General features: G+C 68.4%; 46 protein-coding genes (1 of these 46 running past the window's edge). 24 read left to right on the forward strand and 22 right to left on the reverse strand.

The genetic code is table 11. The features are described from left to right. Positions 1–519: 519 nt before the first annotated feature. The 4 genes from AC1DCJ_RS17735 to mgtE all read left to right on the forward strand — a co-directional run bounded on the left by AC1DCJ_RS17735 (position 520) and on the right by mgtE (position 4,640). Complete coding sequence (locus tag AC1DCJ_RS17735; protein WP_448136456.1) at positions 520–1,044, forward strand: hypothetical protein; 525 nt, start codon at positions 520–522, stop codon at positions 1,042–1,044. Between the two features lie 52 nt (positions 1,045–1,096). Continuing rightward, on the forward strand, positions 1,097–1,993 hold the full coding sequence (locus AC1DCJ_RS17740) for a hypothetical protein (RefSeq protein ID WP_478071555.1): 897 nt from the start codon (positions 1,097–1,099) through the stop codon (positions 1,991–1,993). Positions 1,994–2,467: 474 nt separating this feature from the next. Beyond that, positions 2,468–3,136 carry a hypothetical protein gene (locus AC1DCJ_RS17745; protein ID WP_478071556.1) on the forward strand — a complete coding sequence of 223 codons (669 nt, stop codon included), beginning with the start codon at positions 2,468–2,470 and terminating at the stop codon, positions 3,134–3,136. Positions 3,137–3,257: 121 nt separating this feature from the next. Then, positions 3,258–4,640 (forward strand): magnesium transporter, encoded by a 1,383-nt coding sequence (gene mgtE, locus AC1DCJ_RS17750; RefSeq protein ID WP_478071557.1) that lies wholly within the window; start codon positions 3,258–3,260, stop codon positions 4,638–4,640. 12 nt (positions 4,641–4,652) lie between these two features. On the opposite strand, the gene AC1DCJ_RS17755 is transcribed toward mgtE, so the two are convergent. Further along, a complete protein-coding gene (locus AC1DCJ_RS17755; protein WP_314405340.1) occupies positions 4,653–5,120 on the reverse strand; it encodes a hypothetical protein in 468 nt (155 codons plus the stop codon). Positions 5,121–5,168: 48 nt separating this feature from the next. Continuing rightward, positions 5,169–6,467, reverse strand: coding sequence for a lipid IV(A) 3-deoxy-D-manno-octulosonic acid transferase (waaA, locus tag AC1DCJ_RS17760; RefSeq protein WP_428711781.1), 1,299 nt, complete (start codon positions 6,465–6,467; stop codon positions 5,169–5,171). 86 nt (positions 6,468–6,553) lie between these two features. On the opposite strand from waaA, the gene AC1DCJ_RS17765 reads away from it, so the two are divergent. Continuing rightward, positions 6,554–7,474: an LpxL/LpxP family Kdo(2)-lipid IV(A) lauroyl/palmitoleoyl acyltransferase gene (locus tag AC1DCJ_RS17765; protein ID WP_038686370.1), complete on the forward strand. Its 921-nt coding sequence runs from the start codon at positions 6,554–6,556 to the stop codon at positions 7,472–7,474. Positions 7,475–7,634: 160 nt separating this feature from the next. Here AC1DCJ_RS17765 and AC1DCJ_RS17770 read toward each other — a convergent pair whose 3' ends face one another. The 3 genes from AC1DCJ_RS17770 to AC1DCJ_RS17780 are packed head-to-tail and all read right to left on the reverse strand — an operon-like array spanning position 7,635 to position 10,275. Continuing rightward, complete coding sequence (locus AC1DCJ_RS17770; protein ID WP_313246591.1) at positions 7,635–8,939, reverse strand: O-antigen ligase family protein; 1,305 nt, start codon at positions 8,937–8,939, stop codon at positions 7,635–7,637. A gap of 10 nt (positions 8,940–8,949) precedes the next feature. After that, complete coding sequence (locus tag AC1DCJ_RS17775; RefSeq protein WP_137190298.1) at positions 8,950–10,062, reverse strand: glycosyltransferase; 1,113 nt, start codon at positions 10,060–10,062, stop codon at positions 8,950–8,952. A gap of 15 nt (positions 10,063–10,077) precedes the next feature. Continuing rightward, positions 10,078–10,275, reverse strand: coding sequence for a zinc-finger domain-containing protein (locus AC1DCJ_RS17780; protein ID WP_137190299.1), 198 nt, complete (start codon positions 10,273–10,275; stop codon positions 10,078–10,080). A 386-nt stretch (positions 10,276–10,661) separates the two neighbouring features. On the opposite strand from AC1DCJ_RS17780, the gene AC1DCJ_RS17785 reads away from it, so the two are divergent. Then, positions 10,662–14,012, forward strand: coding sequence for a GH92 family glycosyl hydrolase (locus AC1DCJ_RS17785; RefSeq protein WP_478071558.1), 3,351 nt, complete (start codon positions 10,662–10,664; stop codon positions 14,010–14,012). 146 nt (positions 14,013–14,158) lie between these two features. Continuing rightward, entirely contained in the window at positions 14,159–14,797 is a 639-nt protein-coding gene (locus tag AC1DCJ_RS17790; protein ID WP_478071559.1) for a basic secretory protein-like protein, read from the forward strand. 1,041 nt (positions 14,798–15,838) lie between these two features. Here the strand turns inward: AC1DCJ_RS17790 and AC1DCJ_RS17795 are convergent. Both AC1DCJ_RS17795 and AC1DCJ_RS17800 read right to left on the reverse strand, forming a co-directional pair. Further along, positions 15,839–18,130 (reverse strand): NADP-dependent malic enzyme, encoded by a 2,292-nt coding sequence (locus tag AC1DCJ_RS17795; protein ID WP_038686361.1) that lies wholly within the window; start codon positions 18,128–18,130, stop codon positions 15,839–15,841. A 247-nt stretch (positions 18,131–18,377) separates the two neighbouring features. Beyond that, the gene (locus AC1DCJ_RS17800) at positions 18,378–19,727 is read right to left on the reverse strand and encodes a dicarboxylate/amino acid:cation symporter (protein ID WP_038686359.1); all 1,350 of its coding nucleotides are present in this window, start codon (positions 19,725–19,727) and stop codon (positions 18,378–18,380) included. Positions 19,728–20,041: 314 nt separating this feature from the next. On the opposite strand from AC1DCJ_RS17800, the gene AC1DCJ_RS17805 reads away from it, so the two are divergent. Further along, entirely contained in the window at positions 20,042–21,208 is a 1,167-nt protein-coding gene (locus AC1DCJ_RS17805) for an OprO/OprP family phosphate-selective porin (protein ID WP_137190304.1), read from the forward strand. A gap of 56 nt (positions 21,209–21,264) precedes the next feature. Further along, positions 21,265–23,910: a hybrid sensor histidine kinase/response regulator gene (locus AC1DCJ_RS17810; protein ID WP_478071560.1), complete on the forward strand. Its 2,646-nt coding sequence runs from the start codon at positions 21,265–21,267 to the stop codon at positions 23,908–23,910. A gap of 401 nt (positions 23,911–24,311) precedes the next feature. On the opposite strand, the gene AC1DCJ_RS17815 is transcribed toward AC1DCJ_RS17810, so the two are convergent. The 5 genes from AC1DCJ_RS17815 to AC1DCJ_RS17835 form a co-directional block, all read right to left on the reverse strand. Beyond that, a complete protein-coding gene (locus AC1DCJ_RS17815) occupies positions 24,312–24,839 on the reverse strand; it encodes a hypothetical protein (protein WP_478071561.1) in 528 nt (175 codons plus the stop codon). A gap of 125 nt (positions 24,840–24,964) precedes the next feature. Then, positions 24,965–25,621 carry a LuxR C-terminal-related transcriptional regulator gene (locus AC1DCJ_RS17820; RefSeq protein ID WP_478071562.1) on the reverse strand — a complete coding sequence of 219 codons (657 nt, stop codon included), beginning with the start codon at positions 25,619–25,621 and terminating at the stop codon, positions 24,965–24,967. Positions 25,622–25,688: 67 nt separating this feature from the next. Then, entirely contained in the window at positions 25,689–26,747 is a 1,059-nt protein-coding gene (locus tag AC1DCJ_RS17825; protein WP_478071563.1) for an ABC transporter substrate-binding protein, read from the reverse strand. After that, entirely contained in the window at positions 26,744–28,126 is a 1,383-nt protein-coding gene (locus tag AC1DCJ_RS17830) for a sensor histidine kinase N-terminal domain-containing protein (protein WP_478071564.1), read from the reverse strand. The genes AC1DCJ_RS17825 and AC1DCJ_RS17830 overlap by 4 nt, the downstream gene beginning before the upstream one ends. Beyond that, a complete protein-coding gene (locus AC1DCJ_RS17835) occupies positions 28,116–28,817 on the reverse strand; it encodes a response regulator transcription factor (RefSeq protein WP_038686349.1) in 702 nt (233 codons plus the stop codon). The genes AC1DCJ_RS17830 and AC1DCJ_RS17835 overlap by 11 nt, the downstream gene beginning before the upstream one ends. Before the next feature lie 182 nt (positions 28,818–28,999). Here AC1DCJ_RS17835 and AC1DCJ_RS17840 point away from each other — a divergent pair, with 182 nt between their 5' ends. Genes AC1DCJ_RS17840 through phbB form a run of 3 tightly spaced genes read left to right on the forward strand, consistent with a single transcriptional unit; the run spans position 29,000 to position 32,319 of the window. After that, a complete protein-coding gene (locus tag AC1DCJ_RS17840) occupies positions 29,000–30,184 on the forward strand; it encodes an OprO/OprP family phosphate-selective porin (protein ID WP_478071565.1) in 1,185 nt (394 codons plus the stop codon). Between the two features lie 40 nt (positions 30,185–30,224). After that, a complete protein-coding gene (locus AC1DCJ_RS17845; RefSeq protein ID WP_478071611.1) occupies positions 30,225–31,553 on the forward strand; it encodes a CitMHS family transporter in 1,329 nt (442 codons plus the stop codon). Between the two features lie 25 nt (positions 31,554–31,578). Then, complete coding sequence (gene phbB / locus AC1DCJ_RS17850; protein ID WP_128097684.1) at positions 31,579–32,319, forward strand: acetoacetyl-CoA reductase; 741 nt, start codon at positions 31,579–31,581, stop codon at positions 32,317–32,319. Positions 32,320–32,651: 332 nt separating this feature from the next. On the opposite strand, the gene AC1DCJ_RS17855 is transcribed toward phbB, so the two are convergent. Next, positions 32,652–34,949, reverse strand: a complete 2,298-nt coding sequence (locus tag AC1DCJ_RS17855; RefSeq protein ID WP_478071566.1) for a TonB-dependent receptor — start codon at positions 34,947–34,949, stop codon at positions 32,652–32,654. A gap of 198 nt (positions 34,950–35,147) precedes the next feature. Between AC1DCJ_RS17855 and AC1DCJ_RS17860 the strand changes: the two genes are divergently transcribed. Continuing rightward, entirely contained in the window at positions 35,148–35,693 is a 546-nt protein-coding gene (locus tag AC1DCJ_RS17860; RefSeq protein WP_478071567.1) for a DUF4274 domain-containing protein, read from the forward strand. Positions 35,694–35,810: 117 nt separating this feature from the next. Here AC1DCJ_RS17860 and AC1DCJ_RS17865 read toward each other — a convergent pair whose 3' ends face one another. Further along, positions 35,811–37,052: a flavohemoglobin expression-modulating QEGLA motif protein gene (locus AC1DCJ_RS17865; RefSeq protein WP_038686344.1), complete on the reverse strand. Its 1,242-nt coding sequence runs from the start codon at positions 37,050–37,052 to the stop codon at positions 35,811–35,813. Between the two features lie 59 nt (positions 37,053–37,111). Then, positions 37,112–38,209: a ribosome small subunit-dependent GTPase A gene (rsgA, locus tag AC1DCJ_RS17870; RefSeq protein ID WP_478071568.1), complete on the reverse strand. Its 1,098-nt coding sequence runs from the start codon at positions 38,207–38,209 to the stop codon at positions 37,112–37,114. A 142-nt stretch (positions 38,210–38,351) separates the two neighbouring features. Between rsgA and AC1DCJ_RS17875 the strand changes: the two genes are divergently transcribed. From AC1DCJ_RS17875 to AC1DCJ_RS17890, 4 genes are read left to right on the forward strand one after another with little or no spacing between them, the layout of a single operon-like run. Further along, positions 38,352–39,626 carry a pyridoxal phosphate-dependent aminotransferase gene (locus AC1DCJ_RS17875; RefSeq protein WP_038686340.1) on the forward strand — a complete coding sequence of 425 codons (1,275 nt, stop codon included), beginning with the start codon at positions 38,352–38,354 and terminating at the stop codon, positions 39,624–39,626. Further along, the gene (locus tag AC1DCJ_RS17880) at positions 39,627–40,250 is read left to right on the forward strand and encodes an SGNH/GDSL hydrolase family protein (RefSeq protein ID WP_478071569.1); all 624 of its coding nucleotides are present in this window, start codon (positions 39,627–39,629) and stop codon (positions 40,248–40,250) included. 56 nt (positions 40,251–40,306) lie between these two features. After that, positions 40,307–40,948, forward strand: coding sequence for a class I SAM-dependent methyltransferase (locus AC1DCJ_RS17885; protein ID WP_081797132.1), 642 nt, complete (start codon positions 40,307–40,309; stop codon positions 40,946–40,948). Between the two features lie 60 nt (positions 40,949–41,008). Beyond that, entirely contained in the window at positions 41,009–41,362 is a 354-nt protein-coding gene (locus AC1DCJ_RS17890) for a hypothetical protein (protein WP_478071570.1), read from the forward strand. Positions 41,363–41,380: 18 nt separating this feature from the next. Here AC1DCJ_RS17890 and AC1DCJ_RS17895 read toward each other — a convergent pair whose 3' ends face one another. Next, positions 41,381–42,163, reverse strand: coding sequence for a polysaccharide deacetylase family protein (locus AC1DCJ_RS17895; RefSeq protein WP_478071571.1), 783 nt, complete (start codon positions 42,161–42,163; stop codon positions 41,381–41,383). Positions 42,164–42,220: 57 nt separating this feature from the next. Here AC1DCJ_RS17895 and grxD point away from each other — a divergent pair, with 57 nt between their 5' ends. Further along, a complete protein-coding gene (gene grxD, locus AC1DCJ_RS17900) occupies positions 42,221–43,147 on the forward strand; it encodes a Grx4 family monothiol glutaredoxin (protein WP_478071572.1) in 927 nt (308 codons plus the stop codon). A 556-nt stretch (positions 43,148–43,703) separates the two neighbouring features. On the opposite strand, the gene AC1DCJ_RS17905 is transcribed toward grxD, so the two are convergent. The 3 genes from AC1DCJ_RS17905 to AC1DCJ_RS17915 form a co-directional block, all read right to left on the reverse strand. Beyond that, positions 43,704–44,243, reverse strand: a complete 540-nt coding sequence (locus tag AC1DCJ_RS17905) for a DUF924 family protein (protein WP_038686332.1) — start codon at positions 44,241–44,243, stop codon at positions 43,704–43,706. 53 nt (positions 44,244–44,296) lie between these two features. Then, complete coding sequence (locus AC1DCJ_RS17910) at positions 44,297–45,073, reverse strand: AMP nucleosidase (RefSeq protein WP_038686330.1); 777 nt, start codon at positions 45,071–45,073, stop codon at positions 44,297–44,299. Positions 45,074–45,189: 116 nt separating this feature from the next. Continuing rightward, on the reverse strand, positions 45,190–48,573 hold the full coding sequence (locus tag AC1DCJ_RS17915) for an autotransporter domain-containing protein (RefSeq protein ID WP_478071573.1): 3,384 nt from the start codon (positions 48,571–48,573) through the stop codon (positions 45,190–45,192). A 228-nt stretch (positions 48,574–48,801) separates the two neighbouring features. Here AC1DCJ_RS17915 and AC1DCJ_RS17920 point away from each other — a divergent pair, with 228 nt between their 5' ends. From AC1DCJ_RS17920 to AC1DCJ_RS17945, 6 genes are all read left to right on the forward strand, one after another. Beyond that, positions 48,802–50,211 (forward strand): amidohydrolase, encoded by a 1,410-nt coding sequence (locus tag AC1DCJ_RS17920; RefSeq protein ID WP_478071574.1) that lies wholly within the window; start codon positions 48,802–48,804, stop codon positions 50,209–50,211. Next, entirely contained in the window at positions 50,208–51,494 is a 1,287-nt protein-coding gene (locus AC1DCJ_RS17925; protein WP_478071575.1) for an amidohydrolase family protein, read from the forward strand. The genes AC1DCJ_RS17920 and AC1DCJ_RS17925 overlap by 4 nt, the downstream gene beginning before the upstream one ends. Positions 51,495–51,547: 53 nt before the next feature. Next, positions 51,548–52,177 carry a 2-hydroxychromene-2-carboxylate isomerase gene (locus tag AC1DCJ_RS17930; RefSeq protein WP_448136473.1) on the forward strand — a complete coding sequence of 210 codons (630 nt, stop codon included), beginning with the start codon at positions 51,548–51,550 and terminating at the stop codon, positions 52,175–52,177. A 92-nt stretch (positions 52,178–52,269) separates the two neighbouring features. Then, a complete protein-coding gene (locus tag AC1DCJ_RS17935) occupies positions 52,270–53,214 on the forward strand; it encodes a DegV family protein (RefSeq protein WP_137190322.1) in 945 nt (314 codons plus the stop codon). Between the two features lie 108 nt (positions 53,215–53,322). Then, entirely contained in the window at positions 53,323–53,664 is a 342-nt protein-coding gene (locus tag AC1DCJ_RS17940; protein WP_038686317.1) for a hypothetical protein, read from the forward strand. Between the two features lie 142 nt (positions 53,665–53,806). Continuing rightward, complete coding sequence (locus AC1DCJ_RS17945) at positions 53,807–54,370, forward strand: DUF3916 domain-containing protein (RefSeq protein WP_478071576.1); 564 nt, start codon at positions 53,807–53,809, stop codon at positions 54,368–54,370. A gap of 146 nt (positions 54,371–54,516) precedes the next feature. Here AC1DCJ_RS17945 and AC1DCJ_RS17950 read toward each other — a convergent pair whose 3' ends face one another. The 3 genes in view from AC1DCJ_RS17950 to AC1DCJ_RS17960 are tightly spaced (at most 17 nt apart) and all read right to left on the reverse strand, a layout consistent with a single transcriptional unit that may run on beyond the window. Continuing rightward, positions 54,517–55,929 (reverse strand): efflux transporter outer membrane subunit, encoded by a 1,413-nt coding sequence (locus AC1DCJ_RS17950; RefSeq protein ID WP_478071577.1) that lies wholly within the window; start codon positions 55,927–55,929, stop codon positions 54,517–54,519. After that, positions 55,926–56,981, reverse strand: a complete 1,056-nt coding sequence (locus AC1DCJ_RS17955) for an HlyD family secretion protein (RefSeq protein ID WP_478071578.1) — start codon at positions 56,979–56,981, stop codon at positions 55,926–55,928. Before AC1DCJ_RS17955 ends, AC1DCJ_RS17950 begins: the two co-directional genes overlap by 4 nt. Before the next feature lie 17 nt (positions 56,982–56,998). After that, positions 56,999–57,671, reverse strand: the 3' portion of a protein-coding gene (locus tag AC1DCJ_RS17960; protein WP_478071579.1) for an MFS transporter. Its footprint extends 872 nt past the window's final position; the window shows 673 of its 1,545 coding nt (coding positions 873–1,545); its start codon lies beyond the right edge, outside the window; it ends in the stop codon at positions 56,999–57,001.

Below are 57,671 nucleotides of genomic sequence, written 5' to 3' on the forward strand. Positions count from 1 at the left end.
ACCTCCCCCTTTATTTCGCCTCCAAGGGCATGGGGACCCAGCGCCCGACCCACCGACAGCGCYAGAAAAGCCTGGCTTCCCCTGCTTACCGCTAGCCGAGCCCCGTAGCGGCCGGTAGGCTCCTGGGCAAAATAAAGGAGGAGGCCGCCCCGCGGCCGGGGGACATGTGCGCCAGGGGCCTACCGGCTGCTACGGGACCTCACGCTCGCGACCGCGCCGATCAGAAACGCCAGCAGATCCAATCTGCGCCCGCACAAGCGCCCCCGCCTAGCGTCGTGCTCACTCTGCGACGGCCCTTGCAACAAGACGCTCCCCTCAGATGGGAGAAGAACCTTTTTCATGGGCGGGGCGCCCACCCGTATTTCGTCCGATTCCGATAGGCCTGCAGGATGGCAGCCTGTAGCGTTGGACTCGCCGACACCTGCATCACCCCGCTGAAAGCCGGCAAGCACCCATGCCCTTCTGCCTTGAACCACTCCCGTCTGGCAGGCCCTCCAGCAGTTGCAAAGGAAGGTAACGATGAAAGCAAAACGACGCATCCTCGTAGCGCTCCCCGTGCTCCTCTTCGCTGCTGCACAGAGCCCGGCGCAAGAAGCCATCACGATCAGTGACGCCGTCATCGACCGCGAGCTCAACGAGAGAGAGCTTGCGCTGGCGGCCGCTCCAATCCGATCGCGGCACGCGCTTGAACGCTACATCTCCGAAGGAAAGCTGCGCGATAGCAGCTTGCAGCGCATGCCGCAGGCCGCTCGCACCCGATTCCTGCAGTCCCTTGTGTTCAATGAAAATGGCGTCAGCAGCTTTGATTACCGGGACATCGTCAGTCATCTCGAACCCATGGAAATATACGCAGTGCTATCGCTGTTCGGCGCCCAGCGATCCGCAGGCGCGATTCCCGGATTCGCCGAACGTGCAACAGCGGCCGGAATGCGTTGGCCACCAGAAATGATAGAACCGCCCGTGGACTACCCCGATAAAGTCTGCGCAGCCAAGGCCAGTTGCGCGGCATGGGATGGCGGGGTCTGCATAGGAAGCAATTGCTGACAGACGCGGATGCTGCTCCATCCGATGCAGCACCTATCATCAGGCACGGCCCATGAGCGCTCATTTTCTCCTTCTGCTTGCCGCCAGCGTAAGTCCTGGCGTGCAGAACATCCTTCCTGCGGAGTTTGAACGCGTTGTTCAAGCCGAGCTCTCGCAGGCCGGATCGACCTCGGCGGTGCGCGGGAAGGCGATCGCCGACGCATACGCGCAGCTGCACGCTGCCGCCCATGCAACGGGATTGGACGCGCTCTCCGATAGCGACCTGGATCTCCTGCTGCGCGCCGCGCGCAAGCTGCAGGTCTACCGGCCCCAGGAGCGCGTTGAGCGCGACATGGCGGCTGTTGTCGATGTGCTTGTTCGCCGAGGCACGCAGTCGGCCGTGCACCTCCAGACGTGGTTCGACGCTGCCATCGCCACAAGGAAGTTCGCCACGGCCACCTCAATTCTTCTCGCACACCCGCAGATTGGAAGACCGCCTCCGCCCAAGGTATTGGACGCAGATATCACCCTGGACGGCGTGCCGGTGTACGCCTTGGCCGATGACGGCCAGTCATTGCTTCGGCGCCGGATTCCGGCTCAGTCCGGACGTTGGCTGGTTGTCGTATCCAGTCCCGGATGTGGCTTTTCTACACGCGCAGCGAAGGACCTGCATGACAGCGAGCTATTTCGCGCGCGACTTGCGGAGCGGAATGTTTCCGCGGCATGGCTGCAGCCGGTGGAAAAGACCCTCGATATCGCAGGTGCGCGGCGATGGCGCGATCAGCATCCCGATTTCCCGCTGTACTGGGCGTCCGCACAACATGACTGGCCTCAGTTGGAAACGTGGGATACCCCCGGCTTCTATCTTTTCCAGCACGGCCAACTGATAGGGGCAGCCAGCGGTTGGCACGATACCCGTGACGGTATTCAAGCCGTGCTTTCACTGCTGGATCAGATCCCGACCCGCTAGCCCCTTTCAAGGGGGCGTCATACCCATGCAGGCCTGGGCATGGATCGTATGCATGAAGGGGGGCCACCGCGATGCGCCACGCCAGCCGATCACGTCATTGCACCGCTTCCTCCCGCGCACGCCATTTCGCCGCCAAACCCGCGTATTCCACGTTTCCGGGCGTGCACCGGCATAGCGCCGCGATACCTTGGTATAGATCGCCGAAATGCGCTTGACCGTGCCATCGCCACGCTCTAACTTCCGCCCCGCACCACCCTTCCCTTCGCCCAGAGACCCCTCCTTGGACAGTCATAGTCGACCTCGTTGCTGCTCCTGAGCCGACGGACCCGCTGACCCCAAGGTTGGCTCCGTCCGCACAGGACGGGGCTTGCTTGCGCATCGGATGGATGCGCCCGCCTCGCATCACCTGCATCGCCGTTTCCAACGACCCCGACGAGGGTGCCGCTGGCGTTTCCGATTGCCTGGAGATTGCCCATGCACCATTGCCGTGTGCTGGTCCCGCTGTTGTTGAGCGCGACCGTGCTTCCCTTCGATACCCGCGCCGCCGCCAGCCTGCTGGTGGACGATGCCAGCATTACCGATGCGCACCACTGCCAACTGGAAAGCTGGCTGCGGCATACCCGCGACGGCCAGGAATGGACCGCGGTACCGGCCTGCACCGTGGCCGATACCGAATGGTCGCTTGGCCTCACCCGCCTGCCGGGGCAGCCCGCCACGCAGTGGTCCGTGGGCGCCAAGCGCGTGCTGGTGGAGCGGCAGCAGCGACGCTGGGGCCTGGCCGCCAGCGCCGGCCTGGGCGGCACCACGCACCGGCCGCGCGGCGATGACTGGAACCTCACGGTTCCGTTGACCGTCGCGCTGGATGCGCAGGACCGGGTGCAACTGCACGTCAACCTGGGCTGGGCCCAGCACGCCCACGTGCAGGGGCGCACCAGCGGCGTCGGCATGGAGGTCGCGCTGCATCGCCACTGGTCACTGCTGGCCGAAAGCGCGCGCGATGCAGACCGCCAGCGCAGCAGTCAGATCGGCCTGCGCCGGGTGCTGTGGCCCGGTGCCAGCGTGGACCTGCTCGCCGGGCAGGTGCATCACCAACGCAACACGCAGTGGCTGACGCTGGGCTTCAATCTCGCCGCCCTGCCCTGAGCCGGGGTTGCGTGCGTCATCTGTCGCACCGCGTCCCCTCGCGCCCCCTCTGCCCTGCCGCGCCAGCGTCGTTCCCAACGCCCGCTGCGGCCTGCGCCACCGTTACCTGCTGGAGAATGCCATGAACCGCGAAGACCTTCTGTTCTCGATCCGCACCCTGATCCGCTCGCACGATGCCGCTGCCTTTGCCAGCATCGCCAGCACCACGCATGCACTGGACCTGGTGGAAGCGCTCGACCTGTTCGGCACCGATGCCACGTTGGGCCTGCTGATGCTGTTGCCACCGCCCGCACGTGCCGAGCTGTTCGCCCACTTCCCCGACGGTGCGCAGGACGCACTGCTCACCGCGATGCCGCGCGACGCCGTGGTAACGCTGTTCGAGCACTTGCCGTCCGACGACCGTGCCGATCTCTACCACCGCCTCGATGCGGCGGCACGCCAGCACCTGCTGCCCGCGCTGGCCAAGGTCGAGCGCGACGACCTGCTGCGCATGGCGGCCTACCCCGAATGCACCGTGGGTGCGGTAACCACCTCCGACTACGCCTGCCTGGCCCCGCAGATGGCGGTGGCCGACGCCATCGCCCACCTGCGCCATACCGCGCTGGACAAGGAAACCATCAACATCATCTTCGTGCTCGACCGCGACCAGCGCCTGCACGGCAGCGTCTCGCTGCGCGACCTGGTGCTGGCCGACGGCCACGCGCCGATCGAATCGATCATGCGCAGCCCGCCCACCACCGCCGATGCCTATTGGCCGCAGCTGCAGGCTGCCGAACTGATCCGCCGCTACGACCTGCTGGCGCTGCCGGTCACCCATGCCGACGGGCGCATGATCGGCATCGTCACCGTCGACGATGCGATGGACATCGAGAAGCAGCAGGATGCCTCGCAGCTGGCGCGCTTCGGCGGCACGGTGAGCGCGCAGGGCAACGACCTGGATGTGCGTAGCACGCCACTGAAGCAGATGTTCCGCGTGCGCGTGTTCTGGCTGGCGATCCTGACCGGCTTCGGCATCCTCACCAGCACCTTCGTGGCCGCGCAGGAGGAGTTGCTGTCGCAGGTGATCGTGCTGGCGGCGTTCATCGCCCCGATCGTGGACATGGGCGGCAACACCGGCAGCCAGTCGGCGACGCTGGTGATCCGCAGCATGGCGCTGGGCGAATTGAAGCTGAGCTGGCGCGACGTGTGGTTCGTGGTCCGGCGCGAGCTGCCGGTGGCCGCCGGCCTGGGCGTCACCATCGCCGTCCTGGAAGCCGTGCTGGCCTACTTCAGCAAGGGCGTGGGCATGGACGTGCTGCTGGTGGTCGGCTCCAGCATGCTGGTGTGCACCGCGCTGGGCGGCATCATCGGCGCGCTGCTGCCGTTCGCGGCACGCCGTATCGGCACCGACCCGGCCACGCTGTCGTCGCCGATGATCACCTCGATCATGGATCTGATCGGCGTGTTCATCTACTTCGGCTTCGCCTACCTGTTCCTGGGCGACCTGCTGACAGCAGCGGCGTGAGCCGCGACGCGATCAGCCGCGGCCTTCGACCAATTCACGCAGGCAGGATGGATCCACGACGAAGGACCACCGCGCCTCCATTCCGATGCCGGCGGTGTAGACGACGCAGAACACCGCCTTGTCCCGGGAATGGATCACGCCGGGGTCCGGCCCGACCCGCACGGTCAAGCGCTGGTTGCCGTCCTGCTCCGGTGTCAGCACGCACTCGAAGGGCGTGAACCGTTCCTGCCAGAGGGCAAGGTGCCCGCATAGCGCAGCCAGGGCGCTGTCGCGGATCAGTACCCGGCCCAGCTCGGTGCGATGGACCGGTGCGCTGCGCCGGCTGTCATCGTCGTCGCGGTCCCAGCCATCGGTGCCGACCTCCACCCGGTACAGCCGGTGGTGCGGCGGCGCGGCGCCCTCCAGCGGCGACAACCGAAACCACTCGGTGCCGCGGTTGGACAGCATTGCCCAGACCTTTGCGTCATGGTGTTCACCCATCCGTGCCTCCCTCTGTCTGGTTTCCCCTTCCACCGCCCAAGGGGGCCGTTACTCCACCGGTGGCGGCAGGTGCGGGGCGATCAGCGCCACGGTGCGGTCGAGCGCGCCGCGCCCATTGCTGACCAGCATGCAGCCGGCGCGGGCCATGTCTTCGCGGGCCTGCGGATCGCGCAGCAGGGTCAGCAGCGCATCGCCCACGCCCTGTGCATCGTCGGCGATCACCACCGCACCGGCCTCGCGCATGCGCCGGGAAATCTCGGCGAAGTTGTGCAGGTGCGGGCCGGTCACCGAGGCCGTTCCCATGGCCGCCGGTTCCAGCAGGTTGTGGCCGCCGATGGCCTGCAGACTGCCGCCGACGAAAGCCACCTGCGCGCAGCCGTAGAAGGACATCAGCTCGCCCAGCGTGTCGATCACGAACACGTCGGTGTCGGCCTGCGGCCACTGCTGCTGGCGGCGCGTGGCCACCTTCCAGCCCTGCTCGCGGGCCAAGGCCTCCACCCGCGGGAAGCGCTCGGGATGGCGCGGCGCCCACAACAACAGCAGGCCCGGCAGTGCCTCGCGCAGGCGGCGGTGCAGGTCGATGGTGGCCTGCTCCTCGCCTTCATGGGTGCTGGCGGCGATCCACACCGGGCGATCGCCCGGCACCAGCGCATGGAACTGGGCCACGAAGGCCTGCACGTTGGGTGCGGCGATATCGAACTTCAGGTTGCCCAGCGCCTGCACCTGCTCGGGCCGTGCTCCCAGCTGGATGAAGCGCTCCGCGTCGTCCTGCGACTGCGCGGCCACGCAGGTGACCGTGCGCAGCGCGCGCCCGATCAATGACCTCAGCAGGCGATACCCGCGCAGCGAGCGTGCCGACAGCCGCGCATTGAGGATGTACACCGGAATGCCCCGGTCCCGGCAACCGAACAGCATGTTCGGCCACAGCTCGGTTTCCAGGATCAGCGCCAGGCTGGGCTTGAAGTGGCCGAGGAAGCGGCCGACGCTGCCCGGCACGTCGTAGGGCAGGTAGACATGGTCCAGGGCGTCGCCCCACAGCGCGCGTACGCGTTCGGAGCCGGTCGGGGTGATGGTGGTGATCACCCAGCGGATATCCGGGCGCAACGCACGCAGGGCGTTGACCAGCGGTGCGGCGGCGTTGACCTCGCCCACCGACACCGCGTGCAGCCACACCCGCGGCTGCCCGCTGGGATGCGGATAGGAGGCGTAACGCTCGTCCCAGCGGCGGAAGTACTCACGCACCCGGAACCCGCGCCAGACCAGGTGGTACACGGTGATCGGCAGCAACAGGTACAACACGGCCGAGTACAGGCCGCGCAGGATCCATTCGACAGGGCTTTTGCGCATGCGCAGAGGATACGGGAGCGGCGCGGGGAAGGCATCCCGCACCGCCGTGATGGGCCTGCCGGGGTGCATCCATTAGAATCCAGTCCATGTCAGATAACGCTTCCACCGCCACCCGCCCGTCCCTGCGCGACCCGCGCAACTGGCCGATGTTCGCCGTCATGTTCGCCGCCTTCGGCGTGGCCCGGCTGCCCTGGATGCTGCAGCGCGCGCTGGGCCGCGGCGTGGGCACCGTGGCCTACCGCCTGGCCGGCAGCCGCCGGCGCGCGGCCGAGGTCAACCTGCGCCTGTGCTTCCCGGAAAAGGACGAGGCCTGGCGGCAGCGCCTGCTGCGCGACAGCTTCGACGCCTTGGGCGTGGGCATCTTCGAGTTCGCCCGGGCCTGGTGGGGCAGCATCGACAGCATCCGCCCGCAGGTGCAGATCGAAGGGCTGGAGCACCTGCAGCGCCTGCAGGCCGAAGGCCGCGGCGTGCTGCTGGTCTCGGGCCACTTCATGACGCTGGAGATGTGCGGGCGCCTGTTGTGCGACCACGTGGATCTGTCGGGCATGTACCGCAAGCACCGCAACCCGGTGTACGAATGGGCGGTGAAGTTCGGCCGGCTGCGCTATGCCAAGGCGATGTATGCCAACGAGGACATCCGCGCCACGGTGCGCCACCTGAAGAAGGGTGGGTTCCTGTGGTACGCACCGGACCAGGACATGCGCGGCAAGGACACCGTGTTCGTGCCGTTCTTCGGGCACACCGCCGCCACCATCACCGCCACCCACCAGCTGTCACGCATGACCGGTTGCGCAGTGGTGCCGTATTTCCATCGCCGCGAAGGCGGCCGGTATTTCCTCAAGATCGGCGCACCGCTGGAGAATTTCCCCAGCGAGGATGTCGAAGCCGATACCGCACGCGTCAACCAGGCCATTGAAGCGATGGTGCGCGAAGCACCGGACCAGTACCTGTGGATCCACCGCCGCTTCAAGCGCCAGCCGGGCGGCCGCAGCGATTATTACCGGTAAGACAAAGTGGTGTTTTCAGTGCGTGCGTCGTGACCGGGATGCCGCACGACCGGGAACGCCTCACGACCGGGAACGCCGCACGACCAACGGTCGTGCGCTACCGGGTGGGGCGCGGCATCCTCGGTAGGTACCGACCGTTGGTCGGTACTTCGCCGGCAGATCACGCCTCCGGGTGGGCGTCGTCCCGCGCCAACAGGCTGCCGGCATACAGCGCGGCCAGCAGCAGCGTCAGCCCACCCCAGAAGGTGGAATAGAACGCCAGGTGGGTGTTGAGCGGGAACACGGTGACCGCCAGCGCCAGCATGGCCGGGCGGGCGCGTTCGCGGGCCGGCAGCGGTGCGAAGCGCCACGCGCGCCAGGCCTGGGCGGCAGCGGCCAGCCACAGCAGCAGGCCCAGTACGCCGGTTTCAGCAAGGATTTCCAGCACGATCTGGTGCGCGTGCAGCGCCGGGCCTTCGCCCCACACTTCCTGCGCCTGCGGTGCGGGGTTGCAGCCCGGGTACGCATCGCGGAAGCCGCGCGCGCCCACGCCGTTGACGGGGTGGTCGGCAATCATGCAGCCGGCCGCTGCCCAGATCTGCGCGCGCCCGGACAACGCCTGGTTGACGCCGTCGCCGTCGCCCTCCCACGCCATCGCGGTGCGTGCCACGCGCTCACGCACCTGGCTGGAACCGAATCCGATCGCCACCGCGGCCACCAGCCCGATGGCCAGACACCCGATCAATGCGCGCGCGCCGAGCAGGCGCCAGCCGGAGTACGCCACGACCAGCGCATAGGTGAGCCACGCAGCACGCGAGCCCGCCAGCACCAGCACCACGCCCACCGCGGCAGCGGCCACGCCCCAGCCCCACAGGCCGGCGCGGCGCGCGGCGGCAAACAGCAGGAACGGGGAGAGGCTGGCCAGGACCTGGCCAAACTTCAGGTTGCACGGCCCCAGCACGCCGCTGAGCCGGTCCACGGCGGCCACTTCGGCGGCGTTGCACAGGCCGTGTCCGCTCACCAGCTGCTTGAGCTGGTCCAGCGACCAGAACAACGCACTGCTGCCGAAGGCGGCCTGGGCCAGCGCATCGGCGGTCCATACCGCGGTGATCAGCGCGATGCCGCCCAGCGTCAAACGCCGCCGCTGCGGGGTGGCCACGGCAATCGCCACCAGCCACATGAAGGGCAGGTAGCGAAGGCCAGCCGCGGTCTTGCGCCAGGCCGTCGCCGGGTCGATCGCATCGAACGCGGAAAACGCCTGCGGCAACCAGTAGCCCAGGAACAGGATGCTGGTCAGCGCCCATGCCGGGCTGCTCAGCAGGTGCTGTTTGCCCTGCATGCGCAGCTGCACCATGCGTACGGCGGCATACAGCGCGCCCAGCACCAGCACGCTTTCGGCGATGCCGGGCAACGGCCACAGCGCCACGAACGCCAGCACCCACCACGGCGCCCAGCGACCGGCGCGGGATGCCGGGGAGCCGGGCACAAGCACCGGCTCAGCCGGCAAGGGAGGTGTAGAGCTTGAGGGTGTCACGCTGCATCGCCTGCAAGGTGTAGGGAATGCGGGCAGGCAGGCTGGGCGGTTGCTGCAGCAGCTGCAGCGCGCGCGACAGCAACGCCGCACCGTCGTGCAAGGCTACCGCACCGGAGGGTTGCAGCTGCGTCAGCAGTTCACCCACGCCACCGTGGTTCCAGCCCAGCACCGGGCGCCCCACCGACAGCGCCTCGACCACGGTGCGGCCGAACGCTTCGGCTTTGTCCGACACCTGCAGCACCAGGTCGCTGGCCGCGTAGGCCTGGGCGATGCGCGTGGTGGGCGCGGTCATCAGCACCGCATCGGCGATGCCCAGGGTGCGTGCCTGTGCCTCCAGTTCGGCCACGTAGGCCTCGCGACCCGGCTCGCGGGTGCCCGGCATCCACAACGTGGCGGGCACGCCGGCCGCGTGCAGGCCGGCCAGCAGCTGCAGCGCATGCCGGTGGCCCTTCAACCGGGTGCCACGGCCAGGCAGCAACAACAGCGGCGCATCGCCGGCCAGCGTCGGGTGCTGGGCGGCCACCGCCAGGCGCGCGCGGCGATCGGTGCGCGCCACGCGCGGGAACTGGGCCACGTCCACGCCGCGCGGAATCACCTGCAGACGGTCGGCAGGCACGCTGGGGTAGTGCGTCTGCACGAAGCTACGCACCGTGTTGGACACGCAGATCACCCGCTCGCCACTGGTCATCACCGCGCTGTAGCGGCCCGGCGAGTTCAGCCCGTGCACGGTGGTGACCCAGCGCGGGCGCTGGGCCTCGGGAAGGCTGCGCAGCGCGTACAGGCCGAGCCAGGCGGGCAGGCGCGAGCGCGCATGCACGATGTCGGCGCCCACTTCGGCAAACAACGCGCGCAGGCTGCGCACGTGGCGCAGGGTCAGCAGCGACTTGCGGCCGATGTCCAGGGTGAGGTGTTCGGCACCGCTGGCCAGCAGCGGCTCGACCAGTCGGCCACCGGCGGACACGACGATGGCCCGGTGGCCGGCGGCAACCAGGGCAGAGGCGATTTCAAGGGTGGAGCGTTCGACCCCGCCGGAGTGCAGCGCCGGCAGCAGCTGCACCACGGTCAGTCGGCGCACGGGAGCAGCGCTGACTTAGTCGGCCAGCACGAACACGGCGCCGCAGTACGGGCACTTGGCCTCGCCGTTGGGCTCGTCTTCGATCGGCAGGTACACGCGCGGGTGCGAATTCCACAGCGCCATTTCCGGGGTCGGGCAGCTCAGCGGCAGGTCGGCGCGATGAAAGGTGTAGCGCTTCTCGGCGTTGGCGGGCGCAGTGGCGGTATGGCTCATGGCGTGGACACACAAAGGAATTGCGAAGACGGTGATTCTAGCACCCGGGGCTGTTGCATCGCCGTAGTGGCGCAGGCCGGCACGCGCAGCCGAAACCCACCTTCGGCGCACAGCACCGTTCTTTTTAAATCGATCCAAAGAAACTGTCAACCGCGTGCCCAACAGGCTGATTTTCCGTGTTTGGATCGAACTAAATGGCACTTGCCAGCATCGCCCCGGCTGTTGCAGCATCGGTCCGGTTCGATTCCTGCCCCGATCGCATGGCCCGTCCCCCGCCGGACCTGCATCGCCCTTGTGTCCGCCCCCGGCGGCCGGGGTGGTGCCTGTCTGCCGAGGTCGCCGATGCGGGCTCTGCCTGCCGCCTGCCCTTCCCGGGAGTTCCCTGCATGACCCTGCCTGCCCCGCGCCCTGCCCGCCACGCCCTGCTGCCGCTCGCCCTTGCCGTGGCGTGCGCCTCGCTTGCCCTGCCCGCGCTGGGCCAGGGCCTGCAGACCTCCTTCGAGCGCGGCGAACCGGCGCCGCTTGCCGGCAAGCAGGCCCTGCAGGTGGAGGTGGGCGGCGGTCCACGCGCGCCGTATGCGGCCAAGCCCGGGGTCGGCTACAGCGGCCTGCGCGCTCTGCATTACACCGGCAGCGGCGGCCCCCAGCAGCGCCGCCTGTTCAACACCGACGTGGCCATCGAGGCCGACACCACGCTGAGCTGGCTGGTGCTGCCGGAGATCGTCGGCACGGACGCCGTGGCCTCCACCTACGTGTCGCTGGACCTGCTGCTGGACGACGGCAGCCGGGTGTCGGCCAGCGACGCGCGCGACCAGCACGGCAGTGCCTTGGGTGCCGCCGCGCAGGGCGAGTCGAAGACGCTGTACCCGCAGCAGTGGGCACGCAAGGCCGTGCGCCTGGGCGAGGTGCCGGCGCTGCGCGGACGCCGCGTGGTGGCGGTGGAACTGCAGGTGGCCAGCGCGGCCGGTGCGCCGGTGTCGGGCTGGATCGACGACGTGCAGCTGGGCGCGCAACCCCGCACGGCCCCGCAGCGCGCGTCGGACTGGGTGCTGACCACGCGCGGCACGCAGGCCAACGGCACCTTCTCGCGCGGTAACAACTTCCCCGCCACGGCGGTGCCGCACGGCTTCAACTTCTGGACCCCGGTGACCGATGCCGGCGCGTTGAACTGGCTGTACCGCTGGAACGAACAGAACGACGCGCGCAACCGGCCGCAGCTGCAGGCGCTGGCCCTGAGCCACCAGCCCAGCCCGTGGATGGGCGACCGCCAGACCTTCCAGGTGATGCCGTCCAGCGGCCGCGGCGTGCCCGAGGCCGACCGCAGCAAACGCGCGCTGTCGTTCTCGCGCGACAACGAACGTGCGCGCCCCTACCGTTACGACGTGCGTTTCGACAACGGCATCGCCGCGTCGATCGCGCCCACCGACCATGCCGCGCTGTTCCACTTCACCTTCCCGGAGAAAGGGGATGCCAACCTGCTGTTCGACAACGTCGACGCACGCGGCGGGCTGACCCTGGATGCGACCACGCAGACGCTGTCCGGCTACACCGACACCCGCAGCGGCCTGTCCAACGGCGCCACCCGCATGTACGTGGTGGCCAGCTTCGACGCGCCCTGGCGCAGCAGCGGCCAGATCAAGACCGGCCGCCCCACCGGCTACATCAAGTTCGATGCCGGCAGCACGCGCACGGTCACCATGCGCATTGCGACCTCGTTGATCTCCGTGGAGCAGGCCCGCCACAACCTCGCCCTGGAGCTGGCCGCCGATGACACGCTCGACCGCGTGGCTGGCCGCGCGCAGGACGCGTGGGATGCGCGGCTGGCCCCGTTCGACATTGGCGATGCCAGCGACGACCAGAAAACCACGCTGTACTCCAGCCTGTACCGTCTGTACCTGTACCCCAATTCCGGCCACGAAAACGTGGGCACCGCCGCCGCGCCCGAATGGCGCTACGCCAGCCAGGCCAGCGCCGCCGAGGACAACACCGATGGCAGCGCCACGCGCAGCTTCGCCCCGGTGCGCGACGGCAAGGTGTACGTCAACAACGGTTTCTGGGACACCTTCCGCACCACGTGGCCAGCCTATGCGTTGTTCACCAAGGACGACGCCGGTGCGCTGGTGCAGGGCTTCCTGGAGCAGTACCGCGCCGGCGGCTGGGTGGCGCGCTGGTCCTCGCCGGGCTATGCCGACCTGATGGTGGGCACCAGTTCGGACGTGGCCTTCGCCGATGCCTGGCTGAAGGGCATCGGCGGCTTCGATCCGGAAGAGGCGTACGCGGCCGCACTGAAGAACGCCACCGTGGTACCACCGGACCGCCATGTCGGGCGCAAGGGCATGGACCGGTCCACGTTCCGGGGCTACGCCAGTGCCGACGTGCACGAAGGCATGTCGTGGACGATGGAAGGGGCACTCAACGACTTCGGCATCGCCAACATGGCCCAGGCCCTGGCCAAGCGCGCCACCAGCGCCGCCGCGCGCGAACGCTATGCCACCGAGGCCGACTACTTCGGCCATCGCGCCGGCACCTACGCCACGTTGTTCGACCCGGCCGCCGGGTTCTTCCAGGGCCGCACTGCCGATGGCAACTGGCGTCTGGCCGCCAAGGACTACGACCCGCGCGTGTGGGGCCACGACTACACCGAGAGCAACGGCTGGACCTTCGCCTTCACCGCCGCGCACGACGGCGAGGGCCTGGCTGGGCTGTACGGCGGCCGCGCCCAGCTGGCCGCCAAGCTCGACGCCTTCTTCGCCACCCCGGAAACCGCCGATCCCGCCTTCGCCGGCTCCTACGGCGGCACCATCCACGAGATGACCGAAGCGCGCGACGTGCGCATGGGCATGTACGCGCACAGCAACCAGCCGGCGCACCACATCCCGTGGATGTACCTGTACGCCGGCCAGCCGTGGAAGACCCAGCAGCACGTGCGCGAGATCCTGGCGCGGCTGTACGTCGGCAGCGAGATCGGCCAGGGCTACCCGGGCGATGAGGACAACGGCGAGACCTCGGCGTGGTACGTGCTGGCTTCGCTGGGCCTGTACCCGCTGCGCATGGGCGCGCCCGAATACGCGATCGGCTCGCCGGCGTTCCGCCACGCAAAGGTGGCACTGCAGGGCGGCGCGGTGCTGACGGTGAATGCCGCCAACAACTCGCGCGAGAACGTGTACGTGCAGTCGCTGAAGATCAACGGCAAGCCGTGGTCGAAGACCTGGGTGCCGCACGAGGTGATCGCCAAGGGTGCCACGCTGGACTTCGTGATGGGGCCGCAGCCCTCGACCTGGGGCAGCGGCCCGGACGATGCGCCGCGCTCGCTCACCGCACGCGGCCAGCGCCCTGCCCTGCTGCATGACCTGCTGGGCAGCGGCACACGCGCGCAGCTCGCCGACGGCCGCGCGGTGCCGGCCCTGCTGGACGACGATGCCGGCACGACGGTGCCGGTGGGCGCGGGCACGGTGGTGTTCAGCGGGGTGAGCGATGGCACGCCGTCGATGTACACGCTGACCAGTGGCAACGGCGCGATCCGCGGCGGTGCGTGGACGCTGGAAGCCCGCCGCGCTGGCGGCCGCTGGGTCACGCTGGACGAGCGCCGCGGCGAGGACTTCGCCTGGGCGTTGCAGACCCGGCCGTTCGCGATCGGCAAACCCGGTCGCTATGCCGAATACCGGCTGCGCATTGCCGGGCCGGGGCGGATGCAGTTGGCCGAGGTGGAGCTGCTAGCACCGACGGGGGAGCAGTGAGAATGGGCATGACCGGTTGTTTGAAGCGGGCTGCGGCCTGGATTGTGGGGAGCCGGCCGGCGGCCGGCACTACCCGGGCGCGTGTGCCGATGGTGGCGTGGAGCCGGCCAGCGGCCGGCACTACCGTGTTGCTGGGGGCGTTGGTCGTGTTCGATGCTGCCGCGTTCGAGGCCAGCCAGCAGCGTGAGGGGGTGACGCTGGCCTACAGCGATCCGGCCGACGCACTGGCCGCTCCGATGCGCACGCGCATCATCGACACGTTCTTTGCCGCGTATGTGCGCGAGCGCGCCGACTTCCACCCGGGTGCGCCGTCGCAGGTGCGGATCGTGATCGACCCGGGCTACGACGGCATCGCCTTCGTCGGCGAGGGCAAGGGCGCGGCCACCATCACGATCAACCCGGCCTGGCTGGCCAAGCACCCCGACGACGTCGACCTGGTCACTCACGAGGCCATGCACATCGTGCAGGGCTACCCCGAATACGCCAACGAGCGCGTGCCGGGCTGGCTGGTGGAGGGCATTGCCGACTACGCCCGGGATCGCTACGGCCGGGAAAATGCGGCCGCTGGCTGGGCGCTGCCGACGACGGTGAAGGACGGGCAGCACTTCGACACCGGCTACAGGGTGACCGGTGCGTTTCTGGCATGGAGCGAGGCGCAGCATCCGGGGCTGGTCAAGGTGCTGGACGGCGCATTGCGCGACGGGCGTTACACGCCGGCGTTGTGGGAGGCGCGCACCGGCATGGCGTTGCCGGCGCTGTGGGCGGCGTACGTCAAGGCGCGTTGAGGCGCGTGTCCCACCGCCCCGGGTAGAGCCGACCGTTGGTCGGCTGCCCCCGTCCAGGCGCCATGAACACCTGACACAGGGCACGCGTGCGTGCCCCAGCCGACCAACGGTCGGCTCTACCGGCGTTGCGGGGTCATGACGATCCCACACGCGCGTGACGTTGGCCGGCGTTGCGGGGTCATTCCGATCCCACACGCGCGTGACGTTGGCCGGTGTTGCGGGGGTATTGCGATTCGGCACGCGCGTGACGTTGGCCGGCGTTGCGGAGTCATTCCGATCCCACACGCGCGTGGCGTTGACCGGCGTTGCGGGATCATTCCGATCCCACACGCGCGTGGCGTTGATCGGCGTGGCGGGGGTGTTGCGATTCGGCACGCGCGTGACGTTGGTAGAGCCGACCGTTGGTCGGCTGCCCTCCGTCCAGGCGTCATGAACACCTGACACAGCGCACGCGCGCGTGCCCCAGCCGACCAACGGTCGGCTCTACCGGCGTTGCGGGGTCATTCCGATCCCACACGCGCGTGACGTTGACCGGTGTTGCGGGGTTGTTGCGATTCGACACGCGCGTGACGTTGGCCGGCGTTGCGGGGGTGTTGCGATTCGGCACGCGCGTGACGTTGGTAGAGCCGACCGTTGGTCGGCTGCCCTCCGTCCAGGCGTCATGAACACCTGACGCAGGGCACGTGTGCGTGCCCCAGCCGACCAACGGTCGGCTCTACCGGGATGGCGCGACCACCAGCCCGCTGTTGAATGCCTACTGGTCGGGCCCAGGGCGGCGGGAGCCGGTGGCCCGCCGCCGCGGCCGGGCCGCGTGGGGGTATTGGGCCCTTGGGAGGTTGCAGGGGAGTGACCGGGGCGCGTACGCCTTGTTGCATGTGGTCGCGAAGGTCACATGCACAACGGGACCAGCGCTGTGCGCTGGTCCCGTTCTTCAATGCCTACCGACCAACGGTCGGTAGCTACCCGATCCGCGTTTCGCAGCGCGAAACCAAAACGCGCCCCGAAGGGCGCGTTTTGGCAACTTGAGGTGGAAAGAACGCCTTAGGCGTTCTTCTCCGCCTCAAGCTGCTTGCGGATCTGCGCATCCACGGCCGCGATGGCGGTCATGTTGAGCACGCGGCGCGAGGTCGCGCTGGTGGTCAGGATGTGCACCGGCTTGGCCACGCCCATCAGGATCGGGCCGATCGCCACGCCGTCGGTGAACACGCGCACCAGGTTGTAGGCGATGTTGGCCGCTTCCAGGTTGGGCAGCACGAACAGGTTGGCGCGGCCCTTCAGCGTGCTGTCGGGCAGCAGCTTCTGGCGCAGTGCCTCGTCCCAGGCGGTGTCGCCCTGCATTTCACCGTCCACGTTCAAACGCGGGTTGCGCTTGAGCAGCAGCGAACGCACGGTGCGCATCTTCAGCGCGTCACGGGAATCGTGGCTGCCGAAGTTGGAGTGCGACAGCAGCGCCACCTTCGGTTCGATCCCGAACAGCTTCATGCGGTAGGCCGCCTGCAGGGTCGCTTCGCAGATCTGCTCGGCGGTCGGGTCTTCCTGCACGTGGGTGTCCACGAAGAAGAACACGCCCTGCTGGTTGATCACGCCGGTCATCGCCGAGGTCGAGGTCACCTTCGATTCCAGCGGCAGCACGCTGCGCACGTAGCCCAGCTTCTTGTGGAAGCGGCCCACCACGCCGGTGAGCATGGCGTCGGCTTCGCCGCGCGCCACCATCACCGCGGCGATCAACGTCGGCCGCGAACGCATCAGGTTCTTGGCCGCCGCCACGGTCACGCCGCGACGCCCGGTGAGGTTGTGGTAGTACTGCCAGTACTCGTTGAAGCGCGGGTCGTCGTTGATGTTGGTGATGTCGAAATCATCACCGGCCTTCATGCGCAGGCCCAGGCGCTCCACGCGCGATTCGATGACGTCCGGGCGGCCGATCAGGATCGGACGGGCCAGCCCTTCATCCACCACGTTCTGCACCGCGCGCAGCACCACTTCTTCTTCGCCTTCGGCGTACACCACGCGCTGCTTGTCGGCGCGCGCACGGTCGTACACCGGCTTCATCATCAGGCTGGTGCGGTAGACGAACTGGGCCAGCTTCTCGCGGTAGGCGCCCATGTCGGCGACCGGGCGGGTCGCCACGCCGGAATCCATCGCGGCCTGCGCCACGGCGGCCGACAGCTCCACCAGCAGGCGGCGGTCGAACGGACGCGGAATCAGGTAATCGCGGCCGAAGCTCGGGGTCTCATCGCCATAGGCAGAACCCAGGTCGCTGGCCTCGCGGCGCGCCATGGCGGCGATCGCGTGCACGCAGGCGATCTTCATTTCTTCGTTGATCGCCGTGGCGCCCACGTCCAGCGCACCGCGGAACAGGTACGGGAAGCACAGCACGTTGTTGATCTGGTTCGGGTAGTCCGAACGGCCGGTGCCGATCAGCGCGTCCGGACGCACCGAACGGGCCACTTCCGGCATGATTTCCGGGGTCGGGTTGGCCAGCGCGAAGATCACCGGGTCCTTGGCCATGGTCTTGACCATGTCCGCGGTGAGGATGCCCGGGGCCGACAGGCCCAGGAAGATGTCCGCGCCGTCGACGATCTCGGCCAGCGTGCGCTTGTCGGTGTCGCGTGCGTAACGCGCCTTTTCCGGGTCCAGGTCGGTGCGGCCGGTGTGGATCACCCCGTCGCGGTCGAAGGCCAGGATGTTTTCCTTCTTCAGGCCCAGCGACACCAGCATGTTGACGCAGGAGATACCCGCCGCGCCCATGCCGGTGGTGGCCAGCTTGACGTCTTCGATCCGCTTGCCGGTCACGACCATGGCGTTGAGCACCGCGGCACCGACGATGATCGCCGTGCCATGCTGGTCGTCATGGAACACCGGGATGTTCATCCGCTCGCGCAGCTTGCGCTCGACGATGAAGCACTCCGGGGCCTTGATGTCTTCCAGGTTGATGCCGCCGAAGGTCGGCTCCAGCGAGGCGATGATGTCGACCAGCTTGTCCGGGTCGTTCTCGTCGATCTCGATGTCGAACACATCGATGCCGGCGAACTTCTGGAACAGCACGCCCTTGCCTTCCATCACCGGCTTGCCGGCCAGCGGGCCGATGTTGCCCAGGCCCAGCACGGCGGTGCCGTTGGAAATGACGGCGACGAGGTTGCCGCGGGCGGTCAGTTCGCTGGCCTGCTGCGGGTCGGCCATGATCGCCTCGCAGGCGTGTGCCACGCCCGGCGAGTACGCCAACGACAGATCACGCTGGGTCAGCATCGGCTTGGTCGCTGCGACGCGGATCTTGCCCGGCGGCGACATGCGGTGGTAATCGAGGGCAGCCTGTTTGAAATCTTCGTTGGACATCGCTTTCTGCAGATGAATGGGCGAGAGGAACAGGGGATCATACCCCCGTTGGCGTGGATGGACCTGTCGCTACGCTGTCGCGATCATGCTGCAACCGCACATATCGGCGCCGTTCGGCAGCGTATGCGCAGCGTGGCGCAGTGCGATGACAACCCGCATCACCGGCGGTCGGTCGGTAAAAAAATCAGGGCCTGCCATCCAGGGGGACGGGGCAGGCCCTGCAACACACGCAAGCATCAAACGGGTATCAGCGGGCCGGGGCGGTCAGCGGCGACGGCAGGTCGTCGGTGGTCAGCGCCGGCAGCTCGGCCTCGCGGCCGTCCAGGGCCAGCGCCAGGCGGTCGCGGTCCAGCGCGCCTTCCCAGCGCGACACCACCACGGTGGCCACGGCATTGCCGATGAAGTTGGTCAGCGAGCGGCATTCGCTCATGAAGCGGTCCACGCCCAGGATCAGCGCCATGCCGGCCACCGGCACTTCCGGCACCACGGCCAGGGTGGCGGCCAGGGTGATGAAGCCGGCACCGGTGACGCCGGCGGCGCCCTTGGAGCTCAGCATCGCCACCAGCAGCAGCGCGATCTGGTGGCCCAGGGTCAGCTCGGTGTTGGTGGCCTGGGCGATGAACAGCGCGGCCAGGGTCATGTAGATGTTGGTGCCGTCCAGGTTGAACGAGTAACCCGTGGGCACCACCAAGCCCACCACCGACTTGGCGCAGCCGGCACGCTCCATCTTCTCCATCAGCGACGGCAGCGCCGACTCCGACGAGGACGTGCCCAGCACCAGCAGCAGTTCGGCCTTCAGGTAGCGGGCCAGCTTGAACACCGAGAACCCGCACAGCCGGCACACCACGCCCAGGATGACCGCCACGAACAGGAACGCGGTGAGGTAGAACGAGCCCACCAGCCAGGCCAGGTTGACCAGCGAGCCCACCCCGTACTTGCCGATGGTGAAGGCGATGGCACCGAAGGCGCCGATCGGGGCGGCCTTCATCAGGATGTGGACCAGGCGGAACACCGGGGCGGTCAGCGCCTCCAGGAAGGTCAGCACCGGGCGGCCCTTGGCACCGGTCAGGGCCAGGGCCACGCCGAACAGCACCGCCACGAACAGCACCTGCAGGATGTTGCCATCGACAAAGGCGCTGACCAGGGTGGCCGGGATAATGTCCATCGCAAAGCCGGTGAGGGTCAGCTCATGGGACTTTTCCACGTAGCTGTGGACCGCGGTCTGGTCCAGGTCGGCCGGGTTGATGTTCATGCCGGCGCCGGGCTGGACCACGTGCGCCACCACCATGCCCACGATCAGGGCCAGGGTGGAGAAGAACAGGAAGTAGGCCATCGACTTGGCGAACACCCGGCCCACCGTGCGCAGGTGGGTCATGCCGGCGATGCCGGTGACGATGGTCAGGAAGATGACCGGGGCGATGATCATCTTCACCAGCTTGATGAAGGCATCGCCCAGCGGCTTCAGCGACTCGGCGAAGGCCGGCTCGAAGTGGCCCAGGATGGCGCCAAGAACGATCGCCACCACCACCTGGAAATACAGTTGGCGGTAAAACGGCAGCGGCTTGGCCGCGACGGGGGCGGCGGTGGGAATGTGCATGGCGGACTCCGGAGGGACGGTATCGGCGCGTCCGGCCTGCAGGAGATGCGGGCCGGTTCCGTGGGCAACACCGCAGCCCGGATCGTGTGTCGGGGGTTGCGGCGGATGGACGCATTTGTACGCGCGAGTCACCGCCAGGCAGATAACCTATTGGTACTAGCCCCCCGGTTCAGGTGGCGTCGGGTGCCTACACTGCGCCCCACACCGCCCTCCCCCACGGCGGCAAGTGACGCGCGCGCGGCCGGCTGGGCAACAGTTTCCGGCGCAGCGGCCGTTGTTGTCCTGTCCCGTCTCAAAGAGAGAGCTGCACGTCCATGCGCCCGACCCCGACCCTGCTGGCCCTGTGCCTGGCTGCTACCCCCGCCCTGGCTTCGGCCGCCGATTTCGACAACTGGCCGACCAAGGTCGCCTTCAGCGATGGCACCGAACTGGCCGCCACCGCCAACATCGCCTACGACCTCAACGATTTTTCCGGCAACAGCGGCATCGAAGACGATGACGCGGTGCGCCGCAAGGAATTCGGCGCCACCCTGAAGAAGAAGGGCGTGTACGACGCGATGGTGTACTACGACTTCCAGGCCGACACCTGGCTGGACGTATTCGTGCGTTTTGAAAGCAAGGCCTTCTTCGGCAGCGACATCGGCCGCTTCCGCTTCGGCTACATGAAGACCCCGGTGGGCCTGGATGCGGGCACGTCTTCGCGCGCCGGCAGCTTCCTGGAAACCGCCCTGCCCGTGCAGGCGTTCTACGAAGGCCGCCGCACCGGCGCCGAATGGGTGCTGGAGCGCCCGCAGTACCTGCTGCAGGCCGGTGCCTACGGCGGCAAGGACCTGCAGGGCGACAACCCCGGCACCACCCAGGCCGTGCGTGCGGTGTGGACCCCGGTCAAGGCCGCCGGCGACGTGCTGCACCTGGGCCTGGCCTACTCGCAGGAAAACCCGCGCGGCTACCGCGATGGCCGCGATGTGCACCACGACGCCAGCGCCCGCCTGCGCGCACGCCCGGAAGCCGGCCTGACCGACATCCGCCTGGTGGATTCGGGCGCGCTGGCCACTGCCGACCAGATCCGCCGTACCGGCCTGGAAGGCATCTGGATCCGCGGCCCGTTCTCGGTGCAGGCCGAAGCGCTGCAGACCACCGTCACCCGCGAAGGCAAGCCGGACTACACCGGCAACGGCCAGTACGCCATGGCCAGCTGGGTGCTCACCGGCGAATCGCGTCCGTACAACGCCGGCGCGGTAGCCAACATCAAGCCGGCCCACGACTACGGCGCGGTGGAACTGGTGGCCCGTTACAGCCGCCTGGACCTGGACGACGCCGATGTCTTCGGTGGCCGCCAGCACGACTGGACCCTTGGCGCCAACTGGTACCTCACCAGCCACTTCAAGTTCCAGGCCAACTACGTCAAGGCGGATGCGAGCCGTCGCGGCGTGCATACCAAGCCGGAAATCTTCGAACTGCGCGCCCAGATGCACTTCTGATCGGCATCGCGGCGGGCGTGTACACCGCGCCCGCCGCACACCCGTAGACTGCCGCCATGTACTGGCTCGGCCGCCACCGCACCCTGTTGTTGACCCTGCTGCTGATGATCGGCGGTACCGTGCTGTGCGCGGCCGCCGCCGGGCACTATGCGTGGCGACGTGCACTGGCCACCGAAAGCGCGCAGGTGCAACGCCAGCTGGAACTGTACGGCCAGGGCCTGCAACAACGCATCGACCGCTTCGGCACCTTGCCGCAGGTGCTGGCACTGGACCCGGACCTGCGCCGCGCGCTGCTGCAGGTGCCCGATGCCGCCGCCCGGCAGCGCCTGAACCTGAAACTGCAGCGCGCCAACCAGGTGACCCGCGCCTCCACCCTGACCTTGGTCGGCCACGACGGCGTGGCCGTGGCCGCCAGCAACTGGGACCAGCCCAGCAGCAACGTGGGCGAGGACTACAGCTACCGCCCCTATTACCGCCAGGCGCTGGCCACCGGCCGTGGCCGCTTCTACGGCATCGGCATGACCACCGGCGTGCCCGGCTACTTCCTGTCCCAGGCCATCGAGGAAGACGGCCGCCGCATGGGCGTGGTGGTGATCAAGATCGAGTTGTCGGCACTGGAACAGGAATGGCTGTCCAGCCCGGACGTGGTGCTGGCCAGCGACGAGCACGACGTGGTGTTCCTGGCCAACCGTGATGCCTGGCGTTACCGCCTGCTGCGCCCGCTGGGGCCGGGCGAGCGCCGCGAGATGCTGGAAGCGCGGCAGTACGCCGACCGCTCGCTGCAGCCGCTGCGGGTCCGCACCGAGGATGTGCTTGAGAATGGCGGGCGCATGGTGCGCCTGCTCGATCCCCTGCTGGCCGGGCCGATGCTGTGGCAGAGCCTGGCCCTGCCCGAGGAACACTGGAACCTGCACCTGCTGCACGATGCCGGCGCGGCCACCAGTGCCGGGCGCAGTGCGGCCATCGGCGGCGGCGCGGCGTGGTTGGCGTTGGGGTTCCTGGTGCTGTTCGTGCAGCAGCGGCGGCGCCTGGATGCGCATCGGCAGCGCAGCCGACGCGAGCTGGAAAGCGTGCTGGCCCAACATGCCGAAGAGCTGCGCACCGCGCAGGATGGCGTGCTGCAGGCCGCCCAGCAGGCCGACAGCGGGCTCAGCCGCAGCCTGGCGCACCTGCCGCAGGGCGTGGTGGTGATCGACAACACGCAGAGGCTGGTGGCGTGGAATGCGCGCTATCTGGAACTGTTCAAGTTCCCGCCCGGCCTGATCCGCGAGGGGCGTCCCATCGAGGAGATCTTCCGCTACAACGCGCGCCGGGGCCTGCTGGGGCCGGGGCCGATCGACGAGGCCATCGAACGCCGCTTGAACCACCTGCGCAGCGGCCGCCCGCACATGCGCGAGAGCGAGAAAGACGACGGCACCGTGCTGGAAATTCGCGGCAATCCGCTGCCCGATGGTGGCTTTGTCACCAGCTACGCCGATATCACCGCCTACAAGAACACCGCGCGCGAACTGCGCTCGCTGGCCGATGCGCTGGAGCACCGCGTGGCCGAGCGCACCCGCGACCTGGACGAGGCGCGCCGCGAGGCCGAGCGGGCCAACCGCTACAAGAGCCGCTTCGTGGCCTCGGCGGTGCACGACCTGCTGCAGCCGTTGAACGCCGCGCGCATGTTCGTGTCGGTGCTGCGCGGCAAGCTGGCCGGCGATGCACGCGCGTTGAGCGAACACGTGGATGCGGCGCTGGCCGCGCAGGATGCGATCCTGACCAGCCTGCTGGATATTTCACGGCTGGAATCGGGCGCGTTGCAGACCCAGGTGCAGGCCTTCGCATTGTCGCCGCTGCTGGAAACGCTGGCGCGCGAATTCGGCATTGCCGCCGACAGCCGTGGCCTGCAGCTGCGCTGGGTGGACACCCGCGCGGTGGTGATCAGCGACGAGGCGCTGTTGCGCCGGATCCTGCAGAATTTCCTCTCCAACGCGCTGCGTTACACCCCGCGTGGGCGCGTGTTGCTGGGCTGCCGCCGCGTGGGCGACCAGCTACGCATCGAAGTGCACGACCAGGGCCCGGGCATTCCGGAGAGCCTGCAGGGCGAGATCTTCGAGGAATTCCGCCGCCTGGACGACGGTGTCGAACAGGAGCGCGGTGCCGGCCTCGGCCTGGCCATCGTCGAACGCATCGGCCGCCTGCTGGGGCATGGCATCCATCTGCACTCCACGCTGGGCCGCGGCAGCGTGTTCGCGGTGAGCGTGCCGCTGGGCGATGCGGCGGCCATTCCGGCGCCGACACCGGTGCCGGCCGTGGCCGCTGACGCCGGCGATGACAGCCCGCTGCGGCATTGCCGGGTGTGGAGCATCGACGACGACCCGCGCGTGTGCGCCGCCACCCGCGCGCTGCTGGAGCGCTGGGGCTGCGCGGTGGAGCTGGCCGACGGCCCGCAGGCCGCGCTGGAGATTGCCTCGGCGCTCAACGTGCCGCAGTTGCTGCTGCTGGACGTGCGCATGGGCCAGTGGCACGGCCCAGACCTGTACGACCACCTGTGCGACTTGTGGCAGGCGCGCCCGCCGGTGATCCTGGTCACCGCCGAACGCGACGATGCGCTGAAGGCGCAGGCGGCAGAGAACGGCTGGGGGTTCCTGTCCAAGCCGGTGCGGCCGCCGGCGCTGCGGGCGTTGATGACGCAGTTGTTGGTACGACACAGGGCATAAAGCGGCTACACCTGTCCCCGACCCGAAATGCCGGTAGGGTCGGTTCCCAAACGACCGCCGACCGTGCTGATCCGAGCGGCGAAAGTGCCCTGCRACGAAGCCGCCTTCAACACAGGTCATGCCAYCACCGAACGCTGCGCAGGTWATCGGCGGTCGATCGGGATGCGACCCTACCTCGGTATATGCATGASTAACCTGCGCGATGCACTGCAGCGGTAGGGTCGGTTCCCAAACGACCGCCGACCGTGCCGATCCGCGCGGCGAACGTATGACCTGCGACGAAGCCGCCTTCAACACAGGTCATGCCACCACCGAACGCTGCGCAGGTTATCGGCGGTCGATMGGRATGCGACCCTACCGCTAGGCTGCGGGGTGCCATGGCGCGCAGGCACCGCCCTTGTTCAAGACCGGTAGCGCTTCCTGTGGCGCGACGCGGTTCGTGTTGCTTCGACCGGATCCTCATCATCCGCAGCTGAGAGGTCGAAAGGCCTTTTGCCGAGGCGGATTACAGTGCGGAGCATGCCGAGCCACGCGTCTCCGAAGAGCAGTGAAAGCGCTATCGACGTGTAGACCAGCAGGAAAGCAGCCGGGGGAACGATCCTGCTGCCGCCCCCGTTTTGGCATACCGATAGTTCAGCACCAAGGTGTGCAGCGATGACCACCTCGGTCGATAGCAGGCAGGCAGCTGCCACGCGGACGCGGGATACGCGGGCCTTGAAGAGCCCCTTCGACAGGATGTCGAACCTTGAATAGACGACCAAGGCCACCAGCGACAGCAGCCATGACCACAAGAAACTGCCCGGGTAGCCGCTCGATGTGCACTCCATCGTGATCATCAAGCTGCCCAACGCGAACAGGAAGTAACCTGTTCCAAACAACAGGGCGATCTTCAGGCACCTTACGAGGATCTCTTCGCCGGATAGCGACATGGGGTTGGCTCGTCCTTGAGGGGGTGATTGGCTGGGCGTCGTCGAAGGCGAGCGTGTGTCGTCGATTCTGGGCCATGGACCGGTTGCGATGATCGGCCGTATTGGCGGTCGATCGGCATACGCCGCTACCCATCCAGCCCGGCGCCGGCATCGCCTTCCGGCTCCAGCGCCTTCACCAGTACCGCGGCCTGCGTGCGGCTGTGGCATTCGAGCTTTTTCAGGATCGCGGTGACGTGCACCTTCACCGTGTTCTCGGCCAGGCCCAGTTCGTAGGCGATCTGTTTGTTGAGCAGGCCGTCGGCCAGGCACAGCAGCACGCGGAACTGCTGCGGGGTGAGCTGGGCCAGGCGTGCGGCGAGCAGCGCGTCGGATTCGGAGCGCTCCGGTGCCATGGCCGGGAACCAGACCCCGCCATCGAGTACCGCCGCCACCGCCTGGCCGATGGTTTCGGCGGGGGCGGATTTGGGGATGAACCCGGCTGCGCCGAACTGCTGCGCGCGGCGGATCACGCGGGGGTGGTCGTTGGAGGAGACGATGACCACCGGGATGTCCGGGTGCGCGCCGCGTACGTGCAGCAGCGAGGAGAACCCGCGGGCGCCGGGCATGGTCAGGTCCAGCAGCACCAGCTCGATTTCCGGGCGCTGGTCCAGCGCGGCTTCCAGCGTGGCGGCGCTGGCCACTTCGATCACCTGCGCCTGCGGCAGCGACTGGCGCAGGGAATGGACGACCGCCGCGCGCAGCAGCGGGTGGTCGTCGGCGATCAGGACGGTGAGTTCGCTCATGCGGTCCATTGTAATGCGGTTGCCGGGCAGAGCCCGGCACTACGCGGGTGGAGGCCGGCGGCCGTCGTTACCGGTCGTCGCGCTGCCGCATGCTGCCGCGCCAGGCTTCGAGGAACTGGCGGCGCTTGAGGCCGTCCAGGTACACGAGCAGGCCCGGGCCCAGCTGGATGGGGCGGTAGCTGCGCGCGGGCGAGCGGCCTCGTTGCTGGCCCTGCGCGGGCAGGATCGGCATCAGGCGGGCTTCGCGCGAGAGGACCTGCTGGCCGCGGGGTGACAGCAGGTAGTCGAGGAAACGCCGCGCCTCGTCCGGATGCGGGCTGCTGCGGGGGATCACCGCGGTGCGCAGCACCACCAGCGTGTAGTCCTCCGGTTCAACGATGCCCAGCGGTGCACCGGCCTCGATCCGCGCCTGCGCGTAGGAGCCCAGCACGTTGTAGACCAGCGACAGCTTGCCGCTGCTGACCTGGTCGAGCAGCACGCCGGTGCGTTCTTCCAGGTGCACGCCGTTGTCGCCCAGCGCGCCCAGCAGTGCACCGGCAATGCTGCCGCGCTGGCCGTCCTGGGTGGCCAGCAGGTAGCCCACGCTGCTGCGCTCCACGTCGTAGGTGCCCACCCTTCCCTGCAGCGGCGCGTCCGGGGCGCGCAGCAGTTCCAGCAGTTGCCGGCGCGTGTGCGGTACCCGCGCCGCTGGCAGGGTGCGGGTGTTGTAGACGATGGCCACCGGCTCGTAGCTGATCCCGAACGCTTCGTGCCGCCATTGCGCCCACGCCGGCAAGGCGTCGGTCTGCACCGAGCGGTGCGGCAGCGCATGGCCGTCGTTGACCAGCTTGGTCTGCAGGTCCATGCCGCTGCTGATCAGCATGTCCGGCGCCTGCGGACCGCCGCGGTCGCGCAGGTAGCGCGCGTAGATGTCCTGGGTGATCACATCCTCGTAGAGGATCTCGGTGCCCGGGTGCAGGCGCTGGTAGTCGGCGATCACCGTGGCGAACACTTCGATGTCGGTCGAGCCATGGATGCGCAGCTGCGCCACCGCCGGCCCCTTGGCCGGGAAGCGCTGCACATCGCCCGGCGCGGCCAGCGCCGGACCTGCCACCACCAACAACAGCAACAACCACGCGTACTTCATGCATGCATCCTCGGCACGCGGATGGTGGCCACCAAGCCCCCTCCGACGCGGTTGCTCAGGTCGATCTGGCCGCCATGGCTGTCCACCACGCGCTTGACGATCGCCAGGCCCAGCCCGGCGCCGCCTGCTGCGGCTCCTTCGCCGCGCGCGAAACGCTCGAACACGCGCTCGGCGTCGGCCGCGGCAATGCCCGGACCGTGGTCGGCGATGGTCAGCACCCAGTGCTGCGCCTCTTCGGTCAGCGCCACCTGCAGCGTGCCGTCGCCGCCGTACTTGAGGGCGTTGTCGATCAGGTTCTTGATGGCCTCGCGCAGCAGCAGCGCGTCGCCGTGTATCCAGGCTGCCTGTGCGCTCACCGCCAGCTGCACGCGCGGGGCCGGCAGTGCCTGCGGCAGCGCTTCATGCAGTGCCTGGTGCACGGTTTCGGTCAGGTCCACCGGGGCGAAGCGCTGCAGGTTGGCCCGGTGGATCACGCTGGCGTCGCTGAGCAGCTGGTTGAGCAGGCGGCTCATGTGGGTGGCGTTGCGTTCGATGGCGTGCAGGCTGCGCCGCATGTCCTCGGGGTCTTCCTCGTCCAGTGCCAGCTGCGCCTGCGCGCGCAGCGCGGCCAGCGGCGTGCGCATCTGGTGCGCGGCCTCGGCCATGAACGCGCGCAGGGTTTCATTGCTGCCCTGCAGACGGCCCATGAAGTGGTTCAGCGCGCCCACCATCTTGTCCATCTCGCGCGGCACGCTGGCGTCGAGCGGCTTCAGGTCGGACGGTTCACGCCGCGCCAGTTCGCGCTCCATCCGCACCAGCGGGCGCAGCGCGCGGTGCACGCCCAGGCCCACCAGGGCCAGCGACAGCAGCGACAACACGGCGATGGCCAGCAACGCACGGGTCACCATGTCCTGCGCCAGCGCTTCGCGCGCGCGCCGGGTCTGGCCCACCTGCACCCGCACTTCGCCCTGCGCCGACGGCGAGGACACCCGCCGCGACACCACCACGAAGCGCACCTGCTCGCCGCTGTAGAGAGCATCGAACAACTGCGGGCGGTCGCTGGGGGCGTGCGGCGGCAGCGGCAGGTCCGCATACCCGGTCACCGTCTGGTCGCGTGCGTCGGACACGCGATAGAACACGCGGTCTTCCGGTGCCATCGCCAACAGGTCCAGCGCGGCATACGGCAGGTCGACCTGCCATTGCGCCTCCACCAGCGCCACCGAATCGATGATCGACAGCGCCGAGGACACCAGCAGGTGGTCGTAGGAGCGGTTGGCGGCGCGTTGCCCGTAGGCACGCGCGCCGAACAGCAACGCCACCGCAAACAGCGCCAGGAACGCGCCCAGGTACAGCCACAGCGTGTGCCGGATCGAGCCGGAGGTGCGCGGGTCAGTCGTCATCGCCGCCCGCACTGCCGGCATCGTCGCCCAGCGCTTCGAGCAGGTAGCCGCTGCCACGCACGGTCACGATCCGCAGCGGCGCGTCGGCCAGCTTGCGGCGCAGGCGGCCCACGTAAAGTTCGATCGCATTGGGGCCGGCCTCGTCGTCGAAGCCGAACAGGCCGTTGCCGATCTCGTCCTTGCCCACCACCTGGCCCAGCCGCCCCATCAGGATTTCCAGCAGGCGGTACTCGCGGTTGGGCAGTTCGATCGGCTGGCCGTCCAGGCTGACCCGGTGCGAGGCGTTGTCGAACTGGAACGCGCCGATCTGCACCACTTCGCTGGCCTGACCGCGGGTACGCCGCAGCAGCACCCGGCAGCGCGCCTCGAACTCGCGGAAGTCGAAGGGTTTGCCCAGGTAGTCGTCCGCGCCCACGTCCAGCGCCTGCACGCGGTCTTCGATGCCGTCGCGCGCGGTCAGCATCAGCACCGGGGTGCTGTCGCCGCGCTCGCGCATGCCGGCCAGCACGCGCAGGCCGTCCAGCTTGGGCAGGCCGATATCCAGCACCACCAGGTCGAAGCTCTGGTAGCGCAGCACGCTGGCCGCCGCCAGCCCGTCGCTCTGCCAGTCCACCGCGTGGCCACTGCGGCGCATGCGGCGAACGATGGCATCGGCCAGGTCCGGGTTGTCTTCCACCAGCAGCAGGCGCATCGGGTCAATTCGTCGAAGGTGCATGAATGCTAGCGCGAGCGGCCGCTGCCGTGGGCTTCGCTGCACTGCACAAACCCCTGACAGGTGGATGACAGCTTCCCGGCACTAGGCTGCGCCATCGCGTCGCAGTCCCCTGCCACGCCATTGGCGACATCACCGCACTGACGTACCTGGGAGGGTCCGTGGAACTGAACTCACTGCGCTGGCGCACGCCGGCTGCCTGCACCCTGCTGTTGCTGACCGCGCCGGTCTGGGCCGCCGAGGACAACGACGACGACCGCCCGGTCACCGCCACCGTCGGCGGCCGCCTGCACCTGGATTTCGCCGATTTCAGCAACGATGGCCGGGGCACCCCGAACAAGGACGACACCGAGATCCGCCGCGCCTGGCTGGATGTGTCCGGCAAGTTCTTCGTGGTCGACTACAAGCTGGAAGCGGACGTCTCCGGCGACCGGGTGGAGGCCAAGGACGTGTTCGTCAGCCGCAGCTTCGGTGACGCCGGCAAGCTCACCGTGGGCCAGTTCAAGCAGTTCTTCTCGCTGGACGACCGCACCAGCTCCAACTACGGCACCTTCCTGGAGCGCGGCAACGCCGGCACCACGCTGGCCCCGCTGTACCGGCTGGGCGCCTCGTGGCAGGCCGCGCGCGGCGACATGACCTGGGCGGCCAGCGCCTACAGCCTGGAGAGCATCGACGCCTGGCAGGTCAAGGGCCGCGCCGCCGGTGGCCGTGCCACCTGGGCACCGGGCGCCACCGCTGGGGAGGTGCTGCACCTGGGCCTGTCGCTGGCCCACGAGCGCTACGACAACCCCGGTGCCAACGGTGTGCCCGGGCTGAAGATCCGCCCGCGCCCGGCCGGCCACCTGTCCGACAACAGCCGCCTGACCCTGGTCGACTTCTCGGCCGGCCGCGACACCGACGTCAACAAGTGGTCGCTGGAGTACGCGCAGGTGCGCGGCCCGCTGTCCTGGCAGGGCGAGTTCAGCGGCGCCACCTTCGACGACGGCAGCCAGCGCGGCAAGGTACTGGCCGGCTACGGCCTGGTCAGCTGGTTCGTCACCGGCGAGTCGCGCGTGTACGACCGCAAGACCGGCCGCTTCAGTCGGGTCAAGGATTTCCAGCACAAGGCGGGCGCCTTCGAGCTGGCACTGCGCTACGACCAGATGCGCGGCGACCAGCACCTGATCGGCCAGCCGGACCTGCGTGATGCACAGACCGAGGCATGGACGCTGGGCGGCAACTGGTACATGCGCCCGAACCTGCGCTTCATGCTCAACGTGATCGAAAGCCGCAACCGCGATCGCCTGACCGCAACCACGGTGGACCGCACCCGCGCCGTGACCGGCCGCCTGCAGTTCGATTTCTGAGCCTTCCCTTCCGTCTTTCCCCTCCAGGAGTCTGCAGATGATGCTGAGCATCCTCGGCTTTGGCATGGTCATTACATTCATGTATTTGATCATGAGCAAGCGGCTGTCGCCGCTGGTTGCCCTCATCACCATTCCGATCATCTTCGCGCTGCTGGGCGGCTTCGGTGCCGACATCGACGAGATGATGCTGGAGGGCATCAAGAAGATCGCGCCCACCGGCGTGATGCTGATGTTCGCCATCCTGTACTTCGGGGTGATGATCGATGCGGGCCTGTTCGACCCGCTGGTGCGGATCATCCTGCGCTTCGTCAAGGGCGACCCGATGAAGATCGTGCTCGGCACCGCCATCCTGGCGATGCTGATCTCGCTCGACGGCGACGGCTCGACCACCTACATGATCACCGTGTCGGCGATGCTGCCGCTGTACCAGCGGCTGGGCATGAACGCGTTGAACATGACCTGCGTGACCATCCTCGCCGGTGGCGTGATGAACCTCACCCCGTGGGGCGGGCCCACCGCACGTGCGGCCACCGCGTTGCACGTGGACCCGGCCGACGTGTTCGTGCCGCTGATTCCCTCGATGGTGATCGCCTGCGCGGGCGTGCTGCTGCTGGCCTGGTACCTGGGCCTGAAGGAGCGCCGCCGCCTCGGCGTGGTGAGCCTGCCGCAGGGCGGCAGCTGGATGGACAACAGCGTGTCCGATGACGGCAACGCACTGCCCACGGTAGAAGACGCCGAAGACACCAAGCGGCCGAAGCTGCTGTGGGTTAACCTGGCGCTCACCCTGGCGCTGATGACCGCGCTGATCATGGGCGTGCTGCCGATGCCGGTGCTGTTCATGGTCGGCTTTGCGATCGCGCTGGTGATCAACTACCCCAACCTGGCCGAGCAGCGCCGCCGCGTGGTCAACCATGCCGGCAACGTGCTGTCGGTGGTGGCGCTGATCTTCGCCGCGGGCATCTTCACCGGCATCCTCAACAACACCGGCATGGTGGAGGCGATGTCGCACAGCTTCCTGGCGATCATCCCCGACAGCTGGGGCCCGTACCTGGCGGTGATCACCGCGATCGCCTCGATGCCGTTCACCTTCTTCATGTCCAACGACGCCTTCTACTTCGGCGTGCTGCCGATCCTGTCCGAGGCCGCCGGCAACTACGGCATCACCCCGGTGGAGATGGCCCGCGCCTCGCTGGCCGGGCAGCCGGTGCACCTGCTCAGCCCGCTGGTGCCCTCGACCTACCTGCTGGTGGGCCTGGCCAAGGTGGAGTTCGCCGACCACCAGAAGTTCACCCTGAAATGGGCGGTCGCCATCTCGATGCTGCTGATGCTCGGCGGCCTGCTGTTCGGCCTGTACCCGCTTGCGTCCTGATCCGCCTACCAAGGAGCGTTCTGCCATGACCCTTCGCATCGCCTACGTCACCAGCGGTATGGGCAGTGTCGGCACTGCCATCTGCCAGAAGCTGGCCCGCAACGGCCACACCGTGGTGGCCGGTTGCGCACCGAACTCGCCGCGCAAGGCCGGCTGGCTGCGCGAACAGCGCGAGCTGGGCTTCGATTTCATCGCCTCCGAGGGCAACGCCGCGGACTGGTCCTCGACCGTGGCCGCCTTCGCCAAGGTCAAGGCCGAGGTCGGCGAGATCGACGTGCTGGTCAACAACGCCGGCGGCAGCCGCGACGTGCTGTTCCGGCAGATGAGCCCGGACGACTGGAACGCGGTGATGGGCTCGAACCTGCACGCGCTGTTCAACATCACCAAGCAGGTCATCGACGGCATGGCCGCGCGGGGCTGGGGCCGCATCGTGAACATCGGCTCGGTGAGCGCGCACAAGGGCCAGATCGGCCAGGTCAATTTCGCCACCGCCAAGGCGGCCATGCATGGGTTCAGCCGGGCGCTGGCCAATGAAGTGGCCACGCGCGGGGTGACGGTCAATACGATTTCGCCCGGCTACATCGCCAGCCAGTCGATCAGCAGCTTCCCGCCGGACGTGCTGGACCGGTTGGCCGGCTCGGTACCGATCCGCCGCCTGGGCAAACCGGAAGAAGTGGCCAGCCTGTGCGCGTGGCTGGCGTCGGATGATGCGGCGTATGTGACCGGCGCGGATTACGCGGTGAACGGTGGGCTGCACATGTTCTGATGTTTGATGCGTCGAGTTGACGCGTGACCTCCCCCACGAGGTGGCCGCGACGCTGAGAGGCGTTGCGGCTTTTTTTTGGGTTCGTTTGCGTTGTGTGGACGTCGTCTTGGTAGTGCCGGCCGCTGGCCGGCGCCTCGCGATGACGGGTTCATGGGGGTGCCCGCCAGCGGCCCGCCCAACCCGCACCACCCACCAAACGCGAACCCCGACCACCACCGACCAACGGTCGGTGGCTACCGTGGGGTCGTGTTACGTATCCGGTAGRTGCCGACCGTTGGTCGGYACACCCGCGMACCCCAACCGCGATGGACGGTTGGCGGTACCCGCGTTGGTCAGAACTCCGCTGCCACCGTCATGAACACCTGGCGCGGGGCGCTGGCGTGGATGGCGTAGCGGGTGCCGGTGGGGTCGGTCGGGGCGAACGAGCTGAGCTGGCCGGCGTAGCGCTTGTTGGTGAGGTTGGTCGCGTTGAGCGACACCTTGACGTCGCGCAGGCCCAGGCCGGGGCCGAACGAATAGCCCACGCCCGCATCGAAGGTGGTCACGCCCGCCACCGACTGGTCGTTGGTGTAGGTGTAATAGCGCTTGCCGGTGTACTTGGCGCGCAGGCTGGCGAAGAAGCCGTCGCGGTTCCAGCTGATTTCACTGGACGCCATGCGCTGCGGGGTGTCCACGGTGATCTTGCCGGCCACCGGCACGATCGCCCCGCCGGAGGTGTAGTTGTCCTCGTAGGTGGTCTTGTTCCACGACAGCGCGTTGTACCACTGCAGGCCATCCACCGGCTTCAGGATGAAGGTCAACTCGGCACCGCGGCTCTTCACCGAGCCCACGTTGATGAAGCGGGTGATGCACTCCGGGCGCGTGCCCACCTCGATGCTGGTGCACGGGTTGAGCGAGAGCAGGCGGTTGTCGAACATGACGTGGTACGCCGCGATCGAGGCCTGGTACTTTTCGCCGAAGGTGCGGAAGCCCGCTTCCAGCGTCTTGGACTTCTCCGGCTCCAGCCCGGCGCTGGCCGCGAACGATTCCGGCGACACCTGCAGCGGGCCGCCGCTGCCACCGCCGACGAACGCGGCGATGTTCTCCGAGTACGAGGCGAACAGCTCCTGGTTCGGGCTCAGCTTGAAGCCGATACCGGCCTGCGGCAGCACCGATTCCTTGGCGGTCAGCGTGCCCGAGGCGTAGCTGGCCTCGGTGCCCGGCTTGGCGTTGGCGGTCATGCGGGTGTTGGGGCTCTTGATGCCCACATCGACGGTCAGGCGATCATCCAGGAAACGCATGCGGTCCTGCACGTAGAACTGGCGCGTGCGGATGTCGAAGTCCTGGTCGAACAGGCGGCGGTCCGGATGGTTGAGGTAGGCGTCGTCCAGGAACGGACCGGTGATGTAGTAGAAGTTGCGCTCGACGTTGTGGTCGTTGCGCTCGTACCACAGGCCCGCTTCCAGTTCGTGGATGCCCCACTGCCAGCTCAGCGCGGCGGTGATGCCCTGGCGGTTGATGGTGTAGTTCGTGCTGCGGATCGAGATCGGCAGCGCCTGCGCGGTGCCCGGGTAGGACGGCTGGCCCGGTGCCCACCAGTGGCCCTGGCCACGGTTTTCATGGTGGTAGCCGAGCAGCTTCAGGCGCGCGGTGTCGCCCAGCGCCAGGTCGGCATCCAACGCGTACAGATTGTCGTCGCGCAGCGCGCGGCTCTGGTAGTAGGCATCGTCGATGCTGTTGACGCCCCCGCTGAAGGCGCACTTCTGCGCGTCCCGGGTGCCCGGCGCGCAGTACGCGGCGGCCACCGCGCGATCCCAGTCCGGGGCGTAGATGTTCCAGTCATAGCCCAGGCCGCGACGCAGCATGTCCTTGGACAGGTAGGCGTAGTTGGCCTGGCTCACCCGCGAGGTGGCGGCGAACGCACCAAAGCGGTGGTCGCCCACGTTCCACACGGCCTTGGCATTGAACTGGCGCGTGGTCTGGTTCTGGTTCGGCGCGGCCCACATGTCCGAATCCTGGTGCACGCCGGACACATAGGCCGAGAAGCCGTTGAGGTCGCCGGTGTCCACGCGCAGGTAGCCGCGGCGCTGGTTGTCGTCGCCCACGGTCACGCTGGCACGGCCGCCGAATTCGGTGGACGGGTCCTGCGAGAAGTACTGGATGGTGCCGCCCAGGTTGCTGGTGGACGCCACGCCCAGCGAGCCGATGCCCTGCGACAGTTCCGCCCCGGCCAGGTTCTCGGCGATCAGGGCACGCGCGATGCTCAGGCCGTTGTAGTTGCCGTAGCTGTTGTCGCCCAGCGGAATGCCGTCCAGCGTGTAGCCCAGGCGGCTCTTGTCGAAGCCGCGCAGGGTGATGCTCTGCGATTCTTCGTTGGCGCCGAAGGCATCGTTGGACTGCACCGACACGCCCGGCAGGCGGTCGAGGATCTTCTGGCCACTGGTGCCCGGCGGCAGCACCTGCTTGTCCACCGTGCCGATGCGCTGCACCTGGCGGGTTTCACCCTGGCCGATCACCGACACGGTGTCCAGGGTCTGCGCGCTGAGCGCAACGGTGGCATCGGGGCCTGCGTTGGCGGCTACGTCGGCAGCGTGGGCATTGGCGGCGCACAGCGCAATCGCCACGGCGATCGTCAGGGGTCGGGTAAGCATGGTAGTCCGTTGCATGGGGGGTGATGACCTGCGCACTGCAGGTGCGTGACCATCATGCGAGCGCAACATGAAAGGATTCTTACGCCACGGGGTGCGGCGTATGAAATGCGACCCGACGCGCGAAACCGTGCGCGCATGCTCCCCGTATGCACCGCACGTACAATGCCCGCCTTACCGCAACGGCAGGGACAGCAGACAATGAACGAACAAGAGTACGAGGCCACCACGTGGGCGCTGCTGCACGCGCATCTGGTGCAGGCCACGCCGGAACAGCGGCACCTCTATGTGGCGCGCTCCAACTACGGTGACAACCAGCGCGCCCTGGCATGGCTGGCCGACCAGCCCGACCTGGACCGCGCCACGGCGCTGATGCTGTTCTGGAGCGTGGGTGCTGGCGCGCATGCGCAGTACGAAACGCTGGACGACGTGCCCGACTACGATCGCGACACCCACCAGTTCATCGGCTTGGTGCAGCAACGCTTCCTGGACGGTTTCTATGCCGACCACGGTATCGGCTTCGATCCGACCCGGTGGGACGGCGCCGGTCCGAACGAGCATTCGGCCGCCGAACTGCAGCGCGTGCCGGCGCAGATGCTGCAGGCCGTGGATGGCGCGCATCAGATCGATCCGTTCGATGAAGCCTACGACGAGGACTACGACGACGGCCTGCCGATGGCGCTGGTCGAGCAGCTGTACGAACTGGCTGACGTGCATATCGCCTGGGAAGAAGCGAACCCGAGGTAGGTCACCACCGTTGGTGGTGACGCGTCGGGTAGATCACCACCGTTGGTCGTGACGCGTCAGGTAGATCACCACCGTTGGTGGTGACGCGTCAGGTACGTCACCACCAACGGTGGTGACCTACTCGGCGGCCAGCTGGTCCATGCGGATGCGGTTGGCGAACAGCGAAAACGCCAGCATGCCTGCCAGGCCATTGGCGCGGCTGACCCAATGCGGCAACCAGCGCGGCGGGCGCAGGATGCCCTCTTCAAACAGCGGCGCGAACGCGATGGCATCGTGCAGCGACATCTTGCCGGCAAACAGCCAGCGGCAGACCTGCAGGCGGTCTTCGGCCAGCATGTGGCGGAAGAAGGTGTGCACCGACACCAACCCGCGCAGGTACACGGTGTCCTTGGTGAACGCCGCGCCGCCGGTCGGCGGCACGCCGCGGAACACGCGCTGGGCCGAGGCGAAACTCTCTTCGTTGTTCTGCCCGGCCTCGCAGAAGTAGCGGAACACCTGGATGAAATCGGCGCCTTCGCGCGCCATCGCGATGGCTTCGGTGCGCAGGCTGATGCGCTTGAGCCGTTCGATGTCGATGCTGCCGGTGATCTGCTCGGCGAACGTGGCCAGCCCTTCCTGGGTGGCGGTGACCCGCGGCGAGGACAACGCCAGGCTGGGCAGGTGCGGCTGCTCGCGTCCGTTGAGCGCGGTCAACGAATGCACCAGCGCTTCGTGGTGGAACAGCTGCGCGCGGTCGTAGGCGCTGAAGCGCGCACTGGTGCGCAGGCGGATGCGGGTGGGACCGGCGGCGGCCTTGGAAATCAGCTCCGGGTCGAGCTGCACGCTGATGATGCGCGATTCGAAGAAGGCGTCCAGGTCGCTTTGCAGCTGCAGCTGCAGCGCGGTGGCCGAGACCGGCACCTGTTCTTCGGGGGCAAGCAGTTCGTGGTCCAGTTCCTGCGCGATCTGGATGAAGTGGCGCGCTGCCTCGCGGGTACTGGGGCCGTTGCCGGGCAGCGGGTGCTCGGGCGCGCCGAACAGCTCCACCGAGTAGTGGTCCACCGCGGCGGTGCCCAGCGATTCCAGCAGGCCGGCGGCCAGGTCCCAGCTGTGCGCCGAGCGCTGCACATACAGGCCGATGGGATGGGTGGGATCGCACTGGGCGCTGATCGCGGCCAGGGCACGGCGCGTATCGCTGAAGTCCAGCCGGGGATAGGACACCTGGGGCAGCACCGGGTTGCCGCGCGCGACGCTGGCCAGGAACGGCGCCTGCAGCGCGGCTGGCCAACTGGTCAGGCCGAGCAGCTTGATGCCGCCCACCGCCTCCACCAGCTGCGCATCGAGCGCGGTGTGGTGGGCCACCTCACGATCCACGGTCATCGGTGTGTCCATGGGCGGACAATAGCAGCCCCCCATGGGGTGGCTCTACCCGGCGTGGGTTATCGCCGGCCGCCCTTTCCGCCCGGTCGCCACTGCGCGCCCTTGCCCACGTGCTTGCGCTCGATGGCCTGCTGCGCCTGGCGCACCGCCAGCTTGGCCGCCGCGGCCGCCACTTCTTCCTTCAGCTTGAAGTAGTTCAACAGGCGTTCTTCATCCAGCGAGCCGTCTTCGATGGCCGCACGGATCGCGCAGCCGGGCTCACGCTGGTGCGCGCAGTCGCGGAAACGGCATTGCGCCGACAGGGCTTCCACGTCGGAGAAGCCGCCTTCGCTCAAGGCCTCTTCACCGGTCGGCTTGAGCTCGCGCATGCCGGGCGTATCGATCAGGCAGGCACCGGCCGGCAGCGGGATCAAGGCGCGGTAGGTGGTGGTGTGGCGGCCGCGCGAGTCGTTCACACGTACATCGGCGGTTTTCATGCGCTCCTCGCCGAGCAGGGTATTGGTCAGCGTGGACTTGCCCGCCCCCGACGATCCCACCAGCACCACGGTGCGGCCCGCGCCCAGCCACGGCAGCAGCGCCGACGCGCTGGCCGGGTCACGGCCGTTGATGGCCAGCAGCGGGATGTCCTGCGCGGCCAGCTCTTCCAGCACGTCCAGGGCATCCTGGCTGTACTCGGTCTGGTCGGCCTTGGTCAGCACCACCACCGGCTGCGCGCCGCCACCGCCCACCAGCAGCAGGTAGCGCTCGATCCGGCGCGGGTTGAAGTCCGCGTCCAGCCCGCACACGATGAACACAGTATCGATGTTGGCCGCGATCACCTGCTGGTGGTAATGCTCGCCGGCCGCCCCGCGCTTGATCGCGGTGCGCCGCGGCAGCAGCGCGATGATCTTGATGCCGTCCAGCAGCACCCAGTCGCCCACCGCCGCGCGTTCATGGCTGGGAAACCGCGGCCGCTGCCACTCCGGCGGGGATTCGGTCTTGATCGCCGCATCCGGCATGTCGGCCACGATGTAGCCGGTACGGTGCTGCTCGATCACCCGGCCCGGACGGGCCTGCGGGTGGGCATCGAACAAGGCCTGCCAGCTGGGCAGCTCGGGGGCGCCTGCCCAGGRCCAGCCTATGGTCTGCAGGGCGCGGAAATCGATCGGTTCGCTCATCGCCCCATTCTACCCTCCCACGCCGCTCCGGCCGGGCCCGGCAACTGCCCGCCAACAATGGGGTTTTGGCCCCGGCGGGGCTTGCCCCGCAACGCACCAATTCCGCTACCATGCAGATTCCATGCCCTCCAACGGCCCAGTCATGTCCACGCCCCCGATCAAGCCGCTTGCCACCCGCGAGCGCCTGTCCGAAGTCCGCTACGAGATCCGGGGCGAACTGGCGCGGCGAGCGCGTGAGCTGGAGGCCCAGGGGCGCAAGCTGATCAAGCTGAACATCGGCAACCCGGGCAACTTCGGCTTCCGCGCACCGGAACACCTGCAGCGCGCGATCGCCGACGACATGGGCCGCACCGACCCGTATACCCACCAGCAGGGCCTGCCGGAGGCCCGCGAGGCCATCGCCGCCGCCTACGCCCGGCGTGGCGCGCCCGATGCGCACCCGGACCGGGTGTTCGTCGGCAATGGCGTCAGCGAGCTGATCGACCTGTCGCTGCGCGCCCTGCTCAACCCCGGCGATGAAGTGCTGGTGCCCTCGCCCGACTACCCGCTGTGGTCGGCGGCCACCATCCTCAACGACGGCCGCCCGGTGTACTACCGCTGCGCCCCGGAGAACGGCTTCCAGCCGGACCCGGTGGAAATCGAGACGCTGGTGTCCTCGCGCACCCGCGCCATCGTGCTGATCAACCCGAACAACCCCAGCGGCGCCAGCTACTCGCGCGACCTGCTGGAGCGCATCGTCGCCATCGCCGCCAAGCACAACCTGCTGCTGATGGTCGATGAGATCTACGACCAGATCCTGTACGACGACGCGCAGTTCCACCCGGTGGCCCCGCTGGCCGGCGAGCATCCGTGCATCACCTTCAGCGGGCTGAGCAAGGTGCACCGCGCCTGTGGCTGGCGGGTGGGCTGGGCGATGCTGTCCGGTGCAGCCGAACGGCTGGGCGAGTTCCGTGCGGCGATGGACCTGCTCAGCGCGCTGCGCCTGTGCGCCAACGTGCCCGGCCAGTACGCCATCGATGCGGCCGTCAACGGCCCGGACACCGTCTCGGCGCTGTGCGCACCCGGTGGCCGCCTGTATGAAACCCGCCGCGCGGTGATCGAGGCCTGCAACGCCAGCGAGCACCTGTCGCTGGTGGCACCGGCCGGCGCGCTGTACGCCTTCCCGGCGGTGGTCGGGCCGGCGGCCCGCAGCTTCGACGACCACGATTTCGCGCTCGAACTGATGAACGAGGAAGGCGTGCTGGTGGTCCCGGGCTCGAGCTTCAACGTGCCCTACCGCCACCACTTCCGGGTCACCCTGCTGCCCGAAGCAGAGGTGATGCGCGATGTCTTCGCCCGCATCGACCGCGCGTTGGCCCGGCGTGCCGAAGCGAATACCAAAGTAGTGCCGCTGAAGCCGCGCAGCGCGGTGGCCTGAGTGGCGCTGTCCTATCTGGCCCTGGGCGACTCCTACACCATCGGCGAAGGGGTTGAACCGGCCGCGCGCTGGCCACTGCAGCTGGTGGCCGGCCTGCGCGACATCGGCGTGGCGGTGGACGACCCGCAGATCATCGCCACCACCGGCTGGACCACTGACGAGCTCGAGGCCGGCATCGATGCCGCCGCGCCGCAGGGGCCGTTCGGCCTGGTCAGCCTGCTGATCGGGGTGAACGACCAGTACCGCGGCCGCAGCGTGGACGACTACCGCCCGCGCTTCACCGCGCTGCTGCAGCGCGCACTCGGCTTTGCCGGCGATCGCGCGCAGCGCGTGCTGGTGCTGTCCATTCCCGATTGGGGCGTGACCCCGTATGCGCGCGAGAACAACCGCGACCGCGTGCAGGTCGGGCAGGAACTGGACGCCTACAACGCGGCCGCCGCCGCGATCTGCGCCGAACATGGCGTGTCGTTCATCGACATCACCGACCTCAGCCGGGCACCCGGCGGCGAAGCGGTGATGCTGGTCGACGATGGCCTGCATCCCTCTGCGGCGATGTACGCGCTGTGGGCCGAACGCGCCTTCCAGGTGGCGCGCGTGCAGCTGGCCGACGAGGTGCCGCGCTGAGCACGGACGCCCTGCCACTGGCCAAGGAACAGGCCCGCCGCATCGCTGACGCCTTCATGCCGGCCCAGCGCTTCGGCAACCGACGCGATTACTACTACAGCCGCGGCAAGCTCGGCAGCGATCCGCTGTACCCGGGCGTGCTGGCCGCGCTGGCGCCCGCGCACGGCGCCCTGCTCGACATCGGCTGCGGCCTGGGCCTGCTGGCGCACGTGCTGCGCCAGGCCGGGCACCGGCAGCCGTACCTGGGCGTGGACATCGATGCGGACAAGATTGCCCGCGCGCAACGCGCCGGGACGCGCGCGGCGCTGGCCGATGCGCGTTTCGACTGCCTGGATGCCAGTGCCACCCTGCCCGCCCACCACGGCAGCGTGGCGCTGCTGGATGTGCTGCAGTACCTGCCCGCGCACGCCCAGACCGGGCTGCTGCAGGCGGCGGCGGCCCGCGTGGCACCGGGCGGGCGGCTGGTGATCCGCACCACCCTGGCCGACAACAGCGGCCGCGACCGCACCACCCGCATCACCGACATGCTGGCGCACCTGGTGGGCTGGATGGGCACGCGCCCGCGCCACTACCCGGACGCCGCCAGCGTCCGCGCGCCCCTGGAAGCGGCGGGCCTGCACCTGCAGATGCGCCCGCTGTATGGCAACACCCCGTTCAACAACTGGCTGGTCAGTGCCGAGCGGCCCGCGCTTGCCTGAGGGTCGCGCGCAGCGCGGCGCACGCGCATACTCGCGCCCCGATACCGGCATGGAGCCCGCATGACCCCGCCGTCGCCTCGACATTCCGCCCTGGGCATCGCCGCGCTGGTGATCAGCCTGTGCGGGCTGGTGATGTTTGCGATCAGCGCGCACTACGCGCATACCCCGGCCCATGCGCAGATGCAGACGCTGCCGGTGGTGCTGCTGGTGGTGGTGTGCATCAGCATCGGCCTGGCCGTGCTGGCCACGGTGATGGGCATCGGCAGCCTGCTGCAGCACCGCCGCCGCCGGGTCACCGGGGTGCTGGCGCTGGGGCTGGCGGTCACCCTGTTGCTGGCCCAGGTGTCACTGGTCAGCTGGATGCGCCAGCAATGGCAGCACGCGCACCCGGTGGCAGGCAGCGCGCAGCGGTAACGCGGCGGCCGGTGGCGCCTAGGCCGCGTCGGGCAGGACCGCGCTCAGGCCACGATCCTGCAGGGCCTGCAGCACCGCTTCGATGATCGCCAGGTTGTGCCCGTGGGCCGCCCCCTCATGCAGCAGCACGATGGCGCCCGGCCCCAGGTCGGCCACGATGCGCTCCACCACGGCCGCCGGCTGGCAATCGACCCCGTCAAACCCGCGCGCGCTCCAGCCCACGCGGGTGAGCTGCCACTGCGCCAATGCCGGGGCCACGAACGGATTGGTCATGCCCACCACCGAGCGGTACCAGCGCGGCGGCTGCCCGGCGATGGCGGTCAGCGCCTGCTGGCACTGCGCGATCTCGTCGGCCATTGCCGCCCGCCCGAGCCGCCAGAAGCGGGTCTGCGGGTGGCGGTGGCTGTGGTTGCCCAGGCTGTGGCCGCGGGCCAGCATCTGCCGCACCAGTTCGGGCTGGGCCAGGGCCCGTTCGCCGACCAGGAAGAAGGTGGCCTTGGCCTGGTAGCGGTCCAGCAGGTCCAGCACGGCCGGGGTTTCGGGCGAAGGGCCGTCGTCGATGGTCAGCCACACCCGGGGCGCGCTGCCCGGCAGGCGGCTGAGCACGGGGGCATAGAAGCGGCTGTTGGGCAGGAACACGGGCACCATGAACAGCGCGTGCGAGGCCACCATCAGCGCCAGCCCGACGGGCCAGCCCAGGCTCACCCACGCCAGCACCACCAGCAGCTGTGAGACCAGCAGCCAGGGCAGCCAGCGCCAGGGGCGCAGGGGAATGCGATGCAATGTTTCCGGTACGGTCATGCCCCATGATGCCATGCGGCGTAGAATGACCGGTTCCAAACGCCGGACCCGACCGTCATGTCCCTTGATCCCGCCCTGCGCTCGCGCATCGAATCCATCCTCACCGCCAACCGCGTCGTGCTGTTCATGAAGGGTCAGCCGAGCATGCCGCAGTGCGGTTTTTCGGCCAAGGCCGTGGGCGCGCTGCAGGACCTGGGCGTGGAGTTCGCCCACGTCAACGTGCTGGCCGACGCGGAGATCCGCGAAGGCATCAAGGCCTACGGCGACTGGCCGACCATCCCGCAGCTGTACATCGACAGCGAGCTGGTGGGCGGCAGCGACATCATTCTGCAGATGGCCGGCAGCGGTGAGCTGAGCAGCGTGCTGGGTCTGGCCGCACCGGACCGCACGGCCCCGTCGATCACGGTGACGCCGGCAGCGGTTGAGATGCTGCGCGGCGCGCTGGCCGATGCACCGGGTGCGTCGCTGCAGCTGGGCATCGATGCGAACTTCCAGCCAAACTTCCAGCTGGCCCCGCACGACGACAATGCGATCGCGGCCGAGTCCAACGGGCTGCGCGTGCAGTTCGATCTGGCCAGCGCGCGTCGCGCCGAGGGCATCACCATCGATTGGGTGGACGATATCCGCGGCAAGGGTCTGGCGATCGACAATCCGAACGCGCCGCGTGCAGTGAAGGAATTGGCGGTACGCGATGCCGACGACCAGCTGCGTGCCGGCCGCCTGATGGTGGTGGACGTGCGCCCGGCCGACGAGCGCGCGATCGCATCGATCAACGCGTCGTTCGAGACGTTCGACGGTGACAACCGCGCCCGTCTGGAAGCCCTGCCGAAGGACACCGCGCTGGGCTTCCTGTGCCACCACGGCGGCCGCAGCGCACAGGCCGCCGAGCAGTTCCGCGCCCTGGGCTTCACCAACGTGCACAACATCACCGGCGGCATCGACGCCTGGTCGAACGAAGTGGACAACAGCGTGCCGAAGTACTGATCGACCTCAGTTCAATGCTCAAAGAAAAACGCCGGCAATGCCGGCGTTTTTCGTTTTCTGTTCTGAAGCCAAAGCAGCTTGGCTGTGACGTCTAGGGCTGGGCGGGGGTGTGGGGATTCACGGGACACGCCGTAAATCCGTCCCTGGAGGCTCGTGGGCGCCATCCATGGCGCCCAACGGTCCCGCGAACCCCCACACCCCCACCCCTGACAGTTGGCCGGTAGCCACGGCAAAAAGCGCACAGCGCAAGCAGTGCCCGCTGATTCGAGTGGTTCGAGCGGTCTGAGTAGTTCGAGGTGTTAGAGGTAATGCTCCACCGCTCTTTCGTCGCGCACCCGCACACTGTCAGAGGGTGGGTACGGGTGGGTTGGCGGGACCGTTGGGCGCCATGGATGGCGCCCACGAGCCTCCAGGGATGGATTCACGGCGTGTCCCGCCAACCCACCCGTACCCGCCCAGCCAGCGCAGGCGCGCACCCGCCGCTGTTGCAGTTGCAGTTGCAGTTAGCTGTTGAAGTTGCAGTTAGCTGTTAGCAGTTGCTCCCGCTCTTCCAACCTCACCCCGCAAACCCACCCTCGGCCAGGTAATCCAGCTCCTCCGGCGTCGGCATCCGGCCCAACACCGCGTTGCGGTGCGGGAAACGGCCGAAGCGGCGGATGATGTCGCGGTGCAGCTCGGCGAACTGCAGGTATTCCTTATCGCCCAGCACATCGAACATCGCCACCGACCGCTCCTGGTCCTGCGGATCTTCCGAATGCTCGAACGGCAGATAGATGAACGCACGCAGCTTCGGCACCAGCTGCAGATCCAGCCCCTCCTCCACCGCGCGCATCGCGTAGTGCCGCGCCAGACCGTCGGTCGCGTAGGAATGGGCCGTGTCGCGGAAACAGTTACGCGGGAACTGGTCGAGCAGAATCATCAGCGCCAGCGCACCGTCCGCGCTGCCCAGCCAATGTTCGCGCCCACGCCGCGCCGCCGCGAAGTGTTCCTCCAGGAACGCCTCGCGGAACCGCGCATCGAACGCGTCATCGCGCGTGAACCATTGTTGTGGGCCGGCATCGCGCCAGAACTCCACCACTTGTACCGCCACGTCCATTCACTACCCCTGAGGGCGGAACGTCGCCAGGACGCCCGCCGGTTCCATTGCCATCACTCGTCAAAACGCAGGTGGCGGACCGACTTGCCGTTGCGCCGTATAAGCTTAAGCGCCTCGATACCGATCTGGATATGGTTTTCGACGAACTGCGAACTGACCTTGGCGTCGGACGCCTCGGTTTTCACCCCGTCCGGGATCATCGGCTGGTCGGACACCAGCAGCAGCGCCCCGATCGGGATGTGGTTGGCAAAGCCGGCCGCGAACAACGTGGCCGTCTCCATATCGATGGCCATACAGCGCATCAGCCGCAGCTTCTCCTTGAACGCCTCATCGTGCTCCCAGACCCGGCGGTTGGTCGTATACACCGTGCCCGTCCAGTAATCATGGCCCAGATCGCGGATGGTGGTGGACACCGCCCGCTGCAGCGCAAAGGCCGGCAGCGCCGGCACTTCCGGCGGCAGATAGTCGCCCGAGGTGCCCTCGCCGCGGATCGCCGCGATCGGCAGGATCATGTCGCCCAGCTGGTTCTTGCGCTTCAGACCGCCACATTTGCCCAGGAACAGCACCGCCTTGGGCATCACCGCTGACAGCAGATCCATCACGATCGCCGCGTTGGGGCTGCCCATCCCGAAGTTGATCAGCGTGATGTCATCGCTGGTGACGCTGGCCATCGGCCGGTCCATGCCCTGTACCGGCGCGCCGGTGAGGTGGGAAAAGGTGTGCAGGTAGCCTGCGAAGTTGGTCAGCAGGATGTGCTGGCCGAACTGGTCCAACGGCACGCCGGTATAGCGCGGCAGCCAGTTTTCGACGATTTCCTGTTTGTTCTTCATAGTGCGCGTGCGGTCCGGCAAATGGTTCCAGTGTGCCTATTCTGCGGGTGCGCACCCAACAAGCAAGAAAAAGGCGGCCAATGGCCGCCTTTTTCCGTGTTGCCGTTACGGTTGGATCAGAACTGCACGGACCAGCGCGCGGTGGCACCGTGGTCACGCGACTCGCTGCCGAACTGGCCGTTGTAGCCCAGTTCCAGCTGGTTGCGCGGGCTCAACCAGGCCGACAGGCCCAGCTCGGCCACCACCGCGTGGTCGGCGATGGCCGCGCCACTGACGGTGTAGCCGCTGCCACCGGCCAGGGCCAGGTTGGCCACCTGGTTGCGGTCGCCCGACGCGCGGCGGTAACCCACCCCGCCACGCACGTGCAGCCAGCTTTCCTGCTGCCACGCCGTCTTCAGGCCACGGTCGAAGCGCACACCGGCGGTGCCGATGGTGGTGCGGGTATCGGCCACGTTGCCGTGCAGCGCAGCCGCGCCGCCCTGCTCGTTGACGCCGTCCACATCCACTTCCACGCGCGCCAGCTGCAGGTACGGCTCCAGGCCCGCTTCGGCGCCGCCGATGCGGTAGGCACCTTCGACGAACAGCTGGCGGGTCTTGGCGTCGTAACGCGCGGTCAGTGCGTCCTGGAACCCGGCGAAGGCCAGTTCGCGGCGGCTGTCCACTTCGTGACGGGTGTAGCCCAGACCGGCGCGCAGGCCGAACCCACCCCACTGGTTGCCCACGTAGGCACCCAGGTGGGTGTTGTCGATTTCCGCACGGGCGCGACGGCCCTGGGCCTGCTTGGCGTCGGTACGCCCGGTACCGATCAGACCGCCCACCTGCCAGCCGCCCGTGAAGCGGTGGTCAGCACCGACCAGCAGCCCGCTGGTGTTGCTTTGCGTGCGTGCCGCATTGGCATCACCGTCGAGCTTGCCGCTGCCGCCGATGGCCTGCACCCAGGCACCGGTGGCGGCAGCATCGCCCGCACCTGGTGCACGCGCGCCGACACTGCGGCTGAGCGCCGCATCGCGCAGGTAACGGCTGCTTTCCACCAACGCCATCGGCGTGGCGGCATGCAGTTCACCGCTCAAGGCATCCAGTGCCGCGCCCACCTGGGCCGGGAACAGCTGGGTCAGCGGCTTGGGCAGGCCCTGGTTGATGCCTAGACTGTCGGCGCTGGTGGCCACGCCGAGTTGATTGGCGGTTACCGCCGCGCTGGCCAGCGCGTTGCCGCGGGCCACGTCGATCTGCACGCCGTTGGCACCGTAGCCCAGGCTGAAGGCCAGGAACGGCGAGAACGAGGAGAAGTCCACGTTGGCGAAGGTGCCGTTGACGCCGCCGTCGGCCTGCAGGAAGTTGAACTGCTCGCCCAGGTAGTAGATGCCCACTTCCGGCAGTGCCTTCAGGGTGCCGTCCAGGCTGGCGGTACCGGTCACGTGCAGCGTGTCGCTGCGGCTGCCCGGGGCCAGTTCGGCCAGGTAGGTGCCGCTGGCGGTCTGCACGTAGTCGCCATCGATGGTCAGCGTGCCGATCGAGTTGCCCGGCGCGATGATGCCTTCCACGCGGGTGTCGCCGAGACGGCCGATACCCTGCAGCGCGCCCTTGGCGCCGACCAAGGTGCTGCCGCCGGTCTGCACGCCGTTGAACGAGACCACGCCGCCGCTGATGGTCAGGTCGGTGTTGTCGAGCACGCCGCTGGCGGTGACGCGGCTGCTGCCGCCGATGCTGTTGAAGCTCATGTCGCGCAACGTGCCATTCAGCAGGAACTGGCCGCCGGCGACGTCCAGCGACGCCGTCAGTGCATTGACACCGTCCAGTTCCAGCACGCCCTCACGCACGACGGCGCCGTTGAAGGTGTTGTCGCCGCTCAGACGCAGCCAGCCGATACCGGACTTGGTCAGCTTGCCCGGACCGCCGATGTCGTTGGTCCAGTCGTCCCATGCATCGCCTTCCCACACCTTCAGGCCACCGGCCTTCTGGTTCATCACCACGTCGGTGTCCACACGCAGCTGGCCGTAGCCTTCGACGGCCTTGGCCAGGTTCATCAGGCCCCAGCCGTAGACGTCGTCCACGCCCTTGGCACCGAGATCGGTGGCGGTGGTCAGCAGCACATCGCGCACCTGCGCGTTGTCCAGGTACGGGAAGCGTTCGAACAACAGGCCCAGTGCGCCGGTGACGTGCGGGGCCGCCATCGAGGTGCCGCTCAGGTCCTCGTAGCCGTAGGTGGGCGTCTGTCCCAGAACATCGAGCGTGAGGTTGCCGTCCTCGTCATACAGATCGGCGTCGATCTGCGAATCCGGACCATACACGGTCGAGGTGATGTTCGAGCCGGGCGCGGCAAGGCACCAGTTGGCCGCCAGGCCGCAGCGCATGGAGCGATCGCTCAGCTCCAGCTCCTCATTGACGTTGACCACGGCCAGCCAGTACGGCTCGACATCGGCGAAGGCGCGCGGCAACGACGCGTACATGCCGGCGATCGGCGCTTCTTCCGGCGATGGGTTGTACGCGTCGGTGTTGCCGGCTGCCCAGACCTGGATCAGACCGCTGCTTCGCGAGCCTTCTGCCATGGCGGCCAGCTGGCCGGCGAACACCGGGTGGGACTGATAGTAATCCAGCATTTCGGCGCTGTCCGGCTCGGCCGACAGACCCCAGCTGTGGTTGACCGCACGTGCGCCCTGCGCGTTGAGCTGCGCGTAAAGCTGGGGGAAGATCGAATCATCAGCACCCAGTGCCGCCACTGTCTGCGACGAGGGATACAGCTTCCCATTGATCTCGACGATGGACAGGTAGCTCACGCTGTTGGAGAACAGGCGTGCGACGCTCAGGTCCGCACCGAAGGCTACGCCGTGCGTACCGTTTCCATCGCGATTGGCCGCAATGGTGCCTGACACGTGCGTACCGTGGACCTGGTAGCTTGCCCCTTCGAAATAGCCATTGCGATTGAACAGGTCCGCATACTCCGGATCCAGGATCTGATAATCGACCGCCACTTGGTCACCATCGCTGCTGAAGCACCCGCCCGGGCCATCCACGATGGTGGTGTTGGTGCACAGGCTGCCGTCGCCGAGCACGTCGGCCAGATGGATGCTGCGGTGGTCCTTGCCGGCAAACTCATCGTGGGCCAGGCCGGTGCCACTGTCGAACACGCCCAGGCGGATGCCCTTGCCGGTCAGGCCGCGCGCATAGGCAGCGTCGGCGTTGATGGCCTGCAGGCCCCAGTCGGCGTTGAACTCGTCGGTGCGCCAGCTTTCGGGATCGCCGGCATTGCCCAGTACCGGGGAGGGAGCCTCGGCGGTCGGACGCACCGACGCGACGGCGCGGGGGGTCACATCGACCCGGGCACTGTCCAGGCCGTAGGCGGCGCGCTGGACCTGGCGCTGCTGCTGGTAAGCATCGAGTACGTCGGCATTGGCCTGGGCGATGCCGGGCAGTGCGAGCGCGGCAATCAGGGTGCCGGTGATGGCCGACGCCAGCACGCTGCGCGAGGGCTGGCGGGACGAAGCGGAGTAACGCTGTTTCATTGAAATACCTTCCATGAGTGGTGCACGTGCCGAAAAATTCGAGCAGATTCACAAGCGACGGGCGCAGGGCCCGCCCCCGAGCGTAACGCAAAGTTTACGATTGGTTCACTGTTTTTCATGATCACGTAACAATTCCTAATAGCCCGCACCCGTGCAGTTCGTCACTTGGCAAGCGCCCCCCGGTCCGGCTAGCGTCGTCGGCTGCGTCCAGGTGAACCCGGGGAATCCATGCACAAGTTGTTGAGCGTCGGCGTCGGCCTGGCGTTGTTTTCGATCGGCCTCGCGCCTGCGCCCGCCGCCTCGCGCTTCGTGCAGGACCCCTACCCCAGCACCTATGCGCCGATCGCCTCGGCACCGGTGCTGATCAGCAACGCCACCGTGCTGACCGGTACCGGCACGCGCCTGGACAACGCCGACGTACTGCTGCAGGACGGCCGCATCCGCGCGGTGGGCAGCGCGCTGGAGGCACCGGCCAACGCGGTGCGGATCGATGCGGCCGGCAAGTGGGTCACCCCCGGCATCATCGACGTGCATTCGCACCTGGGCGTCTACCCCAGTCCCGGGGTAAGCGCGCACAGCGACGGCAACGAGATGACCGCGCCGGTCACCGCCAACGTGTGGGCCGAGCATTCGGTGTGGCCGCAGGACCCGGGCTTTGCCGCCGCGTTGGCCGGGGGCGTGACCGCGATGCAGGTGCTGCCCGGGTCGGCCAACCTGGTGGGCGGGCGCGGGGTGACGCTGAAGAATGTGCCGGCCACCACCTACCAGGCCATGAAATTCCCGGGCGCGCCATGGGGCCTGAAAATGGCCTGCGGCGAGAACCCCAAGCGCGTGTACGGCGGCGGCAAGGGCGTGGCCCCGGGCACCCGCATGGGCAACGTGGCCGGGTACCGCGCGGCCTTCATCGATGCCAGCGAATACATCGCCAAGAATGCACCGAAGAAGCAACAGAAGAAGCGCTGGTTCAGCGGCAGCGACAAGGGCGACAGCGCCGGCGATACCGGCGGCAAGCGCGACCTCAAGCTGGATACGCTGGCCGGTGCGATCCAGGGCGACATCCGCGTGCACATCCACTGCTACCGCGCCGATGAAATGGCCACCATGCTCGACCTGTCCAAGGAATTCGGCTTCAAGATCGCCGCCTTCCACCACGCGGTGGAGGCCTACAAGCTGTCCGACCGGCTCGCCGCCGAAGGCGTGTGCGGCGCGCTGTGGGCCGACTGGTGGGGCTTCAAGATGGAAGCGTTCGACGGCATCCAGGACAACATCGCGCTGGTCGACCGCCCGGCCAACAGCTGCGCGATCGTGCACTCCGATTCCCCCGAGGGCATCCAGCGGCTCAACCAGGAAGCGGCCAAGGTGATCGCCAACGCGCGCCGGGCCGGGATCGAGATCGCCCCGGAGCGCGCGATGATGTGGCTGAGCTACAACGCGGCGCGCTCGCTCGGCGTGGAGAAGCAGACCGGCAGCCTGGAGGCGGGCAAGATGGGCGATGTGGTGGTGTGGAACGGCAGCCCCTTCAGTTCCTACGCGCAGGCCGAACAGGTGTTCATCGACGGCCACCAGGTGTACGACCGCCGCGATGCACGGCGGCAGCCGCTGTCGGACTTCATGCTGGGCCAGGAGGTGGCTCCATGAGCCGGGTTCTGCTCGTTTCTGCGCGGTGCCGGGCGTGGCTGGGCACGACCGCGCTGCTGATGCTGGCCACCCTGCCCGTGCACGCGCAGGACCTGCTGGTGCGCAACGCCATGGTGCATACCGCCAGCGCGCGCGGCAGCCTGGAACACGCCGACGTGCTGGTCCAGGGCGGCATCATCCGCGCGGTCGGTGCCGGCCTGGTCGCACCGGCCGGCGTCAGCGTGGTCGAGGCGGCGGGCAAGCCGCTGACCCCGGCCCTGTTCGGTGGCATCACCGACATCGGCATCGAAGAGATCTCGGGCGAGTCGGCCACGGTGGACAGCACGTTGAAGCTGGACGACCAGCCGCTGCGCCCCGAATTCGACGTCAGCCTGGCCTTCAACCCCGCGTCGGTGTTGATTCCGGTGGCGCGGCTGGATGGCATCGGCTTCACCGCCTTGGGCGCCAACAGCGGCGGCGGCTTCATCGCCGGCCAGGGCGGGGTGATGCGGCTGGACGGCAGCGCCGATCCGATCGGCCCGCTGGCGCTGTACATCCGGCTGGGCGCGGCGGGTGCGGAACTGACCGGCAACTCGCGCGCGGCGCAGTGGATGCTGCTGGAGCAGATGGTCAGCGAAGCGCGCGGGCGCGTGCCCGCCGATTCCCCGCATGCCCTGCTCACCCCCGCCGGGCGCGCCACGCTGGCACGCTACCTGGCCGGGCAAGGCCGGCTGGTGGTGCAGGTGGACCGTGCCGCCGACATCCGCCAGCTGCTGCGCTGGGCCGGCCGCGAGAACGTGAAGATCGCCATTGCCGGCGGCACCGAAGCGTGGCGCCTGGCCCCGCAGCTGGCGCAGGCCAACGTGCCGGTGTTCGTGGATGCACTGGGCAACCTGCCCAGCAGTTTCGACCAGCTCGGTGCCACGCTGGAAAACGCCGCGCGGCTGCGTGCCGCCGGGGTGCAGGTCAGCTTCGCCCAGCGCGACGACGCCTCGCACAACGCGCGCAAGATGCGCCAGCTGGCCGGCAATGCCGTGGCCAACGGCCTGCCCTGGCAGGACGGCCTGGCCGGGCTGACCCGGGTGCCGGCGCAGGTGCTGGGTGTGGGCGATCGCATCGGCAGCATCGAGGTGGGCAAGCTGGCCGACCTGGTGCTGTGGGAGGGCGACCCGCTCGACGTGGGCCACTATGCCGAGCAGGTCTGGCTGGGCGGCCGCGCCATGCCGATGCGCTCGCGGCAGACCGAGTTGCGCGACCGCTACATGACCCCGGCGTCGGCCGAACCGCGCGCATACTCGCGCTGAGCCCCATCCTGCGGCGGGCATGACGCCCGCCGCGCCGTCCCCCGGGAGTGCCCATGGCGCTGCGCTGGTATTTCGATTTCGTCTCGCCGTTTGCCTACCTGCACTGGCAGCAGCTCAAGGCCCTGCCGCAGTTCGAGCGGATCATCCCGGTGCCGATCGCGCTGGGGGCGGTGCTGCACCATCTGGGCAACCTGGGGCCGGCCGAAATCCCGGCCAAACGCCGCTTCACCTACCGCCAGGTGCTGTGGCAGGCGCAGCAGCAGGGCGTGCCGCTGCGCTTCCCGCCCGGGCACCCGTTCAACCCGCTGGCCGCACTGCGGCTGTGCCTGGCCGCCGGTGCCACCCCGGCATCGGTGGACATCCTGTTCAACTGGATCTGGCGCGACGGCCACGCCGCCGACAGTGCCGCCGCCCTGGCCCTGCCCGGCGCCATGCTGGACGTGGCCCATGTGGCCGAGGCGATCAGCGCGCCCGACGTCAAGGAGCAGCTGCGGCGCAACACCGATGCGGCCATCGCCGCCGGGGTGTTCGGGGTACCCACCCTGTCCATCGACGGCGAGCTGTACTGGGGCAACGACGCACACGCGCTGATGCAGGCCGTGCTGGCCGATCCCGACACGGTCCAGGGCGGCGAGTGGGACCGGGTGGATACCCTGCCGGTGGCGGTCCAGCGCAGCCGCTGACCCCACGCCGGGTCCCCGGTCAGGCAGCGGCGGCGGTTTTGGGATAGCTTTCACAGTTCCGAACCTACAACCTGCCCGGAGGGGGGCTCAGGATGCGCATCGGAATCGTCGTCGACTCTGCCTGCGATCTGCCGCAGGACTTCATTGAACAACACAACATCGTGCTGCTGCCGATCACGGTGCGCATCGGCGAAGCCGTGCTTGCCGACCACCGCGACGAGCAGGCCACGCTCAGTTTCCTGCACGCCCACGTGGCCGAACACGGCGCCGAAGCGGAGACCATTCCGTTCAGCGTCACCCAGATCCGCGACCTGTTCCTGGGCAAGCTGGTGATCGATTACGACCATGTGTTCTGCATGACGATCACCAAGACCCGCAGCCCCATCCACGACAACGCGATGCAGGCGAGCTTCGCGATCCTCAACGACTACAAGCCGGTGCGCCAGGCGGCAGGCTTCAACTCGCCGTTCGCGCTGCGGGTGCTGGATACCCAGAACCTGTTCGCCGCCCAGGGCGTGACCGCGGTGGAAGCGGTGCGCCTGCGCGAGAGCGGGGCCAGCGTGCAGCAGATCCGCGAACGGCTGGAAATGCTGGCGCAGAACGTGCACGGCTACATGGTCACCCGCGACCTGTACTACATGCGCGCCCGCGCACGCCACAAGGGGGACCGCAGCGTGGGCCTGCTCAGCGCGGCGCTGGGCAGTGCCCTGGACATCAAGCCGGTGCTGCACGGGTACCGCGGGCAGACCGGCCCGGTGGCCAAGATCAAGGGCTTCGACAACGCGGTGCAGAAGCTGTTCGACTTCGTCGGCCAGCGGGTCAAGGCCGGGCTGATGACGCCCACCGTGTGCGTCAGTTATGGCGGCGAGCTGGCCGACCTGCAGGCGCTGCCGGGCTATGCCAGCCTGCGCCAGACCTGCGAGGCGCACGGCGTGCAGATGTTCGAAGCGGTGATGAGCCTGACCGGCATGGTCAACGTGGGAAAGGGCGCACTCACGGTGGGGTTTGCCGACGGGCCGCATACCTTCAGCGCGTAGTGCCGGGCTCTGCCCGGCAACCACCGCCGCGATCTGCCCGGCACCAACCGCCGCGATCTGCACGCCAAATCCACCGCGTTTCTGCCAGCCTTGCAGCCTTCAACGGAGATGACCATGTCGCAGTACCACATCAGCCTGCCGGACCCTTCCAAGGCCCGCGGCAACGATCCAGACCTGTCCTTCCACTCGCAGAGCGCGGCCGGCTTCGCCGAGGAGCTGCAGGACGCCCTGCGCAGCACCGCCCTGTTCGAGAAGTGGCGCGCCAAGCAGCCCGACCCGGATGCGGTCGAGTCGCAGTGGGGCGCCACCGATCCGGACGCCACCGTGACCGGCGCGCAGGATGACCTGCGCATCAACCTGGTGGTCACCACCCGCATCGACAGCGATGTGTTCAAGCAGCGCCTGCGCATGCTGGCGGGGCACCACTGGGAACTGCGCGACGTGCGTTGAGGCATCCGCCCCCGCCGGGCATGGCCCGGCGCTACCAGCGCGGCGTCGCGATCAACCCGATCCCGATGGCCACGCTCCGGTAGACGCCAACCTTGGTTGGCGCTTTCCAGCGCACCGCTCATGCGGCTGGCACACTGTCGGGATGAAAAACAATCATGCCATCACCCGGCCGGGTACGCGCGGCGAGAAGAAGCTGCGCGACGCTCCACGCCGGTTGCGCAACCTGCAACAGTGGGCCGGCTCCTTCAGCGGTGCATTTCCCTCCCCAGACGCCCTGGGCAATGAAGCCCGCTACTGGAATTACAAGATTCCCACCCGTGCCGACCTGATCGAGGGTCCTGCCTCCACACGGGAAATCCAGCGGGCCTGCGCCCAATCGCTCATCACCGCCTGCACCAACCTGATCCAGTCACGCCCTGTTTCGCAGTCGGCCGTGCGGGTGACCTGCCGCATCGCTTGGCCAGACATGTTCGCAAGCGAGATCTGCCTCTATCTCGACGAAGACTACTTCCAAGGGCATGTGGCCACCACAGCGGATGGCCAGGTCACCGCGATCACCTCACGCAGCCTTGCCGACGAGTGGCAACTCGTCCTGCCCGAAGGCGTTCAGGAGCGCGGCGTGCAGGTCAGTATTCCTCCTACCGAACACTATGGCGGATTGGAGCAGGAATACTGGTTCTACGGCGAGGTGGCGGACGGGCATTGATGTATCCGCCGGGCCCGCAGCACATGGCCCGGCGCACGACGTGCTCTGGTCGACGCCAACCTGGGTTGGCGCTACTGCAAACGGCTGCCAACCAAGGTTGGTAACTACCGACGAGCGGCCAGGCATGGCCCGGCGTTTCCATGTCATTACCAGCCGCCGCCCAGCGCGCGGTACAGCTCCACCCGGGCGATCGCCGCGGTAGCCTGGCTGTTGGCCAGCGCCGCCTGGTTGTCCAGCGCGATGCGCTGGGTGGTGAGCACGTCCAGCATGTCCACCACGCCCGCCTGGTACTGGCGCCGCGCCGCGTGCAGCGCGCGTTCGCTCTGGTCCACCGCAATCTGCAGCGCGGCACCGCGCTGCTGCTCGGCGGCGTAGCCGTCGATCGCATCATCCACTTCATGCCAGGCCTGCAGCACGGTGCGCTGGAACTGCAGCACCGCCTGTTGCTGCTGCAACCGGCTCACCGCGAGGTTGGCCTTGAGCCGGCCGCCCTGGAAGATCGGCAGGCTGATGGACGGCCCGATGCTGAAGCGATGCGCGTTCCAGCCGTCCAGATCATCCAGCTGCTGCGCCTGGTAGCCGATGTCGCCGTTGAGGGTGATGCGCGGCAGGAAGCTGGCCTTGGCCACGCCAATCGAGGCAGTGGCCGCATGCAGGGTCGCCTCGGCACGCCGGATGTCCGGGCGGCGCTCGGCCAGTTCGCTGGGTAGCCCGGTGGCCATCGCGGGCAACACCGGCCAGTCGCGGCGGATGTCGACCAAGCGGGCATCCAGCGCCTGCGGCGGTTGGGCCAGCAGCATCGCCAAGGCATTGCGCAACTGCGCATCGCGATGGCGCAGCGGTGCCAAGCGCGCTTCCAGCGCCGCTACCTGGGCCGCGGCACTGGCCACCTGCAGGGTGCTGGCCACGCCTTGGCGTTGGCGGATGCGGGTCAATCGCGCGATGTCGCGCGCGATGCGCAGGTTGTCCTCGGTGATGGCCAGCAGCTGGCGCGTCGCGCGCAGCTGCAGGTAGTCGCGCGCGGTTTCGGCCAGCACCGCGGTCTGCACCGCATGGGCGTCCTCGGCGGCGATCTCGATGCGCGCGTCGGCGGCCTCCATCTGGCGCCGCACGCGGCCCCACAGGTCCAGCTCCCAGCTCACGCCGATACCGGCTTGGAACAGGCCGTAATCCTCACGCCCGCCATTGCCGGACGGATCGTTGAGACCCACCTCGCTGTTGCGTGCGCGCACGCCACTGGCGGTGGCGCTCACGCTGGGCACGCGCTCGGCCGCGACGATGCCGCGCGCGGCACGGCTCTGCTGCACGCGGTTGGCGGCCAGCTGGATGTCCAGGTTGGCCTGCAGCGCCTGCGCGGCCAACGCGGCCAGGTTGGGATCCTCGAACCCCGCCCACCACTGTGCATCGCTGGCCAAGGCGTCAGCGCTGACCACAGCGCCCTGCCACTGGGCGGGCAGCTGCGCGGTCGGGCGCACAAAGTCGGGACCCAGGGTGCAGGCCGTCAACGCCGCGCACAGCACGCCCAGCGGCAGCGCGCGCCAGGTTGCCTTGCCGGTCATGCGCCCGCTCCTTCAAGGCCGCGATGGCCGCTGTCCAGGTCGACGCTGGCCTCCACCGACATGCCCGCACGCAGCTGGCCAAGCAACGGCTGGTCCTTGTCCAGCACGATCTTGACCGGCACCCGCTGCACCACCTTGGTGAAGTTGCCGGTGGCGTTTTCAGGGGCCACCGCCGCGAAGGTCACACCCGTGGCCGGCGCGATGCTGTCGATGTGGCCATGCAGCGGCTGGCCGGGGAACATATCCACCTGCAGGTCCACCGCCTGCCCCGCCCGCATGCGGGTGAGCTGGGTTTCCTGGAAATTGGCCACCACGAACGCCTGCTGCAGCGGCACCACCGCCAGCACCGGCGTGCCCGGGGTGAGGTAGGCGCCCACGCGGATCGCGCGACGGCCGACCACGCCGTCGATCGGCGCGCGCAGTTCGGTGTGCGATAGATCCAGTTCGGCCCGCGCGTGCGCCGCTTCGGCGCGTTGCACCGCCGCCTGCGCAGCCTGCACGCCGGCGCTGAGAATGCCGGTGCGCTGGCGTGCGGTAAGCAGTGCCGCCCTGCCTTGGTGCAGGTGCGCGCTGGCCACGGCCTGGCGCGACTGGGCCTGCTGCGCGTTCTGCACGGTGCCGGCACCGTCGCGGGCCAGCGCGCCGTAGCGCTGCTGGTCGGCCTGGGCCAGGGTCAGTTCGGACTGGCTCACATCCAGCGTGGCGCGTGCCTGGTCGATCAGCGAATCCTGCTGGACCAGCGCGGCCTGCGCATTGGCCAGCTGCGCACGCGCATTGGCCAGGTCGGCACGCGCGGCGGTCAGGGCTACCTGGTAGTCGCGGTCATCGATGCGGGCCAGCACGTCACCGGCCTTGACCGGCTGGTTGTCGGCCACGCGCACCTCGCTGACGAAGCCGGCCACCTTGGGCGCCACCACGGTGAAATCAGCGGTGATGTAGGCATTGTTGGTGCGCTGGTGGCGGCCGTCGCGCAGCAGCAGCCAGCCGCCGACGGCAAGCACCAGCACACCTGCGGCGATGACGAAGGGAACGTGTTTTCGGGTGTCGCTCATGGGAAATATCCTGGAATTCAAGCCACGGCGCGTGGCGGGAAGATGCGGGTGGGCAGCCATGGAATCAGCGCGATCAACGCGACGGCGACCACGGCAACCAGCAGGTAGAGATCGGCGGCGGTGAGTGCGACCACCTGCGCATGCAGGCGCGCGCCCAGCGACGGCGAGGCGGCAGCGTCCAGCCACGGCGCGTTGCCCAGGCGGTCCACCAGCGCGGTGGAATGCAGGTGGTTGCGCGCGGTGGTCACCGCCTCAAGCACGCCCCCGGCCAGCACCGCGGCAAAGCCCTTGACCGTGTTGAACCAGGCCGAGGCGAACGGACCATCGGCCGGCGCCAGGCTGCCGGTGGCCAGCAGCAACAGCGGAAGCACCGCCATCGGCTGGGCAAGGATCTGCACCAGTTGCAGCAGCACGAAGTTGTCGCGGTTCCAGTCGGTACCCAGGTGGCTGCCCAGCCAACAGGCCAGCGCCAGCAATGCCAGCCCGGTCGCCTGCACCCAGCGGCAGTCCACCCGGCGCTGGTTGAGCAGCGTGGCCACCAACGGCAGTGCCAGCAGCTGTGGAATGGCCACCCACAGCATCAGCGGCGCGGTCTGCAGCGGTCGGTAGCCCTGCACCTGGGCCAGGAAGCTGGAGGGGATCAGGATCACCGCCAACAGCACGAACAGCACCCCGCCCAGGGTGATCAGC

The organism is Stenotrophomonas sp. 10N36 (assembly GCF_056395005.1).

Bases quoted from the DNA above. Each gene is read 5' to 3' on its own strand.
- AC1DCJ_RS17735 (WP_448136456.1), top strand. From the start codon at position 520: ATGAAAGCAAAACGACGCATCCTCGTAGCGCTCCCCGTGCTCCTCTTC.
- AC1DCJ_RS17740 (WP_478071555.1), top strand. From the start codon at position 1,097: ATGAGCGCTCATTTTCTCCTTCTGCTTGCCGCCAGCGTAAGTCCTGGC.
- AC1DCJ_RS17745 (WP_478071556.1), top strand. From the start codon at position 2,468: ATGCACCATTGCCGTGTGCTGGTCCCGCTGTTGTTGAGCGCGACCGTG.
- mgtE (WP_478071557.1), top strand. From the start codon at position 3,258: ATGAACCGCGAAGACCTTCTGTTCTCGATCCGCACCCTGATCCGCTCG.
- AC1DCJ_RS17755 (WP_314405340.1), bottom strand. From the start codon at position 5,120: ATGGGTGAACACCATGACGCAAAGGTCTGGGCAATGCTGTCCAACCGC.
- waaA (WP_428711781.1), bottom strand. From the start codon at position 6,467: ATGCGCAAAAGCCCTGTCGAATGGATCCTGCGCGGCCTGTACTCGGCC.
- AC1DCJ_RS17765 (WP_038686370.1), top strand. From the start codon at position 6,554: ATGTCAGATAACGCTTCCACCGCCACCCGCCCGTCCCTGCGCGACCCG.
- AC1DCJ_RS17780 (WP_137190299.1), bottom strand. From the start codon at position 10,275: ATGAGCCATACCGCCACTGCGCCCGCCAACGCCGAGAAGCGCTACACC.
- AC1DCJ_RS17785 (WP_478071558.1), top strand. From the start codon at position 10,662: ATGACCCTGCCTGCCCCGCGCCCTGCCCGCCACGCCCTGCTGCCGCTC.
- AC1DCJ_RS17795 (WP_038686361.1), bottom strand. From the start codon at position 18,130: ATGTCCAACGAAGATTTCAAACAGGCTGCCCTCGATTACCACCGCATG.
- AC1DCJ_RS17800 (WP_038686359.1), bottom strand. From the start codon at position 19,727: ATGCACATTCCCACCGCCGCCCCCGTCGCGGCCAAGCCGCTGCCGTTT.
- AC1DCJ_RS17805 (WP_137190304.1), top strand. From the start codon at position 20,042: ATGCGCCCGACCCCGACCCTGCTGGCCCTGTGCCTGGCTGCTACCCCC.
- AC1DCJ_RS17810 (WP_478071560.1), top strand. From the start codon at position 21,265: ATGTACTGGCTCGGCCGCCACCGCACCCTGTTGTTGACCCTGCTGCTG.
- AC1DCJ_RS17815 (WP_478071561.1), bottom strand. From the start codon at position 24,839: ATGTCGCTATCCGGCGAAGAGATCCTCGTAAGGTGCCTGAAGATCGCC.
- AC1DCJ_RS17820 (WP_478071562.1), bottom strand. From the start codon at position 25,621: ATGAGCGAACTCACCGTCCTGATCGCCGACGACCACCCGCTGCTGCGC.
- AC1DCJ_RS17825 (WP_478071563.1), bottom strand. From the start codon at position 26,747: ATGAAGTACGCGTGGTTGTTGCTGTTGTTGGTGGTGGCAGGTCCGGCG.
- AC1DCJ_RS17830 (WP_478071564.1), bottom strand. From the start codon at position 28,126: ATGACGACTGACCCGCGCACCTCCGGCTCGATCCGGCACACGCTGTGG.
- AC1DCJ_RS17835 (WP_038686349.1), bottom strand. From the start codon at position 28,817: ATGCGCCTGCTGCTGGTGGAAGACAACCCGGACCTGGCCGATGCCATC.
- AC1DCJ_RS17845 (WP_478071611.1), top strand. From the start codon at position 30,225: ATGCTGAGCATCCTCGGCTTTGGCATGGTCATTACATTCATGTATTTG.
- phbB (WP_128097684.1), top strand. From the start codon at position 31,579: ATGACCCTTCGCATCGCCTACGTCACCAGCGGTATGGGCAGTGTCGGC.
- AC1DCJ_RS17855 (WP_478071566.1), bottom strand. From the start codon at position 34,949: ATGCTTACCCGACCCCTGACGATCGCCGTGGCGATTGCGCTGTGCGCC.
- AC1DCJ_RS17860 (WP_478071567.1), top strand. From the start codon at position 35,148: ATGAACGAACAAGAGTACGAGGCCACCACGTGGGCGCTGCTGCACGCG.
- AC1DCJ_RS17865 (WP_038686344.1), bottom strand. From the start codon at position 37,052: ATGACCGTGGATCGTGAGGTGGCCCACCACACCGCGCTCGATGCGCAG.
- AC1DCJ_RS17875 (WP_038686340.1), top strand. From the start codon at position 38,352: ATGTCCACGCCCCCGATCAAGCCGCTTGCCACCCGCGAGCGCCTGTCC.
- AC1DCJ_RS17885 (WP_081797132.1), top strand. From the start codon at position 40,307: ATGCCGGCCCAGCGCTTCGGCAACCGACGCGATTACTACTACAGCCGC.
- AC1DCJ_RS17890 (WP_478071570.1), top strand. From the start codon at position 41,009: ATGACCCCGCCGTCGCCTCGACATTCCGCCCTGGGCATCGCCGCGCTG.
- AC1DCJ_RS17895 (WP_478071571.1), bottom strand. From the start codon at position 42,163: ATGACCGTACCGGAAACATTGCATCGCATTCCCCTGCGCCCCTGGCGC.
- grxD (WP_478071572.1), top strand. From the start codon at position 42,221: ATGTCCCTTGATCCCGCCCTGCGCTCGCGCATCGAATCCATCCTCACC.
- AC1DCJ_RS17905 (WP_038686332.1), bottom strand. From the start codon at position 44,243: ATGGACGTGGCGGTACAAGTGGTGGAGTTCTGGCGCGATGCCGGCCCA.
- AC1DCJ_RS17910 (WP_038686330.1), bottom strand. From the start codon at position 45,073: ATGAAGAACAAACAGGAAATCGTCGAAAACTGGCTGCCGCGCTATACC.
- AC1DCJ_RS17915 (WP_478071573.1), bottom strand. From the start codon at position 48,573: ATGAAACAGCGTTACTCCGCTTCGTCCCGCCAGCCCTCGCGCAGCGTG.
- AC1DCJ_RS17920 (WP_478071574.1), top strand. From the start codon at position 48,802: ATGCACAAGTTGTTGAGCGTCGGCGTCGGCCTGGCGTTGTTTTCGATC.
- AC1DCJ_RS17925 (WP_478071575.1), top strand. From the start codon at position 50,208: ATGAGCCGGGTTCTGCTCGTTTCTGCGCGGTGCCGGGCGTGGCTGGGC.
- AC1DCJ_RS17930 (WP_448136473.1), top strand. From the start codon at position 51,548: ATGGCGCTGCGCTGGTATTTCGATTTCGTCTCGCCGTTTGCCTACCTG.
- AC1DCJ_RS17935 (WP_137190322.1), top strand. From the start codon at position 52,270: ATGCGCATCGGAATCGTCGTCGACTCTGCCTGCGATCTGCCGCAGGAC.
- AC1DCJ_RS17940 (WP_038686317.1), top strand. From the start codon at position 53,323: ATGACCATGTCGCAGTACCACATCAGCCTGCCGGACCCTTCCAAGGCC.
- AC1DCJ_RS17945 (WP_478071576.1), top strand. From the start codon at position 53,807: ATGAAAAACAATCATGCCATCACCCGGCCGGGTACGCGCGGCGAGAAG.
- AC1DCJ_RS17950 (WP_478071577.1), bottom strand. From the start codon at position 55,929: ATGACCGGCAAGGCAACCTGGCGCGCGCTGCCGCTGGGCGTGCTGTGC.
- AC1DCJ_RS17955 (WP_478071578.1), bottom strand. From the start codon at position 56,981: ATGAGCGACACCCGAAAACACGTTCCCTTCGTCATCGCCGCAGGTGTG.